This window comes from Paraglaciecola sp. T6c, from assembly GCF_000014225.1.
GTDB lineage: Bacteria > Pseudomonadota > Gammaproteobacteria > Enterobacterales > Alteromonadaceae > Paraglaciecola > Paraglaciecola atlantica_A.
Genome location: NC_008228.1, coordinates 4,094,322 through 4,151,992, shown reverse-complemented (window position 1 = coordinate 4,151,992; position 57,671 = coordinate 4,094,322). Strand labels below are relative to the sequence as shown.

The following is a 57,671-nucleotide window of genomic DNA, read 5'->3' as shown; positions in this document are numbered from 1 at the left end:
TTTTCGCGTACTCAGGGTTTTTTAATAAATAACCCGTTGGATGAGGCTGGCCGGCGTCATCAAAAAAATAATTGTGCGCATCTAACGGGCCTTGGTCACGGGAGCTGGGGATATATTTACCAAATCGTTCGAGCATGCCGTGCAATCGAGGAGATATTTCAAAACCATCGGTAGCGAGTTTACTGGCATAGCTGAACAAGCTACTCCACTCTAAGGTACCTTGGTCTTTATGGGCCATGGATAACATGGCGACGATGCCAGGTACGCCGGTGGATAAGCCGCTAGTTTTTGCATCGATATACGACATTGAATCGCCGTTCTCAAGCATGAACATATCAGGCTTAGCACCACTTGGTGCACTCTCACGGCCATCGTAAACTGCGATTGATTTTGTTTCGTTGTCGTAATGCACCATAAATGCACCGCCGGCTAGGCCAGAGCTTTGCGGCTCAACGAGACTCAATACTGATTCAATGGCGATAGCCGCGTCGACCGCTGAACCACCAGCGCGCAATACTTCTAATCCTGCGGCTGTAGCGTGGGGGTTAGCAGTGACCACCATGGCCTGCTGTTGAGGCAGTGCTGCTCTTATTTCTGTTTGGTTCTCCGCTGAGCTACAACCCCAAAGGCTGACGGATAACACCCCGAAGGCGAGTATATGAAACTTCATTGATTGTTCCCGATAGTTAAAATTTGATAGACAAATGACAGTGAAATTAAAGAGGCGAGAATCACTTTTGAAACGTTTCAAAATGCGCAGTACACCCAAAAGGCGATACTCATAAGATGTATCACCTAGTATTTTTCTATCACAAAAAAGCCCTTGCTGACAATGGGCTTACAAAAATCAAACCTAATTAATCCCCGAACACACAAATTAGCGTTTCATTTTGGACATGAGCAGCAAAAAACGCCTTTCGCATTGTCGATTTGTCTTATGCTGGAGTTCAGGATAATGTCAGCTCATTTAGACTTGAGGAATCATTTTATTATGTCGATTATGCACTTATATATTTACGACCATTGCCCATACTGTGTTATGGCACGTATGCCTTTTGCTATGAAAAACGTATCTGTCGAACTAACCGTGTTACCTAGCGACGATGAAGCAACACCGATAGCCATGATAGGCGTTAAAGCATGCCCAATTTTGAAAAAGCCTGATGGTAGCTTTATGCCTGAAAGCATGGATATAGTCAGCTATATTGACCAACTTGACGGCAGCCCGATATTTTCACCCTCAGCGAATCGAGCAGACGTATCGGCTTGGTTGAAAGACGTCAACTTATTAATGAAGCAACTACTTTACCCAAGGTGGGTAACCTCACCAGTGAAGGAGTTTCAAACACAAAGTGCGATAGATTATTTCACTCACAAAAAAACCAAGGAACTTGGCTCTTTTGCTGAGGCATTGGCCAATAGCAAATCACTCATCAAAGCATTTGAAGATAAGTTAGGGGAGTTGGCGCACATGTTACACAGCGAAACAGGTGTGAATGAGCAGCTTTCTATTGACGATATAACCTTATTTGGCCGATTACGGGGCATCACCTTAATTAAAGGGCTAACAATACCGCCAAAAGTAGGCGCCTATCTAGATTACTTTTCAACAACCTGTAAAATTCCTCTGTTTTACGATGTCGCGCAATAAAAGAACGTAATAGCGCGGCGCACTAACAAAGCGCCATACAACATCTAGCTCAGCGCTTCTGATACTTCATATAAAAACCTTATTGGTAAGAGGATTATTTTTTGCATCATGTAATATCCAAGGCCGCGCTGTTCGCACTGAGTCTTTTGGCTTTGAGTAGCTGCTTCAATATGCCAATGGCCTCCCCAAAAAATATTTGTCACATCATTTACGATGCCGGTAGTAGCGGCACTCGTTTGTTTGTATACGAAGAATCAGGTACAAATTTAATCGCCCATAGTGGCCCAAAAGTGCGGGCTATTGCCGACCCATTGCGCGGCATTAACGAAAGCCAAGTGACGGATATCGATAGCATTGTGAGTGACGTTATCAGTACATTAGATTTAATCAAAAGTGATGGCGACCTACATAAAGGAAAACCCCGATGGGTAGGATTCGACTGGGTGAATCAATGCAATGTTGTATCAGCAAGAATATATGCCACGGCTGGTATGCGTATTGCGGAACAATCTAATCCCGAAGGTAGCCTCATCATGTGGCAAACCTTAACGCAAAAGTTAGCTGAAAAATTTGGCTCAGAGGTGTTAATTGAAACGAAAACAGTCACTGGATTCGAAGAGGGATTGTTTGCTTGGTTAAGTGTGCAAGACACATATATCGCAACCGATTTCGGGATTGTTGATATGGGCGGCGCCTCATCACAGGTGACGTTTGCCTGCCCAGATTGCTCACTTGCTGATGATGCGGTTAAGAAAGTGAGGTTAAATGGCAAACCCATACAGATATACAGTTATTCTTATCTGGGCTTGGGTCAAGATGAAGCCCCTAAGTCACTGACCTCTCCGGTTATTGATCCTGTGCCTAAAAATTGTGCTTTTGGGATAGGGGCGACGCAAAAAGAGTGGAGTGTCGCGGATTGTGCTGATGATATTTTACTTACTATTGACGGTACTAGTTCAGAGATAAAAGACCCATATAATTACTCATGGCCTAGAAAAAAAGGGACAACAAGGTCAAAAGGAGCAACGAATACGCTACCGGATCCTCAGAAAAACATCCCTAAATGGACGTTAACCGGAGCATTTAACTATAAAAAAGAAACAGACATCAACCAATGCTGTTTCAATAAAAGTCATGCATGCTATAAAGCGCAAACAGCCTGTTTTATCCCGATTTATTTAGATAAATATTTGCAGACCCTTAATATTTCGCCAGCTCAAACCACTACAAAAGATGTGAGCTGGACACGAGGCGCTGTATTGTGTGAAATCGAAAACTGCTTAGCGGACGTAGCGACGCCGCCGGTATGTCGCTGGATGGCCTCTGGCTGCTTACGTCACTGATAAAGCACAAACCATGCGCCGTACCTTCTTTATTTTTGATAGGATCCATCGCAACCTAGACTCGATTTTCAAATTTGATGAGCCAAGCATTCATATTACGTGATTACCAAACGCAAGCGGTTGATGCCGCCCTAGCGCATTTTCGGCAAAGCGATGACCCCGCAGTGATTGTATTGCCGACGGGGGCAGGCAAAAGTTTGGTTATTGCCGAGTTGAGTCGATTAGCAAAAGGCCGTGTTATCTGCCTTGCTCATGTCAAAGAGTTAGTGGAGCAAAATCACGCTAAGTTTCTTGCTACCGGCTCGTCGGCAGGACTCTTTTCAGCTGGCTTAGGCCAAAAAGACAGCAACCTGAAAACGACCTTCGCTAGTATTCAGTCGCTGTCTGCAAACTTAGAGGCTTTTGACGCTCCTGCTAGCTTAATTATTATTGATGAATGTCACCGAGTAGGGCTAGCAGACAGCGCTCAATACAATAAAACCCTGGAACATTTTCGCCGTTTAAATCCAAAGGTAAAAATGCTTGGCTTAACCGCTACTCCTTATCGACTAGGCAGTGGTTGGATTTATCAGCATCACTACCATGGTTATACACGGCCCTCAGCCCAATCTTTTTTCAAAAAATGTATTTTTGAGCTTCCTTTGCAATACATGGTCAAAAACCATTATTTAACGCCGCCCATTCATTATGATGCCGCCGTTGCTCATTATGATTTTAGTTTGCTAACAGAAAGTTTGGACGGCGAGCAAAATACCGATGACATCGCATTAAATGAACTCATTGATAAACACCCTAGAGTGACTAAGGCCGTGACCGAGCAAATACTACAGCTTAGTCAGGACCGCCAAGGCGTCATGATTTTTGCCGCCACTATCGATCACGCAAAAGAAATTTGCGGTTACTTACCCCCACAGCAAACCGCCTTAATCACCGGCACCACAAAAATAAAGCAACGTGACACGCTCATCGCTGCCTTTAAAGCTAAACACATTAAGTACTTAGTGAATGTATCTGTATTAACCACAGGCTTTGATGCGCCCCACGTAGACGTGATTGCCATTTTGCGGCCCACACAATCGATCAGTTTATTTCAACAAATTGTCGGGCGCGGCTTGCGCCTAAGCCCAGGCAAAAAGGACTGCTTAGTGTTGGATTACACCAATAATGGTTACGATATTTTTCAGCCTGAAATTGGCGAAAAAAAGCCAACGCCAGATTCTGTTGCCGTGCAAGTACATTGCCCACAATGCGGTTTTGCTAATGCATTTTGGGGGAGAAAAGACGCAGAGGGTCACATACTTGAGCATTTTGGTCGCCGCTGCCAAGGCTTGATTGAAAGCCCTGACGCCTCTGATAGCCCAAACACCGTCGATGGCCCACAACTCACAATGCAATGCAGCTATCGCTTTCGCTTTAAACACTGCCCCTATTGCAATCAGGAGAACGACATTGCTGCCAGACAATGCCATCACTGCAATGAGAAGCTCATCGACCCTGACGACATATTGAGAAAGGCGTTAAATTTAAATAATAATAAAGTGCTACGCTGCGCCGCCATAACGCCTGTGATCAACCAGGCGGACAAGAGCATAAAAATCACCTACCACGATGAAGATGGTCTAACACTATCAGAAACCTTTCGCTTCAATTATAAAAAAGCGCGACAACGCTTTAATGATTTATTCGCCCGAAGATTAGCCAGCGCCACCCAGTCAATTCATTTCGAATCCATTGAAGAGTTGCAACCGTTTTTGCCCTATCTACCAACACCTGACTTTGTGATCGCCAAAAAGCAAAAACACCACTGGCAAGTCACCGAACGATTATTTGATTACCAAGGGCCATATCGCAAGGCCAATGCCCTTGGCTAGCGCACTTTTTTGCGCTAGCCACAGGCGCTAGCATTTAAACTGAAGCAGGTTCCTTCGGCGATGGTTTAGCCGCTTCATGGGCTGATAACGCGGAGCCGCTGCGAATGTATTGCACTACCGCCAGTAAAATCACCAAACTAGAGAAAACCAATGCATAACGCAGTGATTCACTACCGTATTCAGGGGCAAAATAGTCGCTGACTACGCCGGTGACAACAGGGCCACAACCCAAACCGACAATGTTGAGAATAAAGAACAAAATTGCCGAGGTTGTTGCACGCATCGACGGTTTAACCAAATGATGGGAAATCGCAATCGTGGGGCCAAGGTAACAAGAGCCAAATACATTGCTGATAAAGATGCACACCAACACCAAGGTCAACGAGTCCAGGCTCAATGCCAGTAGACTAAAGGGCACAGAAAGCAGCACGCCAATGGCAGGGACCCACATGTACCAACGCAAATTCATCTTGCCGAATTTGTCGGCTAGAAAACCGCCGCTGAGTGCACCAATGACGCCAGAGAAACCAATAATAAGGCCAAGAGAAACGCCCACTTCCGCGATGCTCATACCGTGACTACGAATTAAGAACGAAGGGATAAAGGTTAAGGTAGAGTAACCGGTAAACGCACAGAAACCGGCAGCAAAGGCCGCTTTACGAAACGGTTTAGACTTCCACAAGAACCCCAATGTTTGCTTAAAGGTGTACTTTTCGCCCACGTTCGGGTCAGAGACCATGCCTGAACCGCCACGGGGCGGCTCTTTCAAGGTTAAGCGCACGACAACGGCCATTAATATACCGGGCAAGCCCACGGCAAAAAACGCCATACGCCATCCGATTTTATCTGCCAACCAGCCGCCTAACAGCAAGCCCACCAAAATCCCCAGATACAAGCCCATGCTGTAAATAGACATGGCCGCACCGCGTTCTTCAGGCGCATAGTAATCTGAAATCATTGAATGAGAAGGCGGGCTCGCACCAGCTTCGCCAATGCCGACGCCAATTCGGGCCAGTAGTAATTGGGTATAGTTTTGCGCCAAGCCTGACACCGCGGTCATACCGCTCCATACGACTAGGGCTAAGCTGACAATATTGCGCCGATTACCCACATCAGCCCAGCGAGCGATAGGAATACCTACCACCACATAGAACAAAGCAAACGCAAAACCAGTTAATAGACCTAGCTGGGTATCAGATAACCCCAGCTCCGCTTTAATCGGCTCTTGCAGGATGACCAAAATTTGGCGATCAACAAAATTGAAGATATAAACCAAGGTAAGAATAAACAGGACATAGCGTCGATAACTGCGTGTTTCCGCATTCATAGAACATTCTCAAAAGAGTATTGGCTAATAGGAAAATCGAGTATGCCGACTAAATATTATCCGCTCAAGCATCAGCAATGGGCGTGAGGGTGCTCACTGGGCACCACACAAAACCCCACATTCTTTACAAGTCAGTAACAATGCGGTTACTGGGTGGTTACAACTTGAAGGCTCAGCATCTATTTTTATTATGAATAAACAATTATACCCAGTGGGTTTTGTTTTTAAGGAGCATGCACTTCGTTTATTTATACGCTGTGCGCACTGAGTATGCGCGTCGCTTATTTATACGCTGTGCGCACTGAGCATGCGCGTTGCTTACTTATGCGCTGCGCTTATTTATGGCCTTCGGCCACGGGGCATTTGCTTTGCTCACCATGCGCTGCGCTTATTTATGGCCTTCGGCCACACAGCACAGCTTCGCTGTTTACACACTGCGTGTGCTAAGCAATCGCTTCGCTCATTTATGTGCTGCGCACACCAAGCATTCGCGTTGCTTACTTATGCGCTGCGCTTATTTATGGCCTTCGGCCACACAGCACAGCTTCGCTGTTTACACACTGCGTGTGCTAAGCAATCGCTTCGCTCACTTATGTGCTGCGCACACCAAGCATTCGCGTTGCTCACCATGCGCTTCGCTTATCGTCATCCATGACGAGTATGACTCTCGTCCCTACGAGCCAGTAACTTCTTTTCAACAGCCAAAAGAAGTCACCAAGAAAGGCCGATCTCCAGCCAATTTTTTGATCCATATTTTTGATTGGCTTCAATGCCAGACCGGCGAAAGGAAACATCCATGTAAAGCGTTTCGCCTTGTCCAGACGTCCCTGTCTGGACATCTGACAAGCCAATTACAAAGATGGAAAATTGGAGTCGTGGAAAAGCCAAAGCATGCGCTGCGCTTACTAAGATTACGCTTCGCTAAACCATAAGAACTAGTGATAAAGAGCACCACCTAAAGCTGCTTTCTGCACAGATTTGTCACTATTTCCGGTTAACAGCAAGATCTTGGAGGTTTTCCGTATTGCTACAAGCGCATGTTTAATGAATGGAAAAAATTTAACCTGTACAACAAGTTACGGTGTATGCTAAAAAAGACAGATAAGGAAAGGCGGAAAAATGCCGTGATTAATACGCGGATGCAATCGCGGAATTTTTCCGGCTATTAATATCGTTATGTTTACATCACCTAAGGAGTATTTATGAAATCAAGGGATTTATATACTAGGCACGATCTTATCGCTAGCAATTATACTGTTACAGAGCTTTCAAATGGCAAGTTTTTACATAAATTTACTCCAAGTACTACAGATACCATTTATCAATTTGAAGCCAATGGCAGCCTCATAATTGTTGAAGGTGAGAGGTACAACATTGGTTTCTTTATCGATGAAAATAATAACAATATAATAGAGTTATCTGCGTTATCAAAAACATCAGAAGTTAGCCCTATGTTTAGCTATGCGTATTCCCTTCAGTTAGCACGTGAAGATCATATTGTTGAAAAAGAAAAAAATGATACAAGAGTTACACATAATGCCACTGATGGTTATTATTGGGGGAAAAAATATGCGTGGAGAATGTTCGGGACAGTTATCTCTGACAATGCATTCTTCAGATACCTAAAAGAAATAAATCATCCTACAGTTCCTTGTGTAACTAATAACCCTGACATGCCATATTCAAGTGATCCTTCAACAGCGTATAAAGAGGAAGGCTTAGAAGATGCTATGAGAAACTTAATATCAACAGCGGAAAAAGTCACACCTGCTTACTTTAAGTCTCCTCTTTATTCAAAGAAGTTTTCTATTAAAGGCATTAAAGCTATCACAGATAAAAAGTAAACATAACAAGTTGCTCAAACAGAAAAATAACAGTTGGCCATCGCTTCGCGATTATAGCAAACGATTCTTATCGGCTTAGTAAAGCGTTACATTACACTGAAATATGGAGTCTCCTAGTTACATGGAAATAATTAAGTCCGTTCAGATTAGAAAATTTCGTTCATTAAAGTCAGTAACCAAAAATTTGGAGTTTTCAGACCTTAATATTTTTGTAGGACAAAATGACCAAGGGAAATCGAACTTGTTGAGAGCATTAAATCTTTTCTTCAACAATGAAACGGATTTAGATACTCGCTTTAGATTTTCAGAGGATTACTGTTATCACTCAAATACTGGCAAGGGTACCAGAAATGAAATTAGGATAGATTTAGTTATTGAACCACCTAAAAGACGCTTTAAGCATGCAAAGCCGTTAAGATGGACAAAACGGTGGAGAAAAGATGGATCTATCATTGAAGAAAGAAAATATATAGAAAGTGGTAATGAAGTACCTTCTAGGGATGGCGTGTCACAGTGGTTAGATAAAATTAGATATAGGTATATTCCTGCGATAAAGGGACAAAATTATTTTTTAGCTTTAATGGGGGAACTTTACGATGTACTGAATGAAGCTTACGCAGATATTTTATCTACGCAAGGTGAAGAGTTCATAAGTGGAATCCAGAATATAACTAAAGGCATAACTGAAGATTTATCTGAACAAATTGGGATTTCAAATACAATTCAAGTTCCCTCAGACTTTAAGCAGTTATTTTCTAATCTAGATTTTGGTGTTCGAGTAAGTGGTAATACTTACCACTTAAAGCAACGCGGTGATGGAATAAAAATTAGACATATACCAGTGATTTTAAAATATATGTCAGAACAAGAACGAAGTATTTCAAGAGCGGGTTATGTTAAGCCTGACACTATTTGGGGTTTTGAGGAACCTGAAAATAATCTAGAGTTAAGATACGCCTTTGAGTTAGCTAAAACCTTTAAGGAGTACTCAAAAGATATTCAAATTTTTATTACAACACATTCGCCTGCATTTTATGCACTTGATAAAACTGATGGTGATAACGTAAATACGTTTTACATTTCACAAGGTGAAGATAACTGTACTCAGGTTGATGTTGTTTCGCATGATAAAACTAATGAACTTCATGAAAGTATGGGATTGCTTCCAATTATCACTCCTTATTTGACTAAAATATATGAGCATCAAAGCGAAATTGAAAACTTAAAGTCTAAGTTAATTCAACTTGAAGATAGTATACGCTTTGTTGTTTTAACAGAGGATGAAAAACATGAACATGTTATTTCATATTTTAAAGCGCAAGGTTGCAATGAAGAAGTAACTGAGTTTTACTCTTACCTCGGTGCCAATCAAATAAGCTCGGCGCTCATTCTAGGCCAATATTTAAAAGATAAAAAACCTGATATACATGTAATTATTCATAGAGATAGAGATTATTATAATGATAAAGATATAGAATCTATGAGAAATAGAGTCGAAAAAAAAGGTTTTACTTTTTTCGTTACTAAAGGTGTGGATTTAGAGTCAGAGTATATCTGTCCGAAACATATTAATGCTTTATATCAAGAAATTTCATTAGAGAAGGCTGAAACACTAATCCATAGTGCAACCCTGGGGGATCCCCTCATAGAATTGGTCTCCCTTCTTTGTGAACCCAGGTAATATATTGGGCGATAGCCCATGTCATTTGAGCTGAGTTCATCCTGTAATCTTTTGCCCTTTTCCTGACTTCTCTGCCTAGCCTAATGATAGATAACACGCGCCGATGACGGATGGTGTTAGCTTGAAATGCTCTTTCCCAATTTTGTTTTTGAGCAATGATACCGAGTAACCGTAATAGCCATTCTGCGAGCATCGCTATCAGCAGTAATATGTCGAATCGTTTGGTACAGCGACTGTTGCTGTGGCGCAGTCCCATTCCGTATTGAGGGCTTTTAATATCGCGGAAGGTTTCTTCTATTTGCATCCGTCTTGCGTAAAGGGAAACCAGCTGTTTTGAGTTAAGTTTATCGTTCTCGGGAAGGTTAGTGGCGAGTAGCCAAGGCTCTTTGCTACCGGCACGATAGCTTTGCTGGGCGGTGTGGTTTCGACCTGCCTTTGAAGAACGGTTGTCCTTTCGATGTTTGGCCTTTGCTTTGTACAAATGCAGGTGTGCATGAAGCGGGCTTTTACGCCCTAATTGCCCACACCCAAGGTATTTGGCCCGAGAATTTGCACTGGGATAAAACGACTTATTACTTTGCCATGATGCTTGCCCATCACGCTTAAATCCCACATCACCGCGCACTCGGCCTAGCCAGAACCATCCATGCTTTTCGACTTCACGAAACCAAGGGTTACGATAGCCTGCATCGGTCACAATCAACGGGCAACAACCCGACGGCAGGATACTCGCCAACTCCCGTAAAAACGGATTATGACTAACAGGTGAATTGTATTCACCGAATGAAAATACGCGCTCATAAAGCGTGACAGAGCGCCCCTGAACACTGACCGATGCACGTAAGGTTAAATGCCTGAGCTGCTCACGCACATCAGACCAATCCACAAGAACAACCGGCATGGGGTTAGCACCGCAAAGCAAGCGAGCGTGCCAACGGTAGATGTCGAGCCGTTCATTATGTAGGTTGTTATTACCAAGCAGCCTGTCGATGCGTTTAATGTTGTGTTTCGGGGCCACGGAGCCTGAGATATTGCGTCCTAATTCGGTCAACGACAGTTGCTGACCATCTAGCAAAGATTGTGTGGCAACCATCAAAGAGGAAAGGCGTTTTGCATGTAGATTAGGACATTGTTTTTTAAGCAAATCGTGTAAGATATGAATATCACGCATGGTGTTGTTATCTAGTTGGTTTTTGGCGAAATTTATTAGATCAAATGGCGCTATGCGTGTCTATATTATTGTTTCTGCTCATAATTATGAGGGGATTCGTTAGAGTGCAACCTTGAAGGCGAAGGATGCTTCTATCGATAGGCTAATTGATCATGATCTTAAGAGCAATAAGCCTGAGCAATCAGCTTATGCAAAACAAATTCGCTTACTGAATAGAAAATATGAGGAAAACGTAGCTCGCTATAGGTATGGAAAAAAAGTTTTTGGTGAATTAAAGTCTGAGATACAAAGAACATTAAAAACTAATCCAGACTTATTTAAAGAGACTGAATTTATAAAAAATCAAACTCTAGTTAAAATATTCTCAGAACAAGAATTAATAAGAGACGCATGATAATTCCTTTCAAATCCGCACTCGAAAACGCCGCTTTCTAAGCGGCGTAGCCGTTGCTTTTTTTCTTTTTCCGCGGACTCAAGTCACCCCGATCATCTCAGATTTAAGTGCGCGCAGCGCATGCTTTGGCTTTCTCACGACTCCAATTTTCCATCTTTTAAATTGACTTGTCAGATGTCCAGACAGGGGTGAGCCCGAGGCTTTTAGGAGCAACGCTCCTATCGTGTGAACCGTGAATTAACAAGACACCCATGATAATTCATTTTAAATCCGCACTCGAAAAAGCCGCTTCTTAGCGGCGTAGCCGTTGCTTTTTTTCTTTTTCAACCGACTCAAGTCACTCAAAGCATCTCAGACTTTTAGTGCGCGCAGCGCATGCTTTGGCTTTTTCACGACTCCTAATTAACAAGACACCCATGTTAATTCATTTTAAATCCGCGCTTGGAAACGCCGCTTTTTAGGCGGCGTAGCCGTTGCATTTGGCGACGCAGTCGCTGTTTTTTCTTTTAAAACCGAATGAAGTCACCCCGAGCATCTCGGATTCTTAGTGTGCGAAGCGCATGTTTTGGCTTTTTCACGACTCCAATTTTCCATCTTTTAAATTGACTGAATTAACAAGACACCCATGATAATTAAACAAGACACCTATGATAATTCATTTTAAATCAGCACTCGAAAAAGCCGCTTTCTTAGCGGCGTAGCCGTTGCTTTTTTCTTTTTCCACCGACTCAAGTCACCCCGAGCATCTTGGATTCTTGGTGCGCGAAGCGAATGCTTTGGCTTTTCCACGACTCCAATTTTCCATCTTTTTAATTGGCTTGTCAGATGTCCAGACATGGGTGAGCCCGAGGCTTTTAGGAGCAACGCTCCTATCGGGTGAACGATTCGCCATGGATGGCGAAGCTGGGTGAGGCACCAGGGACGGGTTTAAACTACGTTTTGAATTATAAGTTTTCGAAGAGCTTAGTTAGAGAAGTGTTTTACAAGGATGTTACCTTTCGCCGTTCTGACATTAAAGTCGATTAAAAATATGGATCAAAAAATTGGCTGGAGATCGGCTTCTTTTGCTTACTTTTCTTAGCTGTTGAAGAAAAGTCAGTTGGACGAAATGGATTTCGTTTGAAAAAAGGCATGGATGCCGAGTGCGAAGCATATAGTGAGCGAAGCGATTGCTTGGTGTGCGTAGCACATGATTAGTGGCCGAAGGCCATAAATAAGCAAAGCGCATGGTGAGCAACGCGATTGCTTGGTGCGCGCAGCGCATGCCCTAGCGAAGCGTAACCTCAGCGTGGGCAGCACATGAATCGTGGCCGAAGGCCACAAATAAGAGCCGGTGTGTCTGAAATTCCTTTGCCTAATACTTAAACGGCTCTGGTTTGACGCCACATAATTAACTACATACAAAAACATCGGCACATGCACTATGTACCGATGTTTATTGTTTCTTTAAAAAGACTTTTAGTGGTTAGACAGTCAGCCATAATCTTCCTTACTGTAAAGACTTATCAAGCATATTGCTAAAAGTAACGTTGCAATTACGCCTGAGCCACCTGCAACGCCTGAGGGAAGAAAGCCATCACGGCTAAAGGTGATCAATATGCCATTAGCAAACATAGCAACCACACCCGCTAACGCTGTAATGCCGCCTATTGCTTTACCGCCTTTAGCGATACTTGCCATACCAAAAACAAGTGCTGCTAAGCCCAATAATACTTTCGCGGCATAGTAAATCATGAAAGACAAAGCCACCACGCCACCAATTAACGGTTGTGCCCCTTCTACGCTACCCGCAACTTTGCCAAATGTTGAAAACAAAGTCAGACCTATACTCACCTGCACAATGTTAATAGCCGCACTAAATGCAATAGCCGACCATCCTAGTTGACAGTTTTTTGCCTGCACCATAGATGCACCGGCAAAAGCAACGAGAACAGTAAATATTAATGCTTCTAGCCCCCATAAAACTTGCCTTGAAAAGCCAACTTCAGCAACATAAAGGGCAGTATAAATAATCTGTGTTATCGCCACCAATAATACTAAAGATGCTGAAATTAGCATGGTGCGTTTGTTCGTAAACTCCATTGTGTACCTCTTATCATTTTAAATTGAACGCCTTCTCATAGCTTTATGTCACTAGATTAGCCTTGTTTTTTTTGATGGCTCACCACAAATGAGTAGCGAATGACCGTATCTTGTTACCCGCCTAATACATAACGTATCGATGCTATTATCAGAGTGCAAATCGCTAACATTGTTAGGTGATCTATACGGGGTAGTTTTTTGAAGCAAGATGCTTCATTTACAATATGAAACCTACGAAATCACAGTGATATACAGAGCTGTTATCGTGATATCACGCCTTAAAAAAGCGCTTTATGTGCGCAGTAGCTTTGCATACATCCAATAGATGAGAACTTCTAAGAAGTAGGTTTTATATTGGAAAACATAAGACAGGTAAAGTTACTCAATTCTTTCACCTTACGAGTTTAAAAGGTGGCGAGTTAACAGGGCCCTCATGTTAAGTCGTTTCAACCCGAGCTCGAAAATGCAGCTATTCTAGTGATACAACCGCTGTTTTTAGTGCGCGAAGCACATGTTTTGGCGACGCAGTCGTTTCTTTTTTTCTTTTTCCACCGACTCAAGTCACCCAAAGCATCTCAGACTTTTAGTGCGCGCAGCGCATGTTTTGGCTTTTTCACGACTCCAATTTTCCATCTTTTTAATTGGCTTGTCAGATGTCCAGACAGGGACGTCTGGACAAGGCGAAGTGTTTTACAAGGATGTTACCTTTCGCCGTTCTGGCATTGAAGACAATTAAAAATATGGATCAAAAAATTGGCTGGAGATCGGCTTCTTTTGCTTACTTTTCTTAGCTGTTGAAGAAAAGTCAGTTGGACGAAATGGATTTCGTTTGAAAAAAGGCATGGATGCCGAGTGCGAAGCATATAGTGAGCAACGCGATTGCTTGGTGCGCGCAGCGCATGCCCTAGCGAAGTGTAACCTCAGTGTGCGCAGCACATGCATCGTGGCCGAAGGCCATAAATAAGCAGAGCGACTTCCTAATGTCTTGCTAATTCCTGATATACCGCCGGATTGTCTTTAATTGTTGCTAGCACCTTTGCTGCTAGTCCTGTTGGGTTACGACGTCTTTTTTCCCAGCTTTTGATGGTATCGACACTCGTGCCCAGTACTGCGGCAAATTCTATTTGAGAAACATTTAGTTGAGCACGAATAGCTTTAACATCTGCAACCTCATAAGAGGTCACACGAGCAGCTTTCCTTTGCCCTTGCTCGATAACAACAGCCTCTTCGAGAGACGCTTTCAATTCATCAAAAACACTCATTTATCTTCCCCTTTTAATAATTTTACAAGGCTCTTTAACTCAGCCTTCTCACTTTGGCTCAAGGAGTCTTTAACGCTCTTGGGATACGCCAAAATTAAGTAGATCTTTTCAACATGAGCCAAAAAGTAAATAACCCTAGCATTGCCACTTTTTCCTCGATTGCCCACAGCCATTCGTATTTTGCGCAGGCCACCAGTATCTCGAATCAAATCGCCTTTTTAGGGTTGGGCAATAAGTTCTACTTGAAGATCTTTAAGTTCATCGTCGGTAGCAATAGCGCTAATCTGCTTGGTAAATATCGAAGTCTCAATAAACTCAATAGCATGACTCACAGGATCCCCCATTGCTAAACCTTAAGTGTACAATGTACACCTTCAGATGAAAACAAACAATATAAAAGCTAAATCAAATGGGGTAATGAAAACTAAGAATTAACAGTACACCCAAGTCAGCGGCGTAACCGATTCTATTGGCGACGCAGTTGCTGCTGTGGTTCACGACTCCAATTTTCCATCTTTTTAATTGGCTTGTCAGATGTCCAGACAGGGGGGAGCCCGAAGCTTTTAGGAGCAACGCTCCTATCGGGTGAACGATTCGCCATGGATGGCGAAGCTGGGTGAGGCACCAGCGACGGGTTTAAACTCCGTTTTGAATTATAAGTTTTCGAAGAGCTTACATAGAGAAGTGCTCTACAGGGACGTTACCTTTCGCCGTTCTGGCGTTGAAGTCGATCAAAAATATGGATCAAAAAATTGGTTGGAAGGCGGCTTCTTTTGCGTACTTTTCTTAGCTGTTGAAGAAAAGTATGTCGGGCCTCATGGATGAGGCTTGAAAAACGTCATGGATGACGGTGAGCGAAGCGATTGCTTAGCACACGCAATGTGTATGCAGCGAAGCTGTACTGTGTGGCCGAAGGCCATAAATAAGCGAAGCGCATGCCTTACTTACCGACTCAAGTCACCCAGAGCATCGAAGACTGACACTGGATTAATGACATGGATGTCATTCAAGTGAAAGCCGCGTCGGGAACGCGTTTTCACGGCCAGTGTTAGGCGAGACGCGCAGGCGACCAACATGGATGTTGGAAGGTAGAGCAACGCAGGGAGCAGTTGCCGAGAAAAGTGACTTGCTGGAGAGCGGCTTCTTTTATGAAATGCGTCCATGCATTTCACCTTGCGCACGCGACGCTTAGGCCATCCTTCGGATGTTCAAATTTATTCCCGATGAATTTGTGCGTACTTTTCTTAGCTGTAGAAGAAAGAGTTACTGGTGCGGCAGGGATGCCGTATCAAAAACGCAATAGATTGCGGTGAGCAACGCGATTGCTTGGTGCGCGCAGTGTGTGAACAGCGAAGCTGTGCTGTGTGGCCGAAGGCCATAAATAAGCAAAGCGCATAGTGAGCAACGCGATTGCTTGGCACACGCAGTGCGTAACGCAGCGAAGCTGTGCTGTGTGGCCGAAGGCCATAATTAAGCGCAGCGTAATCTCAGTGTGCGCAGCACATAAACAAGCGACGCGTTTGCTTAACGCACAGCGTACCGCTGATCCAACTCACTCACCCCTAATCCACTTTTCTTGGTCACTGCCAATTGCGCTACGATGCGCTCTTTCATGGCTTCAACATGACTGATAACCCCAATCATTTTGCCCGAGGCGTGCAGGTTATCCAGTGCATCCAAGGCAATATCCAGTGTTTCACTGTCTAGGGTGCCAAAACCTTCGTCTAAAAACAAAGAGTCGATGCTGGTCTTGTGACTGACCAGTTCTGATAGCGCCAGTGCCAGTGCTAGGCTGACCAAGAAGCTTTCGCCGCCGCTGAGGGTCTTAGTGTCGCGCTGAATATCCCCTTGCCAGGTATCAATCACGCTTAGGGCTAAACTGGCATCGGCTTTGCGCTTGAGTAAATATCGGCCGTGCAAGCGCTCTAGTTGTTTATTGGCCAGGTACATCAAATTATCAAGGGTGAGGCCTTGGGCAAACGTACGAAACTTATCCCCTTTTTGCGAGCCAATTAACGAATGCAGGTAATGAATATGTTCAAATTCATTTCGCTGTAATTCAATTTGGCTAAATAGACTTTGTTGTTCGCTGCTGCGCTGTTTATCGAAATTCAACGCTTGGCTGATTTCACCTTCACGCTTGTTCCCCTTGTGTTGCTCTTCAGTCAGGGCATTTAAGGCTTCAATAACCGCATCGCGCGTTTGTAGTTGCCACTGGGTGGCATTGTTGTGTGCCAACAGCGTTTTGACTTGGGTGTTAGCTTGCTCAAGCAAAGCCTGATATTTTGCTAGGTTGTCATCCAAGGTTTGTTTGAGTGTTTGTAATGTCGCACGGGTGGCTTCATCAAGTAAGGCGGCTTCAAAGGCTTGCTGGTCGGCAAAGGGGCTGGCTAGGAGCTTGGTTTGCCATTCGTTTTGCCGCGTTTTGAGGCGGGTTTGGTTTTGTTGCAACTGGGTTTGGGCGTTTTGTACGTTAGCCAAATGGGTATTGTGTTCCTGCTCTTTTTGGCGCATTTGCTGCTGAGCGTGTTCGTGGCGCGCTTCTAAAGTGCGCAGCGTTTCGCTTAATGTCTCGCGCTCTGTTTTAACCGACTTATCAGCAAACAAGCTAAAGCGTTTAGTACTTAGGCTCTCAAGTTGTGCGCGTAACGTTTGGCGTTGCTGCTCAATAGCGGTTAGCTGACTCTTGGTGTCGCCTGATAGGCTAAGCTGATGTTGCTGGGCGCTGGTGAGTTTGTCTATTTGCACCGTCGCCTCATTGCGCTGATTGTCGTGGTGTTCCCACTGCTTGGCGTCTTGTTCTTTGCTCGTTAGCCATTGAAGCAGATTATCTGCCTCGGGTGGTGTATAGCCGTGTTGCTGAATATGCGTTAACAAGCTTTGGCTCAATGAAGTTAATGTCTCACCGGCCTGTTGTATATCGTTGCTAAGATTTTGCGCACTGTTTTCTAGGTTTTTCGCTGACTGCTGCGCCAGCAATAAGGCTGAGCTGGCACTTTGACTCTGGCTTTGACTGTGTTGCCATTTTTCCTTGCTGACTAACAAAGTGCGAGCTTGCGTTTTTAACTTTTCTATCTGCTTTTGTAACTGCTGAATTTGCTGGTTAAATTGATTTTCAATGGCAATAAGCGAGTCAGCATTATCAATAGTAAGTTGCAGGTTAGTTTGTTGATCAGATAACGGGCTTAGGGCTTGGCACATCTCAGGCCATGTTTGGCTTAATTGTGCTTGTTGGGTACTGAGCCAATCGATACGTTGTCTCAGCTCGGTTTCACCGCGCAGGAAGGCATCTAGTTTTGCGCGTATTTCTTTACCTTGCTCTTCTAACTGAGCCAGTTCGCTTTCCTGTTGTTGTTTTTGCGTAACGGTATCAGGAATATCCACCGCCATTTCAGATGTCAGCGGGTGCTCTTTGGCGCCGCACAAAGGGCAGGGGTGTTCATCTTTTAGGGCTGCGCGAAAGTGAATTAACTGCTCTTCTTGGCTGATAAGTTGGCTAAGCAGTTTCACTTGCTGGCTTTTTGCCAAATACTGACGTTTTATAACTTCTCGTTCATTGCTCAGGTTTTTTTGTTGCGCTAGGTTATCAGCGAGCTGAGTCTGTTTTTCGGTTAGCTCTTGGGTTTGCTGTTGCCATTGTTGCTGAGTGTTTTTTAACGCCAATAGTGACGGCGTTAAGCTTTGTAATGTACTGAGCTGCCGCTCTTGGGGGTCAATCGCGCCATGCTCTTCAAGCTTAGATAAACGCTCGGTTTGTTGCTGAAACTCGTTTTCCAATTCACGGGTTTGTTGATTGATTTTTTCATGTTGCTGCTGGTTAAGCTGAGCGTCTTGCTGGGCTAGGTGTAATTGCCTTTGTTCCTGTTTACACTTTTCAGCCAGTTGCTGATAACTCGTTTGTTCTTTTTTGATTTGTTGCGCTTGCAACTGCCATTGACCTAAATACTGTTTCAGTGCTTCATCAGAGGGACGAGCGGTTAAGTAGTCATTGGCTTGTTTTAACGATTGCTGCTGACTATTAATCCCCGTCTGGGTGTTTTCAACATCTTGCACAAGCTGTGCATGCTTTGTACTCAACTGAGCGTGTTGCGCGTTGGTTTGGGTGAGCTGGTCCTGGTGTTGACGTATTTCGTTATCTAGGGGAATAACCTCTTCGTTGAGCAAGGTTTCTTGTGCGTGGTATGTCGCTTTGATTGCCTGAAATTCATTACTCACTGCCACACTTACGGTTTTACTTTGCGCTAAGCTAGCGTCACTTGTTTGCAGTTGCTGCTGGCTTTGACCCAAGGCCTTTTCGTCGTTAATGCACTGGGCTTGAGCGTCGGTTAATAACTCAAACGGCGCTCGCAGCGCTTCACTCGGGTGGCTGTTGGCCAGTCGTTGTAAGGCCTCTTTTTGCTGCTCTTTTTCGTGTTGAGCTTGGGTCAGCTGCAGTGTGGCTTGCTGTTGTGCACTTTGAGCGGAGTCAAGTTGTTGCCACCAGTTCACATGCTCTTGTTTAGCACTTATGTGTATTTGGCGCTCTTTTTGCTGCCCTTGTAAGTCTTGCTGTTCATCCATTAAGGCTTGCTTTTGATCTTCGCTGAGCAACTGTACCCCTTTGGCTTGGGCTTCAAGCTCGGCTAACTGTTGTTTCGCTTGGCTGTAATGTTGGTGTACGCGTTCAGAGATCAAGCCGTAAATTTCAGTGCCTGTGAGTTCTTCTAATAGCTCGGCGCGCTGCTTTTCATCGGCATTTAAAAACGCCGCAAACTCCCCTTGAGAGAGCATCATGGATTTAGTAAAACGACCAAAATCAAGCCCGGTGATTTGCTCTATCAGCTCTGACTTTTTCTTAATTTGGCTAGCCAGCACTTTTTCTGAGGCAACGTCCCCTAGCTCCACCACCGCCGCTTGCAGCTTACCGTCTGGCTTGCCGTGTGAGCGGCGCATACTCCAAAAGGCGCGATAGGCCATGCCTTTTACTTCAAACTCAACTTCGGCACTGCACTCGGCTGTGCCTCGGGTCATGATCTCGTTGTTATTGGCCGACAGCGCCCCTAAGCGCGGGGTTTCATGGTAGAGCGCTAAGCAGATGGCATCCAGCAAGGTGGTTTTGCCTGCCCCAGTAGGGCCCGTGATAGCGAACACACCGTTATCGGCAAAAGGCGCTTGGCGAAAGTCTATTTTCCATTGGCCTTTTAATGAGTTGAGGTTGCTAAATTGCAGGCTAAGTATCTTCATTATTTAGCCTCCTGATGGCGCACTTCTTCCACTATTTCACTAAAGGTATGGCGAATTTTCGTTAAGCGAGTTTGGTCTTGCTCTCCTTCAAAATGTTCAAGGGCGAGGCGCTTTTCAAACACATCGAAGGGGGTTAGCTCTGCCAGTGTTTCGTTGTTAACTTGGTTTAACCCTTGGCTTGCTTTGGTGCGGGTGCGACGTAATTGCAGCACTTCCACATTGCGCCCCTCGGTCAAGGTTTGAATGCTTTGCTGTAAATCGCTTAAGTAGTCTTGCACGTCAACATGAATGCACAGCCAAGTGGGCTTTACTGAGGTGAGTACTTGCGGTTTGCTGAGATTGTTAGCTTGGCCGTCATCCTCAGTGCGAGTTGCTTCAGTGCTAGTTTTTTCCGTGAGAAGGGGAAACGCTGTCAGTTGCGTTTTTATGCTCTCCAAATCCCCTTTGAGCATGGCCATAGGTTGAAACATCGGAATATCCAACGGGGCGATACTGCGCTGACCTTGCTGGTCAAACGCTACGATCACCACTTGTTTCTGTGATTTAAGCTCGTCAAAACTCAGGGGTATAGGCGAGCCGCTGTAACGGATGTGCTCAGATTTAGCGACCATTTGCGGTCGGTGAATATGGCCAAGAGCAATATAATCCGCTGGGGGGAAACCATCAGCCGCAAAGCCGTCTAATGTGCCGATGTAAATCTCTCGTACGGATTCCGATTGACTTACCCCTAATGCCGTTAAATGCCCAGTGGCAATAATAGGAATATGGACGCTCGTGCTGCTGACGTTGCGAATACCTTGAGCTGCATTGCCATTGCCGTTATCGGCAAGTTGATTACGACGTTCAACGGCAAGCTGAAAAATGCTGGCGTAATGGGCTTTTATGGCGTCGCTTAGGGCAAGCTTTTTGTCTTCGCTGGTTTCACCTGCTCGGCTTTGTAGCACGTCACGAGGGCGAATAAACGGAATAGCGCACAATATAGCGCCGACACGGCCTGTAGCGTCAGTTAGTTCGATAACTTGTTGCTCCACGTTATCCATGGTGTTGGCTATAACATGGGTGTGCAGGCAGGCGAGTAACTGCTTAGATTCATTTAGGGTTGATACAGAATCGTGATTGCCCCCTAATACCACTAAGGTGCAGCTGAGCTTGCTTAGTTCAACCACAAACTGATTGTACATTTGACGGGCATAGCTTGGCGGCGTGCCGGTATCAAAAATATCCCCCGCGACAATAACAGCATTAATTTTTTGTACTTGGAGCACGTTAAGTAACCAGTTTAAAAAGGCTTGATGTTCGTCTTTGCGGCTTTTAGTGAAAAAGTTTTGCCCTAGGTGCCAATCAGAGGTGTGTAGAATTTTGATATGCCAAGTCCTTTGTGTTTTTACGAATGACAAATTGCAGCGCGTCAGATTACTGCAGCAGTTTACTGATACCGCCCACTGATACACAGTGCGGGATAAGCTTTAATATGCGATATCCGATATAAGTGTACTGCATCAGTGCTTAGCTAGGTAGATGTTCACACCAGATGAGTAGGAAAGAGAGCAAGAAAAAAAGCAGGAAAACTTTTCTTTCGCACAGCGCTGCCATTCTGTGAGCGCCGACACGATTGATGACAAGACTGAAAATAAAACCTGTTTACAGCAGGTGTTGATATTTGGCCGACGTTCGGGGTGTTTGATAGCTATTTTACTTCTTTTCAACGACGTTAAGTCTTTGATTCTGATGCTTAGTTTCTCAACATTTTTCTCTAAATTTGTAACCAAGTATGTGGAAGTGCGCCGTGGAGTGATTTTCGTGTTAATAGTGTTGCAGCCTAGGCAACTGGGCAACCACATCACCTGTGATAAAAACAATAATAAATCGTACTTTTGGCCGGACAGAAAGCAATAACAGAAGACGGTGCAGTGTTGATTACTCCACATTGACATTGGGACATGCAACACAATGAAAAAAACACATACCTTCAAAGCCAAAGATCAGTGGTTAAAAGTCGCATTAATGATGAGTGCATCATCTGCAATTTTGAGCGGAGCAAACGCTTACGCTCAGGAGCAAGCGACTGAAGCTGCAGATGATTTAGAAACAATCAGTGTTATCGGTTCACGTCGATTAGGGCGCACGGTTGAAGATAGCCCGGTGCCTATCGACATCATTGGTGCCGATTCACTTAGCACTACTGGGCAAACTGAAACCAATATGATTCTGGGCAACTTGTTGCCAAGTTTTAACTTTCCTCAACCGTCATTGACCGATGGAACCGACCACGTTCGACCTGCACAACTGCGCGGTTTAGCGCCGGATCACACGCTAGTATTGGTAAACGGTAAGCGTCGCCATTCAAACGCGCTGCTTAACCTTAATGGCTCCACCGGGCGTGGTTCGTCAGCGGTCGACTTAAATGCGATCCCTGCTAACGCCATTGAGCGTATCGAAGTATTACGCGATGGCGCAGCAGCGCAATATGGCTCTGATGCGATTGCAGGGGTTATCAACATAGTATTGAAAAGTGCCAGCAGCGGTGGCTCGGCGTCAGTCACGTACGGTGCGAACGTAACGACCATGGATGGTGTGCCTGATTTAAAAGACGTCGGCATTGATGATAACGGCGAGCTTGCCTTTACCGAAGGTGGCGATCGCGAATTAACCGATGGTCAAACCGCTACCATGCGTGCCAACATGGGGTTTGCGCTAGGGGATGACGGTTTCTTTAACCTGTCAGCTGAATTTCGTGATCGCAGCGCCAGTAATCGCTCTGATTATGATCAACGAGAAAACTATTCGCGTTTAGAAGATGGCTCGTTAGATCCCCGCGAACTCACATGGGATCGCTACAATCATAACTTTGGCAATGGCGATGTTGAAGACATGGCGGTGTTTTATAACGCGGGCTTTGAGCTAAACGAGAACGCAGAAATATATTCATTTGGTTCGTACAGCACCCGTGAAGGGGAAGGTGGAGGTTTTTATCGCCGTGCCCAAGACAGCCGCAACATCGAAGCGATTTATCCCGATGGCTTCTTACCTATTATAACCTCTGACATCAATGATTATTCATTTGCCACGGGTGTAAAAGGGTTTATGAGTGATTGGAACTACGACCTCTCTGCCGTATACGGTGAAGATGAGTTTGAGTTCGGCGTGAAAAACAGCTTGAACACCTCTCTAGGGCCAACGAGCCAAACGGTGTTTGATGCTGGTACGCTGATTTACGACCAACTGACCATTAACCTAGACCTTAGCCGCGAAATTGATGTGTCTGGCCTAGCCAGTGGCGTCAACGTGGCGGTAGGTGCTGAATATCGCCGTGAAGGCTACGAAATTGAAGCCGGTGAAGAAGCATCTTATGTTCAAGGTACCTTTGGTGGCTCTGCGGGCTCACAGGTATTTCCTGGCTTTACCCCCGAATCAGCCGGTGACAACAGCCGTCACAACGTCAGTTTATACGTGGATTTAGAAGCCTATATTACGGACAACTGGAATGTGACTGTAGCTGCTCGTTATGAAGATTATTCTGACTTTGGCTCAACGGTAAACGGTAAGTTCGCCACCCGTTACACGCTGACAGAAGAAATAGCTCTGCGGGCGTCAGTGTCCACTGGCTTTAGAGCGCCATCGTTGCAGCAGCAGTATTTCACTTCTATCGCGACGGTATTTGTAGACGGTGAACCAACTGAAACTGGCACGTTTGCACCCAACAGTGATGTGGCAAAAGCGTTAGGCTCACCTGGATTGGATGCAGAAGAGGCGGTGAACTACGGCGCGGGTATTACCTGGTCACCAGATTCAAACTTCAGTGTGTCAGTGGATTACTACAATATCAAAATTGACGATCGTATTGTGTTGTCCAATAACTTGTCCGGTGAGGGAATTGAAACCTTACTAGCAGGTACGGGGGCAAACCGTGCGCGCTTCTTCTTGAATGCCATTGACAGCGAAACATCAGGGGTTGATGTGGTGGCGTCATACAATACTGATATTCAAAACTGGGGTGATGTGGCCTTTAATGCGGGCTTTAACTACAACAAAAATGAAGTGACTGACATCATCGACCCACCTGCGGTACTTGCTGGTGCTGGCGTGGATCAAGGCAACTTGTTCTCGGATGTTGAATTGCGTCGTTTTGAAGTGGGCTCACCAAAAACCAAGCTCAACTTAAGTGCCGTGTGGACCATGGATGAGTGGCACGCAACACTGCGCACAACGCGCTACGGTGAAACGCAAGAGCCATCAAGTGACCCAGCTACCAATGAAGTATTGCCCGAAAAATGGGTCACAGATTTGGACGTTGGTTATGACGTAACAGACAACCTAACGCTAACATTAGGGGCGAACAACTTATTTGATGTTTACCCTGATACTACCCGTGAATTGGTGGAAGATGTGGGTACGTTCTCACGCTTATTCCCTTATTCAGGGTTTTCACCGTTTGGTTTCTCAGGCCGTTTTGTTTACGGTAAGGTATCTGTCACGTTCTAATATTGCGCTGTAGAAGCGACCTTAGCTTGGAAACAAGCACTTAGGGCACGCAATAATGAAGTAGACTATTTGTATCGGGCTCAGTGCAAACTGCGCCCGATTTTTTATGTCATTTAAACGCTTGGCTAAGGTTTTAAAGCGCCGTGTTAAATGCGATTACTCAGGGGTTTCAATACTTAGGTGGTAACCGGAATACTTACGCATGTTGATCACGCGATCCCCATCTAACATCCAGTATTGGCCTTTAATGCCTTGTAGTACGCCACTGAAAGACAGTTCTTTGTCTAGATTGATGGACTTTACTTTTTCTGGATATTGGTCCACTGGGTAATGAATATCAACCGCGGGTAAATCAAGAATATCGATGGCTTGAAAACCATACTCTTCGGTAATTTCGTCTAATTGATCTTCTATTTCGGTGATGAGATCTTCTTTTAATTGCTGTAAATCGGCAGTGTCAGGTTGGCTTTTAAGCATGGTGCGCCAATTGGTTTTATCCGCAATAAACTCTTTCATGGCAGTTTCGACTAAACCACTTGTTAGGCGGTTTTGTACTCTCATGATGGCCATCGCCTGAGTGGCACCTTGGTCGAGCCAGCGACTTGATACTGCATCGCTGACATGACGAGTAATCCCCACTTTAATCGTCCCCGTATTGGCTAGATATACGTAATGATCTGACAGGCAATTTGCTTCGCCCCAGCTAGGTTCACGGCAGGTGCCAGCGTCATAATGGCAAAGTTCAGGCTTAATAATACAGGTGTCGCACTGTGCCAACTTCGTTAGGCAGCGGTAACAGTAGCCTTGATTGAAGCTTTTCTTGGTTTTTGCTTGGCAATGCACGCAGTTGATCTGGTTATCGAAACTGACGTTAAGCGCTTTACCGATCAGCGGGTTCATATCAATGAGTTGCTCGCCTATGGGCAATTGATATTGGGCAAGATGCTCAGCATCGGTGGATACGCGCATTTTGCGAATATTACCTTGGTAAATGGTCATGTTGTTCTGGTCCTGTGTACGAAATTGACGCCGAATAACGGTAGGGCGTTAACAGCTCGCTATTGTGACAGCCTAAAGCCTTGATTGCCAAAGTAACCATAGGGCAAAATGAGGATCTATCTTGATTCACCGTGTTACTTGTAAGCAAGGCGCCCATGCAAACTCAATTATTGACTAGATTACGCGAGTACTTTGACGACCCTAAGCTTGAAAAACGCGAGCTACTGCAAAATTTGTGGAGCGAGTACGGTGAGATTGCCCGTTACGATAGCCCCAAGCTAGGCAAGAGCGTGATTGTGAAGCATGTCGCGCCGCCCTCCAAGGTGCACCATCCTCGAGGGTGGCACAGTGAGGTGGGGCACCAACGTAAAGTGCGCTCCTACCAAGTAGAAGCCGAGTTTTACCAATTTTTCGCTGGGCGTTGCGATGAGACGTGTTATGTACCGCAGTTTATCGGGTTGATCAAATCAACGAACCACCCAGAGACGCAAACCTTGATCATGGAGGACCTGAAAAGTAGTGGTTTTGATTTGGTATATGCACGGGCTACGGAAACGCAAATTAAAACAGTGCTGAGTTGGTTAGCGCATTTTCACGAGCGTTTTATCAACATAGACACATCGACATTGTGGCCCGTTGGTTGTTACTGGTATTTGGCTACTCGCCAAGCTGAGTTTGGCGTAATGCCGCAGGGCGAGCTCAAGTACAATGCCCAGCGTATTGATGAGGCACTGAACAATGCGCGTTTTCAAACACTGTTGCATGGCGATGCAAAACTAGCGAACTTTTGCTTTAGCGCTAGTGAAACCGTTGCCGCAGTGGACTTTCAGTACGTAGGCAGGGGAATAGGCATCAAGGATGTGATGTATTTCTTAGGCAGTTGTTTGACTGACACTGTGCTATTCGAAAAACACGATAGTTATATTGATTATTATTTTGCGCAGTTTAGAGCGGCGATTCTTTCTTCAGATACACAAGGGGTCCAAAAGCGCTGGGTTGAAGAGCTAGAGCAAGAGTGGCGAGGGTTGATACCACTTGTATGGGCTGACTTTCATCGTTTTTTGCTCGGCTGGAGCCCGGAGCATGTGAAAATAAACGAATTTATGCAAGGGCAGACGGCAAAGGCGTTGAATAGGGTACGTGAGCAGCCGCGCTATTCCGCTATATTGGCGTAGCCAAACGGTTTGCTACTTCCAAGTGATAGGGCTTAAGTTTGCTTTTTGCGCTAACAGGCTTACGGAATTGATGATTAAGATTGTACGTTAGGGCTAATCATTACAGTATTGAACATCGTGAATTTACGTTAGTACGTCCAGCTGGGATAGATGACGTTAACATCCGCATTTTTAGCATAGTTACCATGCATACTTGAGACATTTATTTTTTATGAGTCATTCTCTTTTGGTTTCGAACATCCGCCGAGCATTAAAACTAAACTTCATCCCTGCCATGTGTTTACAGTTGATAGCATTAGGCATTGGTTTAAGCTTTTTCTATTGGCCTGCAAGCGAACCTGTGTTTAATTTTTTCGCCGATCTCAAATCGCACTATGGTGTGGTTTACGCTGTGATGTCTACTGCGGTGTTCGGCGGCTTACTGCCTTTTATGTACTTAAGCTTATCCGGTCAAATTCATTTTAAGCCTGTCCGGCAGTTAGCATTTTATTGTTTACTTTGGGCCTTTATGGGTTGGTTAGTAGATGCATTCTATGGTTTGCAAATTACCTTGTTTGGCAATGGTACTGATGCCGTTACCCTGATCCAAAAAATCGCTTTCGACCAGTTTGTGTTTAGTGCGTTGTTCACATGCCCACTGCTGACGCTTTGTTATCAATTCAAAGATGCGCATTTCAATGTACGTCGTACCATGCAGCTATTGGATAAACGACTGTTATTACTCTACTTACCCACTACGATAGTGACGAATTGGTTAGTATGGATACCCTCTGTCTTGCTGATTTATTTGATGCCGCCAGCGTTGCAACTTCCACTGTTTAACTTGGTGCTGTGCTTCTTTGTGTTGGTGCTTGCTATATTGAATAGTGAACCTACTACAACGTAATCTCCTGCTCCTTCTCCAGCATTCCCTTCTCATGTGTCCGATTCAGGTGAGTCTCGCTTATAATTTGGCGCCTTACATAGGGTGATAAATCACTGACATGGGTTTGCCAGTAAAGGCCTAATAAGTACGTTCTTTATTCTCTAGATTAAAGTACAACCACTGTCATATTGAACTCGGTTAATACAGAAGTAATTCGTATCACGTTGACTAATATGGTTTATATGGAAAAGACCATTGTTGTCGCTCGTAACTTTTCTGTACACTGGTTCACCAGTGGTATATTTTTACCATTGTGATGGCCGTGATTTTTTCGTGTAGATTTAAGACTAAAGAACAGTTGTTCAAAAATTGCGCAGTTCAATGTTAGCGTTTATTCTTCATATAAGAGTTCAGGCGCTGTCTTCATGCCCGCACTGTTACTCATAGGCGCGATATTGATTATTAAAGATAGGTAATGCTTATCTACACTAACCAAGAGGCAGTCAATCCAGTACTATGATAGTCCATCAAGAAGCCATAAAAGACGCTGTGTATCAGTTGTTTGACGAGGTAGATGCTCTTTCTGTCCAAGGATACGATGAAGAGCGGAATGTGATTTACTGGAATTTGGGCAGCGAGTTACTTTATGGCTTTAGCGAAGAAGAAGCGTTAGGTAAGAAACTCGAAGATCTGATTTTCCCCGACTTTATGCGTGAACCCGTTATTGCCGCCCACACTGATTGGATCAATAAAGGCATTAAAATTCCTGCTGAAGAACTGACATTGCGCCATAAAAATGGTGGCGATGTTAACGTATTTTCGAGCCATGTTTTGTTCACAAATGAACACAATAAGCACGAAATGTACTGCATTGATATCGATCTCGCCGACGTACGACAAGCCCAAGCGCAAGCAAAATTTAAAGACAACATGCTTGAAGCGGTCTTTGAGGCCACCCCAGATTTGTTCTTCTTGATGGAAGAAGACGGCACCATCATTGATTCTCATGGGGGGGATGACAAATATCTCGGTGCATCACCAAGTGAATGCGTCGGACGCACCATTACAGATTTGTTTCCACGCAAGGTGGCACGCAAGTATACGCTATTTAATAAAAGGGTGATTGAGCAAGAGGGTATTTCTACCTTTGAATATGAACTCACTTTGCCAGACGGTATTCGCTACTTCGAAGCAAGACTGAGCCATGTTAAGGCGTACAACCAAATAGTAGTGATCGTTCGCGATATCACTGAGCAGCATAAGGCGGCTCAAACGATACGCCATCACGCTTATTACGATAGTTTGACCTTGCTGCCGAATCGCTTCTTGTCTCTGGATCGTTTATCGCAAATGCTTAAAGAGGCGCAAAGAAACGAAGAAAAAGCCGCTCTGCTATTTCTAGATCTAGACGACTTTAAGAAAGTGAATGACTCATTAGGCCACGAAGTAGGCGACAAACTCCTAGTTGAGGCGGCTAACAAGCTAACCTTAGCCTTGCGAAAGGCGGACACGGTAGGGCGCTTAGGGGGAGACGAGTTTATCGTGTTGTTACGGGCACTTGCTGATGATAACGATGCAAAGGAGGTGGCCGAAAACCTACTTCGGGTATTCAGAGACCCGTTTCTAATTGATGGTAAGGAGCTGATCCTAACCTTGAGTATTGGCATTGTAACGTATCCTGAAAACGGCAGCAGTGCCTCTGATTTATTGCGCCATGCTGATGCTGCCATGTACCAATCTAAATTATCAGGGCGAAATACGTATTCATTTTTCACAAAAGAAATGAATGCCATTATGTTGCGCCGTTTCGAAATCGAAGGGCAGCTCAATCAAGCGCTTCAGCGTAAAGAATTTGAGGTGTTTTACCAACCCAAATTTAGTGTGCAAAATAGAAACGTAATCGGTGCTGAAGCATTAATTCGTTGGCGTAATCCGATATTGGGTAATGTGCCTCCTGACGAATTTATCCCCATTGCTGAACATACCGGGTTAATTGTGCCCATTGGTAAATATGTTATTGAACAAGCTCTAGAGTTTTTGCGGGAGTGGGCGAGTATTCATAATAAAAACTATACCATTGCGGTCAATTTATCGCCGCGGCAATTTAGGGACAAAGAGCTAATTAACTTTATTTTATCGGCATTGAGCAAAGAGGAAATCTCGCCGCAAAATTTGGAGTTTGAAATAACGGAGGGGGTATTAATGGTTGGTAATGCCTATGTGGAAGAGGCGCTGGAAGAGCTTCACCAGTTAGGTGTGAAATTATCGATGGACGATTTTGGTACAGGGTACTCTTCACTGAGTTATTTGCGTCGCTATTCATTTGATATTTTAAAGATAGACCGCAGCTTTATTGATGGCATCACTGTGAATAAGGAGGACTTTGATTTAGTCAAAGCAACCATCGCAATGGCGCATAGTTTAGACCTAGAGGTCGTCGCTGAAGGAGTTGAAACTCATGAGCAACTTATGTTGCTAGATAAACTCGGCTGCGACTTAGTTCAAGGCTACTATTTTAGTAAACCGGTACCAGCTCAAGCCTTAATCGATTATAGATATCCGGCAAGCTAAACATTCTGGTAGTGAATAACCTAATATGAACGCGGCGTTGGCAGGATATTAGCTGCGCTAAGAGCATTAAATTGACAGCTTCTAGCTCAAATAGAAAGCCCTCTGATGAGGGCTTTTTATTGGAATGGTGGGTTATACCCATCTGCACTGATAACTGAGGGAACAGTTACTAACGTAGAGGGGGGATTAAGGAAACACTTTCCGTCTTGTGCGTACCAGCGCTAACATGCCAAAACCAAAAAGCGCCAGTAAGGCGGGCTCAGGTACTGCTAAAGCGGCGAGTGCGGCAGAGGCAATAAGTTGGTGACCCACGGCAGTAGGGTGAACTTGGTCCCAAAGTAAGTACTCATCAGGATTCGTACACACGGTCATATTTGCCGAGTCAACGCAAGGAGCTGATACGTTCGTTAGGTCATAATCACTGGGGTTCATTGATATATCTAAAAACGTACTAAACACATCAAGTTGGGTGATGTTTAAGCCGCCACTGATGCCATCTAAGCCGTTTGCTAACGCGGCATTAAATTCAAAAGCCCAAGGCGCTGCAATGGGTAAATTCGGCACTAGAAAGTTCATCGCCCCCGCCATTGCTAAAGTGGTCACACTGTCAACAATGTTTTGCGCTGCATCGCCCGGGGTATAGGTGCCAACGGGATCATTTTGCAAAAAATCATTGCCACCAGCCCAGATCACGTAGAGTGCATCGGCATCTGCCATACCACCTGCGCTACCTAAGTAGTTAAAAAGTTGACCACCAAAGTTGGGGTCAGCAAATAAATTGTCAGTGCGCTGGCCGCCTATGGCCCAATTTGTGCCGCCTGTATAAGCAGTACTTGCGGATACACCTAAGTCACTAGCCAAATGCTCAACCCATACTGGGCCATTAGAAAATCGGCAATCAAAATAGGGGGCGGTAGGACACGCTGCAGGGAGGAGTGTTTTTAATGCGCCAGTATCCGATAGCGAATCACCGAACACATACATATCACTGATAGGCGTGGCGGATGCTGTTGAACTGACAAACATCAGTAGTGATGCTCCAGATACACACAGTGTTCTTCTAGTTTTTTTAAGTAAATAATTCAATCCACTGGACAGTGGCAGAGTCAGGTTGTTCATTGTTTCACCTCAGGGCGCTTCTATACTGCACAACGCCAATTATAATTTATTGTTGTTAGTATCCCGAGCGGGATAAGCATCAGCATAGAACATCCCAAAAGTGCACAGACGTTTTCATGCCGAAAAACGATTATGCATATTTCGATCCCCTTAATAAAATCAAAGGGTTAGCTATTTTTTGTTTGAAAATTAGCCACAAGTGCAAAAAATACTGACACTGATAAAAATGGTCTGATCCGCATTGGCTTAATAGCTCCTTTTAGTCATCCGATTTCATTACTAACAACGGGAACATAGGGGGGAGCTTTACGTCTGAATCAACTTCCATGCTTAGTAAAATGGCTTGAGCCAATGCATCATGGGAATTAGGTAAATCTTTTAACTCACGGGTTTTTGCAATATCAATATCCGAAGATGCACCCGCCCACACTATTATCGGCACATGCGTTTGCGCTTTGGGTGCGAACATGTAGGGTAAACCGTGCAAATAGACCTTGTTTTCACCTAAAGATTCACCATGATCGCTGACGTAAATCATGGCTGTTTCGTAACGAGGAGTGTTGCGTTTTAACAACCCAATGACTTTTGCTAAAAAGTAATCTGTGTAGAGGATGGTATTGTCATAAGCATTGATAATTTCTTCGTCGCTGCACATTGATAGTTCACTGGTTTGACATGCTGGCGTGAATTTTTCAAATGCTGACGGGTAGCGCTTACTATATGCAGGGCCGTGGCTGCCCATTTGATGTAGTACAATGAGTATGTCTTGCTCTTGTCCGTTAATAAATTCTTGTAGCCCATCAAGCATACCTTCATCACGACACTCTCTATATTTTTGCTCTTTGGGTTGCCGCTTTTCATCACAAACTGGGTTCGTTTCGCTAGTTTTGTAACTTATATAGGGAATGCGCTCTGCGACCCCTTTTGAATCAGAATTATTGTCCCGCCATTGCACGCTAATATTGGCTTTAGCCACAATATCTAGCACATTTTCTGTGGTTTTGCTGTTGTCTGCATCAAAGTCATCACGACCCAGAATGGAAAACATACAAGGTACTGAAACTGCGGTGGATGTGCCGCAACTACTGATTTGGCTGAAAGAGACTAAATCAGTTTCTTTGGCTAACAAAGGGGTGGTTTCACGCTCGTAGCCATTGACTGAGAAGTGATCAGCGCGAGCGGTTTCACCGACAACCACAATCACGAGCTCTCGATTCAAATCTGTGTCTGGAATGGCAGCACGGGACGTTTGGAACACGAATTGCCTGGAAGCAGCAGAGCGAACCTTTTGCGTCAGAAATGCGACGAATGAATACATAGGTTGTATTGGATTCGTGTAGTAACGCACGGATTTGTGTTCACGAAAAAAGCTCGCGTACTGACCACTAAAAGCAAATAAACTGCCGCCGATAACGCTTATGCCAATCACTAAGGTAAACCCCGTCATCAAAAAGCGGCGCTTAATGTCTTTTAATCTGGGTTGTTTATTCAGTGGCAACAGATTAAAAAAAACTATCGGGATCGCTCCAAATAACAAGACGTGATTAAGCAAACCAAAGTTGAGTATATCGGCCGCTTCGCTGGTGTCAGTGGCAAACATATTACGCATCATGTCGATATCAAAAATAACGCCAAAACCATCGGTAAAATAGCTGCATATTGCCCCCGTAATAAGCACGATGGATAACGCTAATTTTACCGGCATAAACCAATTTAATACGATTGACACAATAGATGTTAATGCCCATAAAATAGCGCCAACTGAGCAGATGAATAATGCATTATTTTGCCAAGAGTAAATTGTCTCAAGATGGCCGAAAAAGGTGTGATTGCCCGTTAGCGTGACAAATAGCGCTGCGAGCAGCATGACAAGTTGAGGGGGAATTTTAAAAGCCCGTAACCATTCGCTTCGTATTGGTGTTTGGGCGGCCGCTTTATTCATCTCAGATTAATACCTAGGTTCACGATGGCAGCGAATCTTATGGATGGTGGCTTAACACAATATTAAGGCGTGATTTAAAAGAGCTGATTTAAAATGAAGCAATGTGCCCCAACATCCTAATAATCTGTATCAGTCGAATGTGAAATATATTGTTGAGTCACTCTTATTTTGCGTTGGCAACATTATTAGGACACCTGTGAAAGCTGTAAAAACTCTTACCCTAATGCGCTGGTTATTTGGCCAACTCGCACCCTATAAAACAAAGGTAATGTGTGCCATAAGCGCGCTTATTGTTGGTTCAGGCTCTTGGTTGTTACTGGGCCAAGGTGTGAAGGTCGTGGTCGATGAAGGCTTTGTCGCAAATAACGCTACCATGTTAAATCAAATGATGCTGGTGGTGGTGGGTATTGCGCTACTGGGCAGTATTGCAGCGTACTTTCGATTTTACCTAATGATTTGGCTAGGAGAGCGCGTCAGCGCAGATATTCGCCAATCTGTGTACTCTCACCTGCTAACGTTACCTCCCGCATTTTTTGAGAGAACACGTACCGGCGAGGTCATTTCACGCTTTACCAGTGACACTACCGTGCTGCAGTCGGTGGTGGGTATGGGGCTGTCAATGGCACTGCGCGCAGGCATTACTTTTATTGGTGCATTATTGCTGATGTTAATCACCAGCCCCATGTTGACCCTGTACGTATTGATTGCTGTGCCAATTGTATTATTGCCAATTCGTTTCTTTGGCGCCAAAGTGCGTTTGCATGCCAGAAACAGTCAAGACCGAGTGGCAGATTTAGGTGCTTACGTGGATGAGTCACTGCATGAAATTCACACCGTTCAAGCGTATTCTCATGAAGATCTCGACAGAAGTAAGTTTGCCGGTCGGGTAGAAGATGTGATGACAGCGGCCAATAGCCGCATTCGCTTTCGTGCTTTGATGATGGCCACGATTATGGGTATCAGCATGACCGCCATTACCTTAGTCGCTTGGTTAGGTGCGCAGCAGGTGTTAACTGCCAGTATTAGCGCCGGTGAGCTTACCGCGTTTATGTTCTATGCCGTTATGGCAGGCGGTGCGGTCGCCACGTTAAGCGAGGTCATAGGGGAAGTTCAAAAAGCTGCCGGAGCCAGCGAGCGTTTAATGGAGTTATTGCATACCAAGAGTGAAGTACTTGAACCTGAAACGCCCCAATTGTTAGCAAAAAAGGTGCAAGGCAACTTAACCTTAACGGATGTGAATTTTAGCTATCCCAGTGCTGTAGACAGCCCTGCATTACAGCATATCTCTCTTGACATAAAAGCTGGCGAGCGTATTGCTTTAGTCGGCCCAAGCGGCGCTGGCAAATCTAGTTTATTCCAACTCTTGCTGCGGTTTTACGATATTCAATCGGGGGAAATTAGTTTAGAAGGGGTGAATATAGCTGAGCTCGAGCTAGAGTCTTTACGCCAACAATATGCCCTCGTACCTCAAGAGTCAGTGATTTTTGCTAGCAGTGTTGCCGAGAACATTCGCTACGGACGACCGGATGCCAGTGATGAAGACGTGCAAGCCGCTGCTAAAGCCGCCAGAGCCGATGAGTTTATTGAGCAGTTGCCGGAAGGCTATCAAACCTATTTGGGCGAGCGAGGCGTACGTTTATCTGGGGGGCAAAAACAGCGAATCTCTATCGCTAGAGCAATCCTCGCTGATCGACCTATTTTGTTGCTGGACGAAGCTACCAGTTCACTGGATGCAGCCAATGAGCAGTTTATCAAGCTGGCTCTGGACGAACTAATGCGCGAAAAGACCACTTTAATTATTGCCCACCGATTAGCCACAGTAATCAATGCGGATCGCATAGTCGTGATGGATAAAGGCCAGATAGTGGCAATAGGTAATCATCAAGAATTAATCGCCAGTAATGCGCTTTATCGGGAATTCGCCGAGTTGCAGTTGGTCAGTTAATTTATGAAAAGAATAAGATAAATAACATGATGAAAATTGCACAAGTGGGTGAAGTTATCTTGCGTACGCCAGCCAAATCAGTCTCCCAGACAGATATTGAAACCGGTGCGTTTCAGGAGTTTGTTGATGCCTTACTCGCGACCATGCAAGAGGCCAATGGGGTCGGTATTGCAGCACCGCAAGTATTTGATGAGCGTGCAGTCATGATCATTGCATCACGGCCCAGCCCTAGATACCCAAATGCACCTGACATGGAACCTTTGGTGTTAATTAACCCCAAAGTGATACAAAGTAGCGAGGAAACAGTAAAGGACTGGGAAGGCTGTTTGTCTGTGCCTGGTTTACGTGGTTTTATTCGCCGGGCGACTTGGGTTGAGATAGAGTATCTGCAACGCGATGGAACACCGGCCACTCAGCGCTTAGATGGGTTTGTGGCACGCATTTTCCTACACGAATTCGATCATCTGATTGGTAAAACGTGGCTTGACCATGTTGAACTTAACACCGATATTATGGCTGAATCCGTATGGCGCAGAAAAATAGCAGGCATTGATGACCGACAAAGCGAAATCAAAAACGACGATAATCGTTAAGCGGTGTTGCGTTTAGAACTGCTAAGAGCTGCCCATTCTGCCATGAGATTATCTCAACAATTGAATAGGCGTATTTAATTATTTGTGCGAAGGGCAAAGGCTAATCTAAGCGATACTCAGTCAAAGCTATGATTTATTACCAGAGGTGTAACATAAGGTGACTTATGTGATTACCCATTTTTTATTAGTAAGGATATCCGTTGCAAACTGCGTTAAAGAAATTATCTGCCATAGTATGTTGCTCATTGCTAAGCGGCATCAGTGTGGCTGCTCAACAAGATGCTACTGACATGAATGTGTTAGGTGATCAGGAGGTTGTAAGTGAGGCCCAAGAAGTGGCGAGCCCACAGGCCTTATTTGCACAATGTGTTGTTGACTTGCAGGGTCAAGCTAAAACAGCCGGTGTCTCTAAGCGTGTTACCGATGAAGTGCTTGGCGGCGCCAGATACAAAGAAAAAATTATCTCGCTGGATCGAAATCAACCTGAGTTTGTTCAAACCTTTACTGATTACTTTGAAAAACGGGTGAATACCTGGCGCATTGAAAAAGGCCAGCAAATGATGGCCAAGCACCGTGCTTTTCTGGGGGAGTTAAATAAAGAATACGGTGTGCCAGCTCAGTACCTTTTAGCTTTTTGGGGCTTAGAAACGAATTTTGGCTCTTACAAGGGAAAAAGCCCGGTTATTGATTCGCTAGTCACTTTGGCGTGTGACAATCGCCGTAGCCGTTATTTTTCCAGTGAATTAATGCAAGCTCTGTTGCTCATTGATCGTGAAAAACTAGACGACAAAAAAATGGTTGGCTCTTGGGCCGGTGCCATGGGGCACACACAGTTTATGCCCTCTGCTTATATGAAATACGCAGTTGACGGAGATAAAGACGGCCAAATCAATCTTTGGGACAGCGAGCAAGATGCGCTGGCTTCGGCGGCTAACTTTTTGAAAAATTTAGGTTGGCAATCAGGTTACAAATGGGGCAGAGAGGTGAGCCTGCCTGACTCATTCGATTATACCTTAGCGGGCAAGAATGATCCCAAAGCGCTTTCTGTATGGAACGGCGCTGGCGTCACCCGTACTGACGGCCATGCCATCGGTAACGCTGATATCAAAGGTGCGCTTCTGGTGCCTGCGGGTCATGCAGGGCCGGCATTTTTAGCCTATAAAAACTTTAATGTAATATTGCGCTGGAATAACTCAGAGTATTACGGCATCGCTGTGGGGCACTTAGCGGATCGTATTGCTGGTTTGAGTACCTTGTCTAAAACTCTGCCTGAGCTGCCGGATTACACGGTAGATGAAATGCGTAAGTTACAGGATAAGCTCAATGGTTTGGGCTTTGATGTGGGCAAGGCCGACGGTATTTTGGGACCGGGTACACGAAGCGGTATTCGCCAATTTCAATTATCAAAAGACATGATTGCAGATGGTTACCCAGCACGTGACGTGTTCGATGCCTTAATGGAGCAGCCTCTGCCAAGCAACTCATAAGCACTTTGTAATATATTGCTTTGTTACAGTGTTAAACTGCCCATTAATCTTATGGGCAGTGTCTGCTATTCCTCACGGTAATTATTTGCCTTTTTTGCGGTCTTTACTGGGCTAAAAAGTACTTTAGGTATATACTCCCGCGGTCAAATTTTAAGCGCTTTTCGCATTTCCATCTTGAGCGCTTTTTTAATACTTTTTATTTTTTGTGGAGTTGTATGTCCAACCTGAGTCAACCTGTCGCTAAATCGCCTGTTAAACGCCAGCCTGCTGAGCGTATGAAAGCCGAGCGCGGACTTTTTTCTTATCCCAAATATTGGGCTGAGTGTTTTGGCCCTGCGCCATTTTTACCCATGTCACGCAAAGAAATGGAAATCTTAGGTTGGGATAGCTGCGATATCATTATTGTTACGGGGGATGCCTACGTGGATCACCCCAGCTTTGGCATGGCGGTAATTGGCCGCGTGCTTGAGTCACAAGGTTTCCGAGTAGGAATTATTTCTCAGCCAGATTGGACGAACAAAAACGACTTTATGCAGTTAGGTGAGCCGAACTTATTCTTCGGCGTGACCGCAGGTAACATGGACTCCATGATCAATCGTTATACAGCAGAGCGAAAACTGCGTCACGATGATGCCTACACTGCTAATAATGAAGGGGGCAAGCGCCCAGATCGTGCAGTCACGGTATACACTCAGCGATGCAAAGAGGCCTATAAAAAACCAGTAGTGATTGGCGGTATCGAAGCCAGTTTGCGTCGTATTGCCCACTATGATTACTGGTCAGATAAAGTGCGTCGCTCTGTGTTGTTTGATTCAAAAGCTGACATGTTGATGTTCGGTAATGCTGAACGTCCATTATTAGAAATGGCCCATCGTTTTGCTGCGGGTGAAAGCATTGAGCAAATGCAAGATATTCGCGGAACGGCCGTTATCCGCAAAGAGCCGTTGCCTGGTTGGCAAGGTGTAGACTCAACACATTTAGACACCATAGGTAAAATTGACCCTGTTATTAGCCCCTACGAAATCATCGAAGATAAATGCGCGGTTTCTTCTGAGGCAGATAAACAAGCGGCCATTGAAGAGCAAAAGGCCCAGCCGATTGTGGTACAGCCTTTTACCTCAAAAACCAAACGTCGCAAGCCCTGGGATAAAACCTATGTGATGCTGCCAGCTTACGATGTGGTGCGTGCCGAGAAAACGCATTACGCGCATACCTCGCGTATATTGCACAAAGAAACCAACCCAGGGTGTGCTCGTGCGCTTGCACAGCGCCATGGCGATAGAATCATTTGGATTAATCCACCTGCTTACCCGCTTGAAACTGAAGAAATGGATGCCGTGTTTGATTTACCTTATGCACGTGTTCCGCACCCTAGCTACGGTAAAGCAAAAATACCTGCTTACGACATGATTAAAACCTCGGTGAATATCATGCGTGGTTGTTTTGGGGGTTGCACTTTTTGTTCTATCACCGAGCACGAAGGGCGCGTTATTCAAAGTCGCTCTGAAGAATCGATCATTCGTGAAATTGAACAGATCCGCGACAAGGTTCCGGGTTTTACTGGGGTGATCTCTGATCTAGGTGGCCCAACCGCCAATATGTATAAATTGCGTTGCAAGAGTCCGAAAGCGGAACAAGCGTGTCGTCGTTTATCGTGCGTATGGCCAGAAATTTGCGGTCATTTAGATACTGACCAAACGCCTACTGTTGAGTTATATCGTAAAGCGCGTAATGTGGAAGGGGTGAAGAAAGTCCTTATTGCATCGGGTGTACGTTACGATTTGGCGATTGAAGATCCCAATTATGTACGCGAGTTGGTCACGCATCACGTGGGTGGCTATTTGAAGATTGCGCCTGAGCATACAGAGAAAGCCCCGCTGGATAAAATGATGAAACCGGGGATGGGCACCTACGATAGATTCAAAGAGTTGTTCGACAAGTACACCATGGAAGCGGGCAAAGAGCAGTATTTGATCCCGTATTTTATCTCTGCTCATCCAGGGACTGAAGACGAAGACATGCTGAACTTGGCGCTGTGGCTAAAAGAGCGCAACTTTAAACTCGACCAAGTACAGAACTTCTATCCGTCACCTATGGCGAACGCCACGACTATGTATCACACGGGGAAAAACCCGATACATAAAGTGAATCACAAAAGTGAAGCTGTGACTGTGGCCAAGGGTGAAATTCGGCGCCGGTTGCACCGTGCTTTTCTGCGTTATCACGATCCTGCTAACTGGCCAATGTTGCGTAAAGCGTTAACCGACATGGGTAAAGGCTATCTTATTGGCAATGGCGCTAAATGCTTGATACCTGCTGAGAGCCGTAATGAGTTAAAAGGGCGTGAGCAAAAAGAGTATGCAAAGCGCTCTGCAAATAAAGCGTATGCGAAAGGCAAAGGAAATGGTCAAGCTCAGCAAACAGCGAAGGGTAAAAAAGCCCAACAGGGCTTAACTCGCTTCAGTGACAATCAGCCACACAATAAGGCCGGTGGTACTGGAAACTCGGCCGGTACAAACACTGATAACCGACGTAAAAACAGCAGTAATAAAAAAAGAAAGCCACATTAATGTGGCTTTTTGCTATTTGAATTCAATGTACTGAAACTCAACTTTATTGTGCTTCAGGGTTAGTTTCTCAACGCTTTGATGATTTGCTCACTAAACGCGGGCAAGTCATCTGGGTTACGACTCGTGATGATTTGGCCATCGATCAGCACCTGTGCATCTTGCCAATTTGCCCCTGCGTTACGTAAATCAGTTTGAATGCTCGGATAAGAGGTTAAGTTACGCCCTTTTACGATACCTGCTTCAATGAGTAGCCAAGGGCCATGACAAACCGCTGCGACGGGGCGTTGTTTTTCATCGGCAAAGAAATCTTTAATGAACGCGATGGCAGCATTGCTGGTACGTAAGGTGTCGGGGTTGAATAATCCGCCAGGTAGCACCAGAGCGTCATAGTTTTCGCTTTTCGCTTCTTGAAGTGTTAAATCGACCTTAATCGACTCCCCCCAATTATCTTCATCCCAACCTTTAATTGACCCTTTCTCAAGAGAAATGATATCCACTTTTACGCTGGCTTCTTTTAACGCATTCAATGGGTGAAATAACTCGCTTTGCTCAAAACCATCAGTGGCCAAAATGGCAACACGCTTATGTGCTAGTGACGTAGTCATAATTTTTCCTTCATCTTTTAAGCTCAATATTGTGAATGAAGAAATGCTAATGCCGTGCCACAGCTCCTGAGAGCTCAAATGTCTCGCAAAGCCACGCCAGTTGTGACGGTTTCGATTTAACGATCAAAGGGGAGGGTTTTTATCATACTTTAAGCCTGACAAAATTTTAGAGACAAGAGAAATTTTTACAGAGGCCGGTGTTGGCTTACACCGACCCAACTACTCACGTCATCTGATTGGGTTGAGGGCTCCGCAAAAAGCTAAAACCCAGAACCCAATTTCTGTCACCTTTGCAGACTGGGATGCGTTTATTAACAACGAATATCCAAATCAACAGGTTACCTTCCTTAAATCGACCTTCTACCGACTGCATCAGCCGTAAGGCTACTGATATATAAAGCGTCAGCCGTTTCTAGCACGCCAGTAGTAAAGGGATACGCACCACTAGGGTCTTGTAAGTTCATCAGTACCTCACCATTTTCGGCAATTTTAATGACATGGCCATAATCTTTGCCTGCTGGTTGCAAAAAGCTGGGCAGACGTTGAATCATTTTTCTTAGAAAGGGTGATTCAGATAAGTCATCTATGCTTTTGGCGCGAGGGGAGGCAAACCCGAGCCAATATCCACCGCTAGGAGAGCGGGCGATGTTATCAGGGAATCCCGGTAGGTTATCAATAAGGGTCTCAACTTTGCCGGCCTTTGGGCCTTTCAGCCAATAGCGTAATACACGGTAACTGCCGGTTTCATTGATTAGCACCGAGCGTTGATCGTGACTCACCGCGACACCATTGGCAAAGGTTAAGCCTTCCAGTAATACCCTAGTTTCGGCAGTGGCTGGATTGTATTGCAAGAGGCGTCCATTGCCTTTGTGTTCCATTATTTCCAGCAGACTTGCGGGTAATGTGCCGCCGAATTGCGAGGCAGAAAACTTGTTTGTGGCATCGCTGAAATAGACCATACCATTTTGTGCGATGTCTACATCGTCCGCGTATACAATATCGGTATCGTCTACCTGATTTGTGACAAGGCTGATATCACCATTGGGGGTTATGGATATTAATCCTTTCATCGCGTCGGCAACCAATAGATTCCCTTGTAGGTCATACTCGATTCCTAGTGGGCGACCGCCTGTATTGACCCAAGTTTTAAATTCGTTGGTGTTGGGTGCCAGCAGCATGATATCTCCCGAATGGGTAGCTGTGGCGATAACACCATCATCTCGAAGGGCAAAATCTTCAGGCCCATGATGGTCACCTAACGACAATAGATCTAAGTCGGCTAATGCATTGTTTGATGCCCATGGGCCAACATACCCTGTGGCTGTGGGCGCTTGCCAAGCGACTGGATCAATAGCGACAGGCCATAGCAGTAAATACGCGCTAAGGGCAAAAATAGCGAGTAGGGCAAATTTAACCAATTTCATAATATCTCCCTGATATGTAAAGGATAAACATTTCAACAAGATATAGCATGATGATATTGTTAGGTTAAATTGTGATTCGTTATTTGGGTGTATTTATCAACCTAATTATGAAGCGAGCTTGTCATTGAAGTGCAATTGATGCTCCGTAAGTTATAGGGAAGTACAAAGTGTATTCTGTGACAGTAGACTTGCCCCTAGATAAAAACATAAATAATGAAAAGGGTATTTTAACGTCATAAAAAACGATTATCGCGTCACTTAACATCCTATTAACCCCTATTTTTGTAGGGAATAGCCAGTATAAGGCTATAAACATACAGGTTATTTTTATTTTGGCTGTATAAGCCTTATACTTGCTCGGTTTTATAGACATACTCAAGAACGTCCGGTGTTCTTTGAGTCAACCAAGAGGTCCTAATTGTGTTAGAAGCATATCGTAAACATGTTGAAGAACGTTCTGCCGAAGGTATCCCACCTAAACCATTAAATGCCGAGCAAGTTGCTGGTTTGGTTGAGTTATTAAAAGCGCCGCCTGCAGGCGAGGGTGACTTTTTACTTGAGTTGTTATCAGAGCGTGTTCCACCGGGCGTAGATGAAGCGGCTTATGTTAAAGCTGGTTTCTTAAATGCTATCGTTATCGGTGAAGCATCATCTCCTTTGATCAGCAAAGACGCTGCTATCCAATTGTTGGGTAACATGCACGGTGGTTACAACATCGTGACGCTAGTTGATGCACTTGATAACAATGATTTGGCTGAGCTTGCTGCTGAAGAATTGAAGCACACTTTGCTGATGTTTGATGCTTTCCATGACGTGGAAGAAAAAGCCCGCGCAGGAAACGCATTCGCCAAAGACGTATTACAATCTTGGGCTGACGCCGAGTGGTTCACTTCACGCCCTGAAATGCCTGAGAAAATCACTTACTCAGTATTCAAAGTGACCGGTGAAACAAACACCGATGATTTATCACCTGCACCTGATGCATGGTCACGTCCTGATATTCCATTGCACGCACGTGCAGCGTATAAGATGACCCGTGACGGCTTAACGCCTGAAGTACATGGAGAAATTGGACCACTTAAGCAAATCGACGAAATTAAAGCAAAAGGTCACCCTGTTGCGTTCGTGGGTGACGTTGTAGGTACCGGTTCATCACGTAAGTCAGCGACTAATTCAGTCCTTTGGTTCTTCGGTGAAGACTTACCTGGCGTACCAAACAAACGTGGCGGCGGTGTATGTATCGGCGGCAAAGTTGCGCCAATTTTCTACAACACCATGGAAGATGCTGGTGCGTTAGTATTTGAAGCTGACGTAGACAATATGAACATGGGCGACGTGATTGACATCTTCCCACTTGAAGGTCGTATTACTAACGCTGAAACAGGCGCTGAACTGGCTAAATATGAGTATAAGTCTGACGTATTGCTAGACGAAGTACGCGCTGGTGGCCGTATTAACTTAATCATTGGTCGTGGTTTGACCGAAAAAGCGCGCGAGTCTTTAGGCCTTGGTGCTTCTGACTTGTTCCGTAAGCCAGACCAACCCGCTGATACTGGCAAAGGGTATACCTTAGCTCAGAAGATGGTGGGTAAAGCATGTGGTGTTGAGGGTATTCGCCCAGGCACTTACTGCGAGCCTAAAATGACTACTGTGGGTTCACAAGATACCACTGGACCAATGACCCGTGATGAGCTTAAAGATCTAGCCTGTTTAGGTTTCTCTGCAGATTTAACCATGCAGTCGTTCTGTCACACAGCGGCGTACCCTAAACCAGTTGATATTGATACTCAGCATACATTGCCTGATTTCATTATGAACCGTGGCGGTGTCTCACTTCGCCCAGGTGACGGTATTATCCACTCTTGGTTAAACCGCATGTTATTGCCTGATACCGTGGGTACTGGTGGTGATTCTCATACGCGTTTCCCAATGGGTATTTCATTCCCTGCAGGCTCTGGTTTGGTTGCATTCGCAGCTGCAACAGGCGTAATGCCGCTTGATATGCCTGAGTCGGTATTGGTGCGCTTTAAAGGTAAAATGAAGCCAGGTATCACGTTGCGTGATTTGGTGCATGCCATTCCATTGTACGGTATCAAGCAAGGTCTTTTGACTGTAGCTAAGAAAGGTAAAGTCAATGCTTTCTCTGGTCGTATTCTTGAAATAGAAGGTTTGAACGATTTGACCGTTGAGCAAGCGTTTGAATTGTCAGATGCCTCTGCAGAGCGTTCAGCAGCAGGTTGTACTATTAAGTTGTCTGAAGCGTCTATCGCAGAGTACCTAACGTCTAACATCACTATGTTACGTTGGATGATCAACGAAGGTTACGGCGACCCTCGTACGCTTGAGCGTCGTGCTCGTAAAATGGAAGAGTGGTTGGCTAACCCAGAGCTAATGCAAGCGGATAAAGACGCTGAGTACGTTGAAACCATTGAGATTGACCTTGATGATATCAACGAACCTATTCTTTGTTGCCCGAACGATCCAGATGATGCGAAAACTTTGTCTGACGTTGCTGGCGAGAAAATTGATGAAGTGTTCATCGGTTCTTGTATGACGAATATTGGTCACTTCCGTGCTGCAGGTAAACTACTTGAGCAATACAACAAGACCTTGCCAACGCGTTTGTGGATCTCTCCACCGACTAAGATGGACAAAGCCGTATTGATGGAAGAAGGCTACTACAACATCTACGGTCGTGTGGGTGTGCGTACTGAAATGCCTGGTTGTTCATTGTGTATGGGTAACCAAGCACGCGTATTAGCTAACTCAACAGTATTGTCTACTTCTACTCGTAACTTCCCTAACCGTTTAGGTGATGGTGCTGATGTTTACTTGTGTTCTGCTGAACTTGCGGCTGTTGGTGCGATTGTTGGTCGTATCCCTACTACAGCTGAGTACATGGAGTATGCGAACAAGATCGAGTCTATGTCTGGTGATGTTTTCCGTTACTTGAACTTCGACCGTATCGATGAGTTCAAGCAAGCAGAAGCTGCTGCGAAAGAGAAGATTATTCCTGCTCTTAACATTGCTTAATCACTGATTTATATAACTAAATCAGAATAAAATACTGTAAGCCGAACAGGTGAATGCCTAGTTCGGCTTTTTTTATTGCTAAACCCGTATTTGCTACAATCTGTGTCCTCGAGCTATTCCTTTCTGTTTTCCGGTAAAGTAGACTTTAGTCTGATAAATAAACTAACCCATTGTTTTTAAGTTTGTTTTAACCGAATTAATAATAAAACTCCGTTATTGCTCACACGCTACGTGCCAGCTGGCTTCGAGAGTTTTATCTAAATTATTGGAATACACATGTTGATTAAACCCCTTCGCTTGTTCACGTCTGTTTTGCTTGCAGGCTTTTTTAGTTTAAGTGTGATGCTAGGGGCAAGTGCCCAAGAAAACGAGTCATATCAGACGTTACCTTTGGTTAGCATTACTATTGGTAAGCAGCCTCTTGAGGTGGAATATGCATATACCTTTGAGCAAAGAGCAAAAGGCTTAATGTTTCGTAAAACGCTGTGTAGCCAATGTGGAATGTTGTTCAAGTTCTCAGGCGCCAAAAAAGCCAGTATGTGGATGCAGAACACATTTTTAGCGCTTGATGTTGCCTTTATCACCAGTGACGGTGTGATCACCGATATTAAACCGATGCAACCCCACGACTTAACCTCAGTTGGGGCATCTCAAGCGGTACTTTACGCACTTGAGATGAATCAAGGCTGGTTTGCTAAAAACGGTGTAAAAGTAGGCGACACACTAGTGATAAAAGACTAACCAATTGAATTGGGTGATAAAGACGGCATTTTAGCCGCTCTTATCAAGTTCACTTTGGTGTGCTTCAATGCCGATGGGCACTGGTATTACAGTCAATATTTGCTCGTCTAATACGCTAAAACAACAGCGGAGTGATACGCGCATGAGTTGCTTGCTCAAACCCATAAGCCGCCTCAATCAGCAAACCTTCACTCTTTGCTCCACCAATAAAGCTCATATTAACAGGCATGCCGTACACTTCTCCCATTGGAACAGTAATGTGCGGGTAGCCGGCGACTGCCGCCGCGCCGCTGGCTGAGCCAAGAAAGTGATCACCATCGATATGGTCTATTTTCCACGCAGGTGCCGTTGTGGGAGCAATCAGTAGATCTACATTGTATTTTGCGAGTGTGGCATCTATGCCGTCTTTGCCTGCTTTTTGTTTAGCGCTGTGTAACGCATCGAGGTAGCGTTTATCCGTTAACTCAGGCGCTTCTTGGGCGCTAATGAATATCTCCTGTCCAAAGATAGGCATAGTGCGCTCTTTTGCTTCTTCATTTTTGTCTATCGCTTCTTGTAAGCTTTTTATTGGTGCATTGCTCTTTGTTAAATAGTGATTTAAATCCGCTTTAAACTCAGCCAGCAACACGCTGTACTCGTCTTCATTCCAGCTGCCTTTATCGTCGATATCGGCATTGTCTATGATGATAGCGCCCGCTTTTTCTAATATAGATAACTGAGCTTCAAAGACGTCGTCAAGTTGTGGATGATAGCCCATCATGTTGCGCACTACGCCTATCCGCTTGCCTTTAAGTCCGTCGGCTTTTAAATGCTCAACTAAGCGTACAGGGGCAATGCTGCTCGCATCGTTCTTGTCTTCACCCATCATGGCTTCAAGCATAACGACCGCATCAGCAACCGAGCGTGCCATTGGGCCTGCTGTGTCTTGTGAGTGGGCGATGGGAATGATGCCGCTGCGGCTAATAAGGCCTAGTGTGGGTTTGATGCCCACAATACCGTTAACAGCAGCAGGGCAGGTAACGGAGCCATCTGTTTCTGTACCTACCGCTAATAACGTAAAATCTGCGGCGACAGCCACACCTGATCCTGAACTAGAGCCACACGGAGAGCGCGTTACATCATGAGGGTTGAGGGTTTGCCCGTGCAAACTACTCCAGCCGCTTGATGACATAGTGGAGCGAAAGTTTGCCCATTCAGACAAATTGGTTTTACCCAGAATAATCGCGTCCTGTGCTTTTAACTTTTCAACCAAGTAGGCGTCTTTACTAGGGACGTGTTCTCGCATCAGCCAAGACCCTGCAGTGTTTGGCATACCTGTGGCGTCAATATTGTCTTTGAGTAGCACCATGGCGCCGAATAGTATGCCCATTGGCGCGTCACTCTTAAGTTTCATATCTAACGCTGCCACCTGTTCAGCGAGCTGCTGATTAAGCGTGACGATGGCATTGAGTGTCGGGCCGTTATCGTCGAATTTCTCGATTCGCTGTAAATAGTAATCACTCAATTGGGTGACGGTGATGGTGTTGTTACGCAATAATGTTTGTGTTTCATTGAGGGTGAGTTCATGTAACGGCCTAGCGATGGTTTCACTGGCTCGTGCAGCAAAACTATTGGTTGCGAGCAAAGCAATGATGACCCCGCTCGTTAATGAACTGCTGATGGTTTTGCATCGGAGCATGTCTATGTTTCCTTAACTGACTGTATTTTCACCATTAATTTGACTGGATTTGGCGATTTTTATTATTAAATGATAGAGGGCGAGACGTCCTTTGAAATACTCAAATAGTACGCCCAGTATCACTATCGCATAGGCTATTCCAAAAAGTGTACAGAAAGAGGCAAAATGTGCTTTATCTGCGCTAAAAAGCTGGTAATTTATGGCATCTTTTTTGTACATATTCTAATTAGGAAAAACTTTGAGTGACTCTTCGATAAACGTAGCTAAATTTGGCGGAACTAGTGTCGCAACCTACGCCACCATGCTTAATTGCGCCAAGGTGGTAAAAGGCAACCCTGCTACTAAAGTGGTGGTGGTAAGTGCATCAGCTGGGGTAACCAACATTCTGGTAGAGCTGGCACACAAGGCTCTGACCAAAGATGAAATTTCGGCTTACATTGAGCAAATACAAGCCATTGAATTCGCTATATTAAATGACTTAGGCGCGCCGACTTTGGTGGCCGATAAGTTGTTGGAGTTACTTGAGTCATTGAAACAATTGGCGTTTCATGAAGAAATACTCCACCGTCCTGATCTAAAAGACAGCTTGCTGTCGCACGGTGAACGCATGGCATCGCTGCTGTTTTCCGAGGTATTGACGCAGCAAGGTCTACCAGCGGATAATTTTGATGTGCGTAATGTCCTTCTGACCGACAGCGAGTTTGGTCAGGCGGCTCCGCAACTAGATGGCATAAAGCAGCGCGCGGCAAAGCTAATGGCACCTGAAATAGCTAAAACCGTTCTGGTTACCCAAGGGTTTATTGGCTCTGACGAAGCAGGCAATACCACTACCCTTGGACGTGGAGGCTCTGACTTTACTGCTGCTTTATTAGCTGAAGCCTTAGGCGCACAAAGCTGTGAAATCTGGACGGATGTGATTGGTGTTTATACCACGGACCCGCGCATTACTGATGCAGCAAGACCTTTGCCTGAGCTAAGCTTTGAAGAAGCCGCAGAAATGGCTACATTTGGTGCTAAGGTGTTACACCCAGCGACCATGGAGCCGGCGCTTCGTCAAAATATAAAGGTATTTGTTGGCTCAAGTAAGGAGCCTGAAAAAGGCGGTACTTGGATTGTTCGTGATTGTGAACATGAACCTTCTTACCGCGCTATTACTCGCCGTAAAGACCAAGTTATGGTGACAGTGAAAACGCCTAAGATGATGTACGCTCAGGGGTTCTTGCAGAATGTATTTACCATTATCGCCAAGCACAACTTAAGTGTTGATTTGGTGACGACATCTGAAATTTGTGTCTCGTTCACTCTGGATAACCCGCCTAATTCAGTATTGCAGCGTTTGAACCGTGAGACGATCGAAGAGCTTAGCCAAATTTGTGAAGTTGAGCTTGAAGAGCATTTTGATTTGGTGACTGTGGTAGGCAATAACATGCACAGTGCAGCTGGTGTATCGAGCCGTATTTTCGCTGCCGTGTCTGACTTTAACCTGAGAATGATTTGTTTCGGTGCCAACGTGCATAATATGTCTATGTTAGTGAGCGAAAAGGACAGTTCAAATGTGGTGAAAGCCCTGCATAAGAGCTTGTTTGAAGCTGAATAATTAACGCATTTTAGTCATAAAAAAACCGCTATCGAAAAGTAGCGGTTTTTTTGTGCGCTACAAGTAAGCGCAATATAGGCTAATTAGACCTTAAACTGCTGTACAGAACTTTGTAGCTCTTCAGCAAGCTTGGCCACCTCGTGACTTGATTCAGACGTTTGATGCGCGCCTACAGAGGTTTCTTCGGCGATATTCACGATATTCTCTAGCTTCTCGCTGATTTCTTGCGACACCACATTTTGTTCTTTCGCTGCTTGAGCGATTTGCGAACTAACATCGTACGCTTTATGAACGGCATCAGAAATGAGCTGCAAGGCTTTGGTTGAGGCTTCGGTTTTCTCAACACAAACGGTTGTTTGCTCTTTGCCTTGGTTCATTACTGCTACGGCTTTTTCAGCACCCGCTTGAAGCACTTCAATCATCGAGTTAATTTCTTGAGTCGATTTTTGTGTGCGACTGGCAAGGGTACGTACTTCATCTGCTACTACGGCAAAGCCTCTACCATGCTCACCTGCGCGCGCCGCTTCAATGGCCGCGTTTAATGCGAGTAAGTTAGTTTGGTCAGCCACGCCACGAATAACATCCAAAATACCGCCGATGCTGGCACTGTCTTGATGAAGCTTATTAATAACCTCGGCCGCTTCTTCAACGTCACGGGCGAGCACTTCAATGGTGCGAATGTTTTCTTCCGAGATAGCTTTAACCTTCTCGGCTTCTTCATCAGCATGTTGAATTTGACGCAATGTATCTTCAGCGCTTTGACTGACAACCAAGGACGTACTGTGCATTTCTGTTGTTGCGGTAGCAACTTGCGCGATCTGTGATTTCTGCTCTTGAATCGATGTGGTGGTTTGCATGGTCACCGCAGAGGTCTCTTCTGATGCGGCAGCTAACTGAGCAGAGCGAGAGCCTATACCTGAAATCAATGACTTTAAGCTGTCAACCAAGTTATTACAGTTTTTCGCCAAAGTGCCAAATTCATCATCGGAAGAGTCGTCTAAACGTTGAGTAAGATCCCCTGATGAAACAATGTTCAGCATCTCATTAACTCTGTTAAGCGGCTTGATAATAGCTCGCACACCAAAGAAGGCAATTACGCTGGCAATTAAGACCGAGATAATAACAATAAATGTGGTTCGTAGATTGCCAGAGCTAATTGAGCTTTTGACCGATTCATTGGCTATCGATGCTTTATCATCGGCAAGTTTAGACAGAGTATTAAGTTTGGTAATGGCTAACTCGATGTTGGCATCTGAGGCCCTGTAAGCGGCAGTGGCTTCATTCTGTTTGTTGATCTTCTTTACTTGGTTTTGTAGCACACCCGTTGACGAGCTTACCAAGTCTAGGACTGACCCCGTCAACTGATAGATTTCGGACAGGGTACCACTAGGGTCGTTGCCACCCGCTGCGTTTTGAATGCCACTCAAAGATTCACGAATTTGGTTTACAACCAGTTCTACCTCGTTGCCTAGGGTGTCAGCCCTAACCAAATTTTGGGTTTTAATATATTCTGAGCTCACTGTGATAAGTGACATTAAATTGGTTTCAAGGCGATTGGCTAATTCTGAAGCCTTGGCAAGTTGGGCATTATTTTGAACTTCGTCAAGGTCAGAGAAATCTAAGATCAATGAGGATGTGTCATCGGCGTTATCTTCAATATCGCCAATTTGACCACGCAGTGTATCGCGCATAGCAAGGTCAGCTTTACGGCTATCAAACAGCTTTAAGACATTGACCTTATAGTCTTCGTAAATGCCATCCACTTCTGCTAAAGAGGCTTTTAAGTCAGACTCTTGGCTGACTACCTGCTTAAGTGTGTTGAATTCGTTTTCAAAGTTGCTTTGGCTATTGTTAAAGGCTTCGCTTTTTTCATCAAGGCTGTCTAAACCGTCACCGTAGTAGGCTTCTGCCGTTAGGCGCCCCATGTTTAAGAATGACACTTTGAGTTGACTACTGCCGCTGACCGTCGGAAAAGCGAGATTACTTACGTCTTCGGTAGCGTCATCTATATCATCTAAGGTAGCGAGTGAAAATATTCCCATGACGATAAGCAGCGAAGTAATAATGGCAAACCCACCTACAACGCGCAGTGCTACAGTCAATTTCATGTGTGCTCTCCAAATAAATCTATTTATTATAGGTGTTAGGGCGATTATTTTATTGTGTGATGAATGCAAACTGCAATGCAGCTAAATTACATATTTTAATCTCTTACAGGCCAGTTTCACACAATAACAAAGGCAATCATACCTGCGTTACTTATGTCCCTAACACAATGCTTATCAAATTCGATAACCACTACAATCTGCTTAGATTTACCCTACGAAAGTAGTATCGACTTAAAAGCGGTTAACATTAGCTAACTTTTTAATTTTACTTGAGATAATAACGAAATGCTTCGCATTCAGCACATTTAGCAGTTATTAATATAATACAAAACTGAAGACGTTTTATGACAAAATGCGGAAATTATGAATAGGGAAGTGATTGAATATGGTCTCGTTTTAGCTTTGCACTCGCAACCAGTCATCTGCACGAAGCAAGGTCATATGCCCTCCCCAGACAAATCCTGTATCTAAGGCAATAAAGTGACTGTTTTGAGTCTCGCCATTCAAAGCCGCCCAATGCCCGAAAACGACTCTTTGCTGAGTTGTTAATTCTGGGTTGTTGACGCTAAACCACGGAGTGAGGGACTTAGGCGCATCTTGCGGTGGGGTTTTACATTCAAACTCAAGGCGCTGGTCTTTTTCCAAGAAACGCATTCTAGTAAATGCATTAATGATAAAACGTTGCCTTGACTCGCCTGTCAAGTCATCAGCCCAGCGGTTGGGCTTGTCACCATACATGTTTTGTACTAATTGCTGCCAGTGAGGGCCTTGTAGCGCTGTGCTAATTTCATCGCTCAAGCCCAATGCTTTATCAAAACTCCACTTAGGATATAAGCCCGCGTGGGTCAGCAATGTATTTTCTCCAAGGCTTAGAGCAAGTGGCTTTTGGCGTAGCCAATGGCAATATTTTGCGAACCTGTCAGAAGCAATGACGCTGTCAAGCTTGTCACCCTTTTTTGCGCGCCTAACACCGCAGAATATTGCTAATAAATTTAAGTCATGGTTACCTAACACGGTGTGAAAACTATCACCTAATCCGTGCAAATAACCGAGGGTTTCTAGAGATTCAGGGCCACGACCAATAAGATCGCCAACCGCATATAGTGTGTCTTTACCCGGTGCAAAGTCTACTTTGCTTAAAACGACTTTAAGGCCACTCAAGCAGCCCTGTATATCACCCACGATATAATCAGCCATGTGTAAACTCTGAACTAGTTGATTTGATGAGGGACGGCTAGGCGGAAAATATCAATGGGTACACGAAAGAGTGCGCCATCTTTATCCTGCATTTCGTAATAACCTTGCATTGAGCCTACGGGGGTATCAAGCACAGCGCCGCTAGTATATTGAAAGCTATCGCCACTTTCGATGTGTGGTTGCTGACCAACAACGCCAGCGCCTTCTACTTCAGATTGTTTGCCATTGCCGTCAATGATGAGCCAATAACGGTTGATAAGCTGCACACTTTCGTCACTCTTATTGGCAATGTTAATTTCATAAGCAAAAGCGTATTTGTCCGCCTCATTGGCGGTATGCTCTGGTAAATGCTGGGTGTGTACAACAACCTTAATTTTATCACTTAGCTCGTGACCCGTACTTAATGAACTTGTCATTTAATCCTCCTGAGTACTAAACGCAAGATCGGCAATCTGTCCAAATTGAGCCAGTGATAAGTTTTCCGCTCGTAATTCAGGGTTAATATCCAACGAGATAAGTTGCGCTTCGCTAAGGCTTTCTTTCAAGCTATTGCGAATGGTTTTACGGCGTTGATTAAACGCTTGAGCACATACGCGGTTAAGTGCTTCTTCGCTTTTTACCTCTACCGGCCTAACCTTGTGGGGAATAAGACGCACCACAGCTGAATCGACTTTAGGCGGTGGGTTAAAGGCCCCTGGCGGGACATGAATAACCGGCATGATGTGGCAGTGATACTGCGCCATCACAGACAAGCGGCCATAGTTCTTGTTACCCGGTGATGCAGCCAGCCTGTTTACCACTTCTTTTTGCAGCATAAAATGCATGTCTTGCACTTTGTGCGCGAACGAAAACAAATGGAACATCAAAGGGGTTGAAATATTATATGGTAAGTTACCGAATACTCTTAACGGATGCTCTTCACTGAACAACTCAGAAAAATCGAACTTTAGGGCGTCCTTTTCTACGATGTTCAGCTTACTGGCAATGAACGGGTGCGTACGCAAACGCTGGGCAAGGTCGCGGTCTAACTCGACTACGGTTAGCTTATCAATCAGTTCGCAAACCGGTTCGGTAAGTGCGCCTAAACCCGGGCCTATTTCTACCACGTTTTGTCCCACTTGTGGGTTAATGGCAGATACGATTTGATCAATAATGTAAGGGTCGTGAAGAAAGTTCTGACCGAAACGTTTTCTGGCTGTGTGGCCTAAATGTTGTTTGCTCATTGTGTACTTTTTGCCAATGAAATGGCTTCCTTGATAGCGATGCTAAAACTGCCAACATCGGCTTGGCCGGTAGCGGCTAAATCGAGTGCGGTTCCGTGGTCCACGGAGGTGCGGATAAAGGGTAATCCCAACGTGATGTTTACCGCTTGACTAAAGCCCTTGTATTTTAACACAGGTAGCCCTTGATCATGATACATAGCAAGCACGGTATCGGCTTGTTGCAAATACTTTGGATTAAAAATAGTGTCAGCCGGTAACGGCCCGGTAAGCGTTATGCCCTCTTGGCGCAAAGCGTTAAGGGCAGGAATGATCGTATCTATCTCCTCACGGCCAATATGCCCGTCTTCACCTGCATGAGGATTGAGCCCACATACAAAAATATGCGGCTTAGCAATGCCGAACTTGGTTCTTAGATCGTGATCTATGATACGGATCACGTTATCCAGCTTGGGCTGAGTAATAGCAGCAGATACCGCTGTCACTGGAATGTGCGTCGTAGCGAGTGTTACGCGCAAGCCTTCGGTGGCCAGCATCATCACAACTTCAGGGGTGTTCGACTGCTGGGCAAAAAATTCAGTGTGGCCACTAAAGGGAATGCCTGCCTCGTTTATCACGCCTTTATGCACAGGACCTGTCACCAGAGCCTGAAATTCGCCATTGAGATTCATCTGGCAAGCTTGGTGCAGTGTATCTAGTACGTATTGGCTGTTCGTTGGATTTAGTTTTCCAGCAATGACTTCATCTTGCAGCGGTATATCAACAATATAAAGCGACCCTGCAGGTTGAATGTCCGTGCGGCTTGCATCGTATGGTAATAACGTCAGTGGGATATTCAGTTCATTTGCACGGGTACGCATCAGCTCAGCATTGGCAAATACCACTAACATGGCCTGCCATTGCTGCTGCGCTAAGGTGATGATTAAATCTGGGCCAACCCCTGCTGGTTCGCCCGGTGTTATGGCAAGCTTAATGGTCATGAATTAACTATTGTCTTTTTCATCAAGTAATTCGACATAAGCGCTGTCACGCATTTCTTTCAACCATGCTTCAGTTTCTTCAGCAAACTTACGCTGGAACAACAACTGATATGCTTTGTCTTCTTTGCGTTTTTCTGTGGCGTCTTGTACACGTTTATCCATCAATTGCATTAAATGCCAGCCGTGAGTAGAGCGAACAGGTTGGCTGATTTCGCCTACTTCTAAGCTCTGCAATGTATCCCTGAAGGCCGGTACATAAACGTTAGGGTCAGCCCAACCTAAATCACCGCCGCGCAAAGCTGAACCAGGATCAGCTGAGTGCTCTTTAGCTAATTCAGCGAAGTCTGCTTCACCTGCCAACAGTTCTTTTCTAAATTCGGTCAGCATCTTTTCTGCTTTTTCATCGCTTAAAATAACCGAGGGTTTGATCAAAATGTGACGAGACTTGAGCTCTGCAACTTCGACTTTTTCAATGCCACGAAAATCAATAATTTTCAACACGTGAAAACCTGCACCACTGCGGATAGGGCCGATTAAATCATCTTTACTGGTGCCTTGTACTGCCTCTGCAAAGAGTGTTGGCATAGAGTTAATGTTCATCCAACCTAAATCACCGCCTTCAAGCGCTTTAGAGCCAGAAGAAGAAGCCGTAGCGATTTTGGCAAATTCAGAGCCGTTGTTTAATAGTTCTAATACTTTCTCTGCTGTGTCTTTGGCTTTACTGACGTCTTCGTCAGTTGGCTCAGGTGGAAAACCAATCAAAATATGACCTAAATGATACTCAGCTTGTTGTCCGCCTTGTTCATCGATAAGCGTCACTAAGTTGCTTATTTCTTGAGGCGTAATGTATATGCGGCGACGCACGTTGGCGCGGCGCACTTCGCCAGTGACCAATTCTTTGCGCACTTGCTCACGATATACCTCAAAGCTGACCCCTTCAGAGGCAAGGTTTTTACGCAAGTCTTCAACTGTTGTGCCGTCTTCTCTGGCGATGTTGTCTATGGTTTGATCTAATTGCGGGTCGCTAATTTGAATGCCCATACGCTCAGCCATTTGATTTTGCAAACTATCCACAATCAAGCGCTCAATCGCTTGGGTGCGCAAAACGCGATCTGAGGGTAAGGTTTGATTGTTGGTTAATGCGTTACGTTTTACGGTATTAACTAATTCTTCAATTTGGCTTTCAAGAACCACGCCTTGATCGACAATGACTGCTACGTTGTCCAAGCGGACTTGCTTGGCGAACGTGTTAAACGAGATAAATGCCAAAAGGGCAAAAGTGACTACAGTTAATTTCATATTTATGGTTACTTATTAATTAAAATTTACACCTGAGTGTATGGGTTATTTTTTATGGTACTTGGCGCTAATCTAACAGATAAGGCTGTCGATAGCCGAACAATCCATCTCTTAACATATCGCGCCCGGAGCTATCGCCGCCAATTCCTTTAAATAGGAATTGAATCGCGATACCTGAATCAAATTCATCAGTACTTTGTAGGCCATCATCATCAAAACGACTGGTTAATTGACGTTGAGCTACGATGCGCAATGCCCAGCAACACGATTCGTATTGTAATCCTGTGTAGCTCTCGATGGTACGGTGACGATCGATATCTCGATACCATCGCCCAACCCAGTACCAGTCTTGGGCGATGGGCCAACTGGCTGTTAAGCCTAGTTGACTGATCTGTTCGCCAGATAAATCACGCACAAATCGATGGTTGATTTGCAGCATTTTGTCTCTAGCAAGCCGATACTCAAGGCCAACACTACTTCGTTCAACTTTGTCAGTTTGGGTGGATACTTGCACTTCACTGTGGGCTAACCACTTACTGCCGATGCGCCAGTCCAACTCTGCTGCTAAGGCTGAGCGGTCATCTTCTTTACTCGCTGCGGTGACCTTGTTGTCTTCAAGATAGAAAATCTGACCTAAGCTAAGTTTAAATTGTTCCCTATTATCTTCATCTATTATGCGAGAGGTTACTCCTAGGGTCACTTGATTCTTATCGCTGATGCGGTCTAAGCCAGTGAATTCCTGCCCTCGAAACAATCCAGCAAAATCGTTAAACAAGCGTGTTGTGTCATACAAACCGATATCTGATTGGTCTTCATAACTGGTGTAAAGGTACTGGGCTCTGGGCTCTAGCGTTTGAGTGACGTTATCCCCAAACCAATGAGCTTGACGCTCAAAGACTAAGGCCCCGTATAGTTTTGCTTGGCCTAAGGTGCGTGACACGTCACGAGACAGGTCAGTGCCCTCGATATCCTCTTGGCGATACACCGTATGCATTATTGAGGTTTCCGCTAAGAATTCCCCCCAACTGTTTTCTAAAGGTAAGCTGAGCGTCGGGGCGATATGTGCGCGGGTGGCCTTAGGGCTAGTACCATTAGCATTGTCGAAACGGGCTAGCTCAGAGTGAATATCAAATTTAAAGCCAGCGGGTAAATCGGTAACATAATCGAGTTTTAATTCGGGCAGCGCGCGGTAGGTGTCATCGTGATCACCTAAAATTTCAAAATCTCTAAGTTGCAAACTAACATTCAGTGCGTCGGAGTAATAATGCAAACCTAGGGTTCTAAACAGGTGAGTATCCGCAGAGTTGTAATAATCAGAGCCCAAATCGACAATATAGTTGTCATCGCTTAAGCCGTTAAAATCTACATTCACTTCCCAATCGTCTGATAACGCACCTTTATGAGTGAAGCGATAAAAATAGCGATCCTCGTTGGTCGTTGAATCGGAATCGTTGGGTAAGTACTCAATATCAATCTGGCCGCTGTTGTTCTCAGTCAAATATCGAAATTCTGTCTTTAGCTGCAAACCACGCTTAGTCATGTATCTAGGGGTAATCGTCGCATCGTACTGCGGGTCTAGATTCAAATAATAAGGTTGTTCGTAAGCAAAACCTGTGCTGCTACTACTGCCGACTTGGGGGAACAATAAACCGGTTTCACGGGCATCGGTCACCGGAAACGAGTAGTAAGGTAAATAAAATATGGGAATATCTTGCACATAGAAGAACGCATTGCGCGCGACACCACGGGTTTCATCTGGTTTCACTGTGATACTATCCGCGTGTACCAACCAATCTTCCTGTCCTGTGGGGCACGTGGAGAACGTGACACCGTTTAACTCCAAGCCTTGGGTTTGGTCCACCACTAATAACTCTGCTTGACCACGAGCATTGAGGGTGGTCAATTCATATTGCGTATCGGCAATTTCCATGCGGTTATTCTGGGTATTAAGAAGCACTTTTTGGCTGGTCACGCTCAATTGAGGGTTTTGATAGCTCACATCCCCAGTGGCAATTAATTGCTGAGTAGTGCGGTCAATTTGCGCCTTATTGGCAATAATTTGTGAATCTTTGTTGGTTATTTCCACGTCTCCCTCAAATTCTGCGAAATTATCTTGCTGAATAGAGGTCATATTAGATATAACTTGAATTTGTCCGTTTGGCAGACGCTTCTCTACCACGAAAGTATTTGCA

General features: G+C 44.9%; 38 protein-coding genes and 1 pseudogene (2 of these 39 cut by a window edge). 17 read left to right on the top strand and 22 right to left on the bottom strand.

Going from position 1 to position 57,671, the window contains the following annotated elements:
* Nucleotides 1-670 carry the start of a gamma-glutamyltransferase family protein gene (locus PATL_RS17725; protein WP_011576189.1) on the bottom strand. 1,079 nt of this gene lie to the left of the window's left edge, so 670 of the gene's 1,749 nt are visible here — the first part of the coding sequence; its start codon is at nt 668-670; its stop codon lies off the left edge, out of view.
* 321 nt (nt 671-991) lie between these two features.
* Between PATL_RS17725 and grxB the strand changes: the two genes are divergently transcribed.
* The 3 genes from grxB to PATL_RS17710 all read left to right on the top strand — a co-directional run bounded on the left by grxB (nt 992) and on the right by PATL_RS17710 (nt 4,865).
* Nucleotides 992-1,651 (top strand): glutaredoxin 2, encoded by a 660-nt coding sequence (gene grxB, locus PATL_RS17720; RefSeq protein WP_049765967.1) that lies wholly within the window; start codon nt 992-994, stop codon nt 1,649-1,651.
* 101 nt (nt 1,652-1,752) lie between these two features.
* Complete coding sequence (locus PATL_RS17715) at nt 1,753-2,994, top strand: nucleoside phosphatase (protein WP_232283248.1); 1,242 nt, start codon at nt 1,753-1,755, stop codon at nt 2,992-2,994.
* 77 nt (nt 2,995-3,071) lie between these two features.
* Complete coding sequence (locus tag PATL_RS17710) at nt 3,072-4,865, top strand: DEAD/DEAH box helicase (protein ID WP_011576186.1); 1,794 nt, start codon at nt 3,072-3,074, stop codon at nt 4,863-4,865.
* A gap of 34 nt (nt 4,866-4,899) precedes the next feature.
* On the opposite strand, the gene PATL_RS17705 is transcribed toward PATL_RS17710, so the two are convergent.
* Nucleotides 4,900-6,192 carry a spinster family MFS transporter gene (locus PATL_RS17705; RefSeq protein WP_011576185.1) on the bottom strand — a complete coding sequence of 431 codons (1,293 nt, stop codon included), beginning with the start codon at nt 6,190-6,192 and terminating at the stop codon, nt 4,900-4,902.
* Nucleotides 6,193-7,394: 1,202 nt separating this feature from the next.
* On the opposite strand from PATL_RS17705, the gene PATL_RS17695 reads away from it, so the two are divergent.
* Both PATL_RS17695 and PATL_RS17690 read left to right on the top strand, forming a co-directional pair.
* Nucleotides 7,395-8,036: a hypothetical protein gene (locus tag PATL_RS17695; RefSeq protein ID WP_011576183.1), complete on the top strand. Its 642-nt coding sequence runs from the start codon at nt 7,395-7,397 to the stop codon at nt 8,034-8,036.
* Nucleotides 8,037-8,157: 121 nt separating this feature from the next.
* Nucleotides 8,158-9,717 (top strand): ATP-dependent nuclease, encoded by a 1,560-nt coding sequence (locus tag PATL_RS17690; protein WP_011576182.1) that lies wholly within the window; start codon nt 8,158-8,160, stop codon nt 9,715-9,717.
* Here the strand turns inward: PATL_RS17690 and PATL_RS17685 are convergent.
* The gene (locus PATL_RS17685) at nt 9,680-10,888 is read right to left on the bottom strand and encodes an IS4-like element ISPat1 family transposase (protein ID WP_011575376.1); all 1,209 of its coding nucleotides are present in this window, start codon (nt 10,886-10,888) and stop codon (nt 9,680-9,682) included. The genes PATL_RS17690 and PATL_RS17685 overlap by 38 nt on opposite strands.
* Nucleotides 10,889-11,000: 112 nt before the next feature.
* On the opposite strand from PATL_RS17685, the gene PATL_RS17680 reads away from it, so the two are divergent.
* Nucleotides 11,001-11,282, top strand: coding sequence for a hypothetical protein (locus PATL_RS17680; protein WP_011576181.1), 282 nt, complete (start codon nt 11,001-11,003; stop codon nt 11,280-11,282).
* Nucleotides 11,283-12,755: 1,473 nt separating this feature from the next.
* On the opposite strand, the gene PATL_RS17675 is transcribed toward PATL_RS17680, so the two are convergent.
* From PATL_RS17675 to sbcD, 6 genes and pseudogenes are all read right to left on the bottom strand, one after another.
* Nucleotides 12,756-13,364 (bottom strand): hypothetical protein, encoded by a 609-nt coding sequence (locus PATL_RS17675; RefSeq protein ID WP_011576180.1) that lies wholly within the window; start codon nt 13,362-13,364, stop codon nt 12,756-12,758.
* Nucleotides 13,365-14,341: 977 nt separating this feature from the next.
* Nucleotides 14,342-14,626 carry a NadS family protein gene (gene nadS / locus PATL_RS17670; RefSeq protein WP_011576179.1) on the bottom strand — a complete coding sequence of 95 codons (285 nt, stop codon included), beginning with the start codon at nt 14,624-14,626 and terminating at the stop codon, nt 14,342-14,344.
* Nucleotides 14,623-14,946, bottom strand: a pseudogene (locus PATL_RS23100) (type II toxin-antitoxin system RelE/ParE family toxin). The gene nadS and the pseudogene PATL_RS23100 overlap by 4 nt, the downstream one beginning before the upstream one ends.
* A 624-nt stretch (nt 14,947-15,570) precedes the next feature.
* Nucleotides 15,571-15,789: a hypothetical protein gene (locus tag PATL_RS22725; protein ID WP_157043422.1), complete on the bottom strand. Its 219-nt coding sequence runs from the start codon at nt 15,787-15,789 to the stop codon at nt 15,571-15,573.
* A 361-nt stretch (nt 15,790-16,150) separates the two neighbouring features.
* Nucleotides 16,151-19,849, bottom strand: coding sequence for an AAA family ATPase (locus PATL_RS17655; protein WP_011576178.1), 3,699 nt, complete (start codon nt 19,847-19,849; stop codon nt 16,151-16,153).
* The gene (sbcD, locus tag PATL_RS17650) at nt 19,849-21,213 is read right to left on the bottom strand and encodes an exonuclease subunit SbcD (RefSeq protein WP_041714574.1); all 1,365 of its coding nucleotides are present in this window, start codon (nt 21,211-21,213) and stop codon (nt 19,849-19,851) included. Before sbcD ends, PATL_RS17655 begins: the two co-directional genes overlap by 1 nt.
* Before the next feature lie 586 nt (nt 21,214-21,799).
* On the opposite strand from sbcD, the gene PATL_RS17640 reads away from it, so the two are divergent.
* Nucleotides 21,800-24,331, top strand: coding sequence for a TonB-dependent receptor plug domain-containing protein (locus PATL_RS17640; protein WP_011576176.1), 2,532 nt, complete (start codon nt 21,800-21,802; stop codon nt 24,329-24,331).
* Between the two features lie 156 nt (nt 24,332-24,487).
* Here PATL_RS17640 and PATL_RS17635 read toward each other — a convergent pair whose 3' ends face one another.
* On the bottom strand, nt 24,488-25,330 hold the full coding sequence (locus PATL_RS17635) for a DUF2797 domain-containing protein (protein ID WP_011576175.1): 843 nt from the start codon (nt 25,328-25,330) through the stop codon (nt 24,488-24,490).
* A 155-nt stretch (nt 25,331-25,485) separates the two neighbouring features.
* Here PATL_RS17635 and PATL_RS17630 point away from each other — a divergent pair, with 155 nt between their 5' ends.
* The 3 genes from PATL_RS17630 (at nt 25,486) to PATL_RS17620 (ending at nt 29,941) form a co-directional block, all read left to right on the top strand.
* Nucleotides 25,486-26,505 carry a phosphotransferase gene (locus PATL_RS17630; RefSeq protein ID WP_011576174.1) on the top strand — a complete coding sequence of 340 codons (1,020 nt, stop codon included), beginning with the start codon at nt 25,486-25,488 and terminating at the stop codon, nt 26,503-26,505.
* Nucleotides 26,506-26,716: 211 nt separating this feature from the next.
* Nucleotides 26,717-27,391: a hypothetical protein gene (locus PATL_RS17625; protein WP_011576173.1), complete on the top strand. Its 675-nt coding sequence runs from the start codon at nt 26,717-26,719 to the stop codon at nt 27,389-27,391.
* Nucleotides 27,392-27,886: 495 nt separating this feature from the next.
* Nucleotides 27,887-29,941 carry a bifunctional diguanylate cyclase/phosphodiesterase gene (locus PATL_RS17620; RefSeq protein ID WP_011576172.1) on the top strand — a complete coding sequence of 685 codons (2,055 nt, stop codon included), beginning with the start codon at nt 27,887-27,889 and terminating at the stop codon, nt 29,939-29,941.
* Between the two features lie 186 nt (nt 29,942-30,127).
* Here the strand turns inward: PATL_RS17620 and PATL_RS17615 are convergent, their stop codons facing one another.
* A complete protein-coding gene (locus PATL_RS17615) occupies nt 30,128-31,060 on the bottom strand; it encodes an SGNH/GDSL hydrolase family protein (protein ID WP_011576171.1) in 933 nt (310 codons plus the stop codon).
* A 259-nt stretch (nt 31,061-31,319) separates the two neighbouring features.
* Nucleotides 31,320-33,002, bottom strand: coding sequence for a phosphoethanolamine transferase (locus PATL_RS17610; RefSeq protein WP_011576170.1), 1,683 nt, complete (start codon nt 33,000-33,002; stop codon nt 31,320-31,322).
* A 196-nt stretch (nt 33,003-33,198) separates the two neighbouring features.
* On the opposite strand from PATL_RS17610, the gene PATL_RS17605 reads away from it, so the two are divergent.
* From PATL_RS17605 to PATL_RS17590, 4 genes are all read left to right on the top strand, one after another.
* Complete coding sequence (locus PATL_RS17605; RefSeq protein ID WP_011576169.1) at nt 33,199-34,947, top strand: ABC transporter transmembrane domain-containing protein; 1,749 nt, start codon at nt 33,199-33,201, stop codon at nt 34,945-34,947.
* Nucleotides 34,948-34,976: 29 nt separating this feature from the next.
* On the top strand, nt 34,977-35,540 hold the full coding sequence (def, locus tag PATL_RS17600; RefSeq protein WP_041714571.1) for a peptide deformylase: 564 nt from the start codon (nt 34,977-34,979) through the stop codon (nt 35,538-35,540).
* 200 nt (nt 35,541-35,740) lie between these two features.
* The gene (locus PATL_RS17595) at nt 35,741-37,027 is read left to right on the top strand and encodes a lytic murein transglycosylase (RefSeq protein WP_011576167.1); all 1,287 of its coding nucleotides are present in this window, start codon (nt 35,741-35,743) and stop codon (nt 37,025-37,027) included.
* 215 nt (nt 37,028-37,242) lie between these two features.
* Nucleotides 37,243-39,597, top strand: coding sequence for a YgiQ family radical SAM protein (locus PATL_RS17590; RefSeq protein WP_011576166.1), 2,355 nt, complete (start codon nt 37,243-37,245; stop codon nt 39,595-39,597).
* 59 nt (nt 39,598-39,656) lie between these two features.
* Here the strand turns inward: PATL_RS17590 and PATL_RS17585 are convergent, their stop codons facing one another.
* Both PATL_RS17585 and PATL_RS17580 read right to left on the bottom strand, forming a co-directional pair.
* Complete coding sequence (locus tag PATL_RS17585; protein WP_011576165.1) at nt 39,657-40,202, bottom strand: type 1 glutamine amidotransferase domain-containing protein; 546 nt, start codon at nt 40,200-40,202, stop codon at nt 39,657-39,659.
* 347 nt (nt 40,203-40,549) lie between these two features.
* Nucleotides 40,550-41,626 carry an SMP-30/gluconolactonase/LRE family protein gene (locus PATL_RS17580; RefSeq protein ID WP_011576164.1) on the bottom strand — a complete coding sequence of 359 codons (1,077 nt, stop codon included), beginning with the start codon at nt 41,624-41,626 and terminating at the stop codon, nt 40,550-40,552.
* Between the two features lie 420 nt (nt 41,627-42,046).
* Here PATL_RS17580 and acnB point away from each other — a divergent pair, with 420 nt between their 5' ends.
* Together acnB and PATL_RS17565 are read left to right on the top strand one after the other, a co-directional pair.
* Nucleotides 42,047-44,659, top strand: a complete 2,613-nt coding sequence (gene acnB, locus PATL_RS17570) for a bifunctional aconitate hydratase 2/2-methylisocitrate dehydratase (RefSeq protein WP_011576163.1) — start codon at nt 42,047-42,049, stop codon at nt 44,657-44,659.
* Between the two features lie 276 nt (nt 44,660-44,935).
* Entirely contained in the window at nt 44,936-45,400 is a 465-nt protein-coding gene (locus tag PATL_RS17565) for a DUF192 domain-containing protein (protein ID WP_011576162.1), read from the top strand.
* Between the two features lie 115 nt (nt 45,401-45,515).
* Here PATL_RS17565 and PATL_RS17560 read toward each other — a convergent pair whose 3' ends face one another.
* A complete protein-coding gene (locus PATL_RS17560; protein WP_011576161.1) occupies nt 45,516-47,078 on the bottom strand; it encodes an amidase in 1,563 nt (520 codons plus the stop codon).
* A gap of 238 nt (nt 47,079-47,316) precedes the next feature.
* Here PATL_RS17560 and lysC point away from each other — a divergent pair, with 238 nt between their 5' ends.
* Complete coding sequence (gene lysC / locus PATL_RS17550) at nt 47,317-48,675, top strand: lysine-sensitive aspartokinase 3 (RefSeq protein WP_011576160.1); 1,359 nt, start codon at nt 47,317-47,319, stop codon at nt 48,673-48,675.
* 83 nt (nt 48,676-48,758) lie between these two features.
* On the opposite strand, the gene PATL_RS17545 is transcribed toward lysC, so the two are convergent.
* The 7 genes from PATL_RS17545 to lptD form a co-directional block, all read right to left on the bottom strand.
* Entirely contained in the window at nt 48,759-50,783 is a 2,025-nt protein-coding gene (locus tag PATL_RS17545) for a methyl-accepting chemotaxis protein (protein WP_011576159.1), read from the bottom strand.
* Nucleotides 50,784-51,179: 396 nt separating this feature from the next.
* Nucleotides 51,180-51,980 carry a symmetrical bis(5'-nucleosyl)-tetraphosphatase gene (locus PATL_RS17540; RefSeq protein ID WP_011576158.1) on the bottom strand — a complete coding sequence of 267 codons (801 nt, stop codon included), beginning with the start codon at nt 51,978-51,980 and terminating at the stop codon, nt 51,180-51,182.
* Nucleotides 51,981-51,994: 14 nt separating this feature from the next.
* Nucleotides 51,995-52,396, bottom strand: a complete 402-nt coding sequence (gene apaG, locus PATL_RS17535; RefSeq protein WP_011576157.1) for a Co2+/Mg2+ efflux protein ApaG — start codon at nt 52,394-52,396, stop codon at nt 51,995-51,997.
* Entirely contained in the window at nt 52,397-53,203 is an 807-nt protein-coding gene (rsmA, locus tag PATL_RS17530) for a 16S rRNA (adenine(1518)-N(6)/adenine(1519)-N(6))-dimethyltransferase RsmA (RefSeq protein ID WP_011576156.1), read from the bottom strand.
* Nucleotides 53,200-54,180, bottom strand: coding sequence for a 4-hydroxythreonine-4-phosphate dehydrogenase PdxA (gene pdxA / locus PATL_RS17525; protein WP_011576155.1), 981 nt, complete (start codon nt 54,178-54,180; stop codon nt 53,200-53,202). The genes rsmA and pdxA overlap by 4 nt, the downstream gene beginning before the upstream one ends.
* Before the next feature lie 3 nt (nt 54,181-54,183).
* Complete coding sequence (gene surA, locus PATL_RS17520) at nt 54,184-55,479, bottom strand: peptidylprolyl isomerase SurA (protein WP_011576154.1); 1,296 nt, start codon at nt 55,477-55,479, stop codon at nt 54,184-54,186.
* Nucleotides 55,480-55,546: 67 nt separating this feature from the next.
* A protein-coding gene (gene lptD / locus PATL_RS17515) for an LPS-assembly protein LptD (protein WP_232283247.1) crosses the window boundary here: on the bottom strand, nt 55,547-57,671 show its 3' portion. 155 nt of this gene lie beyond the right edge of the window; the window shows 2,125 of its 2,280 coding nt (coding positions 156-2,280); the start codon falls outside the window, past its right edge; the stop codon is at nt 55,547-55,549.

Coding starts and splice junctions, on each gene's coding strand:
- apaG (WP_011576157.1), bottom strand. CDS start 52,396: ATGACAAGTTCATTAAGTACGGGTCACGAGCTAAGTGATAAAATTAAG.
- PATL_RS17705 (WP_011576185.1), bottom strand. CDS start 6,192: ATGAATGCGGAAACACGCAGTTATCGACGCTATGTCCTGTTTATTCTT.
- PATL_RS17630 (WP_011576174.1), top strand. CDS start 25,486: ATGCAAACTCAATTATTGACTAGATTACGCGAGTACTTTGACGACCCT.
- PATL_RS17560 (WP_011576161.1), bottom strand. CDS start 47,078: ATGCTCCGATGCAAAACCATCAGCAGTTCATTAACGAGCGGGGTCATC.
- PATL_RS17620 (WP_011576172.1), top strand. CDS start 27,887: ATGATAGTCCATCAAGAAGCCATAAAAGACGCTGTGTATCAGTTGTTT.
- PATL_RS17690 (WP_011576182.1), top strand. CDS start 8,158: ATGGAAATAATTAAGTCCGTTCAGATTAGAAAATTTCGTTCATTAAAG.
- PATL_RS17655 (WP_011576178.1), bottom strand. CDS start 19,849: ATGAAGATACTTAGCCTGCAATTTAGCAACCTCAACTCATTAAAAGGC.
- PATL_RS17540 (WP_011576158.1), bottom strand. CDS start 51,980: ATGGCTGATTATATCGTGGGTGATATACAGGGCTGCTTGAGTGGCCTT.
- PATL_RS17695 (WP_011576183.1), top strand. CDS start 7,395: ATGAAATCAAGGGATTTATATACTAGGCACGATCTTATCGCTAGCAAT.
- def (WP_041714571.1), top strand. CDS start 34,977: ATGAAAATTGCACAAGTGGGTGAAGTTATCTTGCGTACGCCAGCCAAA.
- PATL_RS17585 (WP_011576165.1), bottom strand. CDS start 40,202: ATGACTACGTCACTAGCACATAAGCGTGTTGCCATTTTGGCCACTGAT.
- PATL_RS17610 (WP_011576170.1), bottom strand. CDS start 33,002: ATGAATAAAGCGGCCGCCCAAACACCAATACGAAGCGAATGGTTACGG.
- PATL_RS22725 (WP_157043422.1), bottom strand. CDS start 15,789: ATGGACGCATTTCATAAAAGAAGCCGCTCTCCAGCAAGTCACTTTTCT.
- nadS (WP_011576179.1), bottom strand. CDS start 14,626: ATGAGTGTTTTTGATGAATTGAAAGCGTCTCTCGAAGAGGCTGTTGTT.
- PATL_RS17545 (WP_011576159.1), bottom strand. CDS start 50,783: ATGAAATTGACTGTAGCACTGCGCGTTGTAGGTGGGTTTGCCATTATT.
- pdxA (WP_011576155.1), bottom strand. CDS start 54,180: ATGACCATTAAGCTTGCCATAACACCGGGCGAACCAGCAGGGGTTGGC.
- PATL_RS17710 (WP_011576186.1), top strand. CDS start 3,072: ATGAGCCAAGCATTCATATTACGTGATTACCAAACGCAAGCGGTTGAT.
- PATL_RS17675 (WP_011576180.1), bottom strand. CDS start 13,364: ATGGAGTTTACGAACAAACGCACCATGCTAATTTCAGCATCTTTAGTA.
- PATL_RS17640 (WP_011576176.1), top strand. CDS start 21,800: ATGAAAAAAACACATACCTTCAAAGCCAAAGATCAGTGGTTAAAAGTC.
- PATL_RS17625 (WP_011576173.1), top strand. CDS start 26,717: ATGAGTCATTCTCTTTTGGTTTCGAACATCCGCCGAGCATTAAAACTA.
- PATL_RS17635 (WP_011576175.1), bottom strand. CDS start 25,330: ATGACCATTTACCAAGGTAATATTCGCAAAATGCGCGTATCCACCGAT.
- PATL_RS17565 (WP_011576162.1), top strand. CDS start 44,936: ATGTTGATTAAACCCCTTCGCTTGTTCACGTCTGTTTTGCTTGCAGGC.
- PATL_RS17590 (WP_011576166.1), top strand. CDS start 37,243: ATGTCCAACCTGAGTCAACCTGTCGCTAAATCGCCTGTTAAACGCCAG.
- rsmA (WP_011576156.1), bottom strand. CDS start 53,203: ATGAGCAAACAACATTTAGGCCACACAGCCAGAAAACGTTTCGGTCAG.
- PATL_RS17580 (WP_011576164.1), bottom strand. CDS start 41,626: ATGAAATTGGTTAAATTTGCCCTACTCGCTATTTTTGCCCTTAGCGCG.
- PATL_RS17685 (WP_011575376.1), bottom strand. CDS start 10,888: ATGCGTGATATTCATATCTTACACGATTTGCTTAAAAAACAATGTCCT.
- PATL_RS17615 (WP_011576171.1), bottom strand. CDS start 31,060: ATGAACAACCTGACTCTGCCACTGTCCAGTGGATTGAATTATTTACTT.
- grxB (WP_049765967.1), top strand. CDS start 992: ATGTCGATTATGCACTTATATATTTACGACCATTGCCCATACTGTGTT.
- surA (WP_011576154.1), bottom strand. CDS start 55,479: ATGAAATTAACTGTAGTCACTTTTGCCCTTTTGGCATTTATCTCGTTT.